Here is a 54,550-nt window from a genome sequence, read left to right as displayed (position 1 = left end):
TGGGCTTTGGGGAGCGGGATCAGCTTGGGAACATGCGCCGGGCAGGCGGGGTTCATGCAGGCCCCTTGCCCTTTGCCCACCAGCGGCCAGCCACAAGAAGGGCAGGTCTGGTCCAGAAGGGGGTAGAAGGAAAGGAAGTCGCAGGCGTTGCTTTCGCACTTGTAGTAGGGCTTCCCCCGCTTGCTCCGCTTTTCCAGGACCCGGCTTCCGCACTTGGGGCAGGTGTGGCCCGTGGGGGTGCCGTCGTCCCGGGTGTAGTCGCACTCGGGGTAGCCGGAGCAGGCGATGAAGGACCCGTAGCGGCCTTCCTTCCGCACCAAGGGCCTGCCGCACTTGGGGCAGGCTTCCCCGATGGGTTCGGCCTCCTTTTTCCTTTCCAGGGGCTCGGTGTAGGTGCACTCCGGGTAGCCGGTGCACCCCAAAAACTGCCCAAAGCGGCTCACCTTCAGCTCCAGGGGCCTGCCGCACTGGGGGCAGGTCTTCTTGGGCACCTGGCTCAGCTCCTTCAAAAATGGCTCGTAGAACTCCCACACCACCTGGGGCCAGGGGACCTTGCCCTCCTCCACCTGGTCCAGCCCCTCCTCCATCTGGGCGGTGAACTCGTAGGCCACCACCCGGGGGAAGCGCTCCTTGAGGTAGTGGACGATTTGCCGCCCCAGGGGGGTGGGGAGGAGGGTGCGCCCCTTTCGCTCCACGTAGCCCCGCTTCTCCAGGGTCTCGAGGGTAGGGGCGTAGGTGGAGGGACGGCCGATGCCGAGCTCCTCCATGGTCTTCACCAAGGTGGCGTCGGTGTAGCGGGGCAGGGGCTCGGTGAAGTGCTGCTCGGGCCTAGCCTGGAGAAGCCTGGCCTCCGCCCCCTGGGGCACGGCGGGCACCGGGGGGGCTTCCTCCTCGTCCTCCCCTTCCCGGCCCCAGGCCTTCAGGTAGCCCTCAAACCGGAGCACCGAGCCCGCGGCCCGGAAGGTGAAGCGGGGCTGTCCTTGACCCTCCAGCAGGATCACCGTCTGCTCGTAGAGGGCGTCTTTCATCTGGCTGGCCAGGAAGCGGCGCCAGACGAGGTCGTAGAGGCGGTACTCCTCCTCGGAGAGGTATGGGCGCACTCCTTCAGGGGTGCGCCTGGGGTCCGTGGGGCGGATGGCCTCGTGGGCGTCCTGGACTCCCTCCTTGCGGTTGCGGTAGACCCGGGGGGCCTCGGGCAGGTAGGCGGGGCCGTACATTTCCCCGATCGCCTCCCGCGCCAGGGCCACGGCCTCGGGGGAGACGCGCACGGAGTCGGTACGCATGTAGGTGATGAGGCCCACGGTGCCCTCGGGCAGGTCCACCCCCTCGTAGAGGCGTTGGGCGATGCGCATGGTGCGGCTGGCGGTGTAGCCCAGGCGGCTAGAGGCGGCCTGCTGCAGGGTGGAGGTGGTGAAGGGGGGCGGGGGGGATTTGCGCCTTTCCCTGACCTCCACCTGGGCCACGCGGTAGGGGAGGGTTTGCACCCGTTCCGCCAGGGCGAGGGCCTGCGCCTCGGTTTCCAGGTGCAGTTTTCCTTCCTTCTCCCCCTGCCCGGTCCAGAGGCGCTGGCCCTCCACCTCGTGGAGGAGGGCGGGGAAGGTTTTGCCCTGGACTTCAAAGAGGCCCTCGAGGGTCCAGTACTCTTCCCGCCGGAAGGCCTCGATGGCCTCCTCCCGCTCCACCACCAGCCGGAGGGCCACGCTCTGCACCCTGCCGGCGGAAAGGGCCCGCTTGCGGAACTCCAGGGAGAGAAGGGGGGAGAGGTTGTAGCCCACCAGGCGGTCCAGGACGCGCCGGGCCTGCTGGGCGTCCACCAGGTTCTGGTCGATGGGCCTAGGGCGCTCCACCGCCTGGCGCACCACCTTGGGGGTGATCTCGTGGAACTCCACCCTTAGGGGCTCCTTGGGGTCGCGTTCCAGGAGCCTTGCCACGTGCCAGCCGATGGCCTCTCCTTCCCGGTCGGGGTCGGTGGCGATGAGGAGGCGTTTGCCCTGGGCGGCCCGCCTTAGCTCCTCCACCACCGCCTTCTTGTCCCGCTTCACCTCGTAGGTGGGGGCGAAGTCCCGGGCCACGTCCACCCCCAGCTCCCTCTCGGGGAGGTCGGCTACGTGGCCCAGGCTGGCCTTGACCTCGTAGCCAGGGCCCAGCATCTTCTGGATGCTCTTGGCCTTGGCGGGGGACTCTACCACCACCAGGGTGGCCGCTTCTCCTGCCCGAGGCTTGGCGCTGGGGTGCTTCCCAGCCGTGGCCTTGCGGGTGCTTTTGGTCGGCATCGCCCCCTATTTAGGGGCCTCGAGGGGAGGCTTGTCAAGGGCAAGGGGTTCGGGACACAGAGCCAGGGGATACTTCTCTTCACAGCGTTTTCATACGGATGGACTTTGCTGGGAAGGGTGGATTCGTGAGCTTGCTGCGGGTGCGTTGGAAGGCGGTTTGGGGTGGGTGCTGTTCCTGCCGCTCCTTCCCTGCTTGGGTGGGGCAGGCTTCCTTGCAGCGCAGGCTTGGAGGAGCGGGTCCTTTGGGGATTTGGATGCCGGGAGACCCTCTAGGGTTCTATCTGCAAAGGCGAGTGCGTGCGGGAGAGTGCTTATCCCCCAAAATGGGGGAGCGCAAAAGCCATGCACCTGGTAGTCTGAATGAAGGTGAAACCCGTGCGTAACCTTGGGGCAACGTTGGTCGAGCTCTTGGTGGTCATGGGTATCCTGGCTGTTGTGGCGGCCGTGGGGGTGCTGAACCTGCGGCCCTTGGTGGATCCTTTGCAGGACGCTGTAACTCAGGCCGAGGGGTATCTGAAGCAGGTGCGGGCCAAGGCCATGGCCACCACCTCCGCTTACCGGGTGGAATTGGGCCCCGTCGGCTTGAGGGCCTGGTATGCTCCAAGCTGCCGAGCGGCCAACTTCACCGAGGACACGGCGCTCCGTCTGGACCTGCCCGAGGGGGTGCGCCTCGAGGCCCGCTGGGCCCAGTCAGGCCAGGACTTCGCGCCATCGGACTGGGTCTGCTTTACCAGCCGGGGCCTTTTGCTGGGCTCCCAGAGCGAGGAACCTGTGCTGGAGTTTCGGGACGGAAAGGGTCGGGTGAAGACCTTGCGCGTCATGCTGGGTGGGGGGGTGGTGCGGCCATGAGGCGGGGACTCACGCTGGTGGAGGTGCTGGTGGCCCTGGCCATCTTAGCCTTCATAGGCCCTATCCTGGCCGGCTTTTTGGGCTACTTGCGGGTCAACACCCGCACCGAGCTCCGTAGCCAGGCGGTTACCCTGGCCCAGGAGCGCCTGGAGGTACTCCGCTTGGTGGACGTCACCTCTTTGCCCACCAGTGGCTGCCAGGAGGGAACGCAGGTCCGGGGTGGCCGTAGCTACAAGGTCAAGACCTGCTACTGTTCCCAGGCCGCCTTGTGCGGTTCCGGGGCGCGGCACCTGCGTGTGGAGGTGTACTTAGCGGGGGAAACCACGCCCCTATATGCGGTGGAAACCGTCTACACCAAGCTGGAGTGAAGGAGGGAACGTGCGCAAGAGCGGCTTCACACTCATCGAACTCTTGGTGGCCCTAGGGATTGGTGCGCTTCTCCTGGGGCTACTGCTATCCACCACCTTGGCCAACCGCCGTCTCTACGTTTTGGACCAGTCCCGTACCGCCACCAACCAGAACCTCCGCGCTGCCCTAGACCTCCTGGTGGCGGACGTGCGCCAGGCAGGGGAGCGCCTTCCCGCTGACTTTCCGGCGGTGGAGGTGAAGCAAGGGACAGGGGGCGCACCGGATGCGTTGATCCTTCGGCGGAACCTTCTGGATGAGGTCCTGCTCCTCTGCGATCAAAATGGTATCAACGGCAACCAGGACAACATTCCCGTGGCGGCAAAGAACACAAACCAGCTTCCTGAAGCTTATAGGAGCGTGTGCCAGTTTAGGGATGGCGATGGCAATGGTATGGACGACCGCATAGACCGCTGGCGGGCCTTTCGCTGCGCCCAAGATGGGAACCCCGCTTGTGCCACCGGTACTCGCCACGGGGACAAGGTTCGGGCATACCTGTACGACCCGCTGACGGGGCGGGGAGAGTGGTTTGTGTACGATGCGGAGGACCAGTCCGGGGTCAAAATCCATAAGGGAAACGCGGAGCGTTGGCAGAACGCATACCCCTTGGGCTCCCGGGTTTACCTCGTAGAGGAGAGGCGTTACTTCGTGGCAGGCGCCCAGCTAAAGCTGGCCGAGAATGGGGAGGCCGACACTGCTGCCAAGGGTGTGGTGACAGGGGTGAGGGACTTTCAGGTGCGGGCGCAGGCGGGGGGTGCCTGGCTTTCCGGAGACTTTCCGCAAACGGGGCAGTCTTGGCGCGCCCTTCAGGGCTTGGAGCTTAGGCTCAGGGTCCGCGTGGGCCAGGTGGAGCGGGAGCTGGTCACCAAGGCTCTCCCGCGCAACGTGCTTTCCCAATGAGGAGGGACGGGATGCGTAAAGGTTTTGCCCTAGTGAGCACCCTGATCTTCCTGACAGTGCTGATGGCCCTGCTCACCGCCTACTTTGTCTTGACCCGCATAGAACTCGGCACCACGGTGGCCAGCGCCCGCCAGACCACGGGCTTTTACGCTGCCGAGGCAGGCCTCAACCTGCGGGCCGAGGAGGTGCGGCAACGGTTCCTTGGCTACAACCGCCCCTCAGGTACTAGTCCCTCCCCCACGAACCCATGCGAGGGAAGCAACCAAGGCACAGGGGATTTTGCTTGCAAGACCTACACGCTTTCCGGCCGGACTGTGCGCACCTACGTGGTGGAGGCGGCGGGTAACCCACAGAGCGTGACCATCCCTCCTGGGGAACTTTTTGGCGGCCTAGAGGCCCAGGAGTATCGCTATATTCTCTTTTCCGAGGCCATCGGCCCCGACGGACGTACGGAGGCAGTTCTGGAGCTCCAGTTCAAGTCCCGCTTGGTGCCGATGTTTCAGTTTGCTGCCTTTTACAACAAAGATCTCGAGATTCTTCCCGGACCTAATATGACCCTTAATGGCCGGGTGCACACCAACGGGGACCTTTACCTCAACGCTGGGACTGGGAACACCCTGACCATACAGGGCCAGGTGAGCACAGCAGGGCAGCTCTTGCGAGGGCGAAAGGATCAAGATTCTTGCACGGGAACGGTGAACATCCATAGGCCCAATGGCCAGCCACAAAGCCTAGGTTGTGGCTCGGGGGGAAAGAGAAGAAGCTATGCCCAGAGCGAAGTCAGCTCCTGGGGAGACCGCATCATGATTGGAGTTAACCCGGTGACCGTTCCTGCCCCGGAGGAGTTGGACCCCCTTCCGGGTAAGTCCTACTGGGAAAAAGCCGACCTGAGACTGGGACTTGACCTGGGGGTTAATCCGCCAGAGGTGAAAGTGTATAGGGTCTCGGGCGGGACCAACGTCGTGGATGTAGTGGCCACTCAGACCTTGAATAGCTGCAACGCAGTTGGTACAACGGCCTCTTTTTACAACTGGAGGGAGCTGAAAACCATAAGAATGCTCGAGGTGGATCTGCAGAAGCTCTTGGATTGCGTACACGAAAACCCTGTGTCGTTTGGGTTCAGGCTAGATGATACCACCGAGGGAGGTCTAGTCTTCCATTTCACCGTCTTTGGTCCCCAAAGCAATACCATCAACAACTACGGGGTGCGGGTGCGCAACGCCTCGACAATTTCTGCCTCCATTGCGGGAGCACCTCGTCCTCGAGGCCTGACCCTGGTCAGCGACCAAGCCTTCTACATCCAGGGTGACTTCAACAGGGATGACTGGATCCCCACAGCCGTCCTGGCGGACTCCATCAACATCCTGTCCAACAATTGGGACGATAGTAGGAGCAACTTGACGCTCTCCCAACGGGTGGCCAGCGACACTACAGTGAACGCAGCCTTCCTGGCTGGTACGGATACGACTGGGGGGACTGAAGGGGCAGAGGGTCGGGATCGGGGTAACTACAACGGCGGTTTGGAAAACTACCCCCGTTTCCACGAGACCTGGTCAGACAAAACCCTTACCTACCAAGGTTCTTTTGTGAGCCTGGGGACTCCCCGGAAAGTCAATGGAGCCTGGTGCGGCACAGGAGGTAGTGGTACGAATGGGGTGCGGACTTCCGGATGCAACATTTATAACCCACCCATTCGCAACTGGTCCTACGACACCCGTTTTTCCCTTGGGCAGCTTCCTCCTCTTTCCCCACGCTTCGTGTACCTGAAGCAGGAGCGCTTCCTCAGGTACTTTGAGCGTTGAGCCGCGGGCCCTACCCTTGGGAGCTCGGGCGGAACCCCGGATAACTTCGGGGCAGGAGCTTCCGCTCCCAAGCGGCCTTTAGGAGCTCCTCCCGGATATCAGGATGGGCCACCTCGATCAGGGCCAGGGCCCTTTCCCTTAGGGAGCGGCCGAAAAGCTCCGCCACCCCCCACTCCGTGACCACATAGTGCACGTCGGCCCGGGTGGTGACCACCCCTGCCCCCGGGCGGAGGTAGGGGACGATGCGGCTATGCCCCTTGGCGGTGGAGGGGAGGGCGATGATGGGCTTGCCTCCCTCGCTCCGGGCCGCCCCCCGGATGAAGTCCAGCTGGCCGCCGAAGCCCGAGTAGATGCGGGTGCCGATGGAGTCCGCCACCACCTGGCCGGTGAGGTCCACCTCGATGGCGGAGTTGATGGCCACCATCTTGCGGTTCTGGGCCACCACGAAGGGATCGTTCACGTAGTCAGCGGGGTGGAGCTCAAAGAGGGGGTTGTCGTGGACGAAGCGGTAGAGCCTTTCCGAGCCCAGGACGAAGGTGCCGATCACCTTGCCGGGGTGGAGGGTCTTCCGGGCCCCGGTGATAAGGCCCTTTTCGAAGGCTTCCAGCACCCCGTCGGAGATCATCTCCGTGTGCACCCCCAGGTCCCGGCGGCCCTCGAGGCTGGCCAAGACGGCGTCCGGGATGGCCCCGATGCCCATCTGCAGGGTGGCCCCGTCCTCGATGAGGCTCGCCACGTGTTCCCCGATGCGCCTTTCCACCTCCCCGAAGCCCTCCCGCCGGAGTTCCGGCAGGGGCCATTCCATCTCCACGATGGCGGTGAGGCGGGAAACGTGGACGAAGGTATCCCCCAGGGTGCGGGGCATCCTGGGGTTCACCATGGCGATCACGATGGGGGCGGCCTCGAGGGCCGCCTTGGTGGCGATGACCTCCACCCCCAAGGAGCAGAAGCCGTGCTCGTCCGGGGGGGAAACCTGGACGATGGCGGCATCCAGGGGGAGGATGCGCCTTTTGAAGAGCCAGGGCACCTGGTGGAGCATGATGGGCACGTAGTCGGCCCGGCCCTGGTTCACCGCCTCCCGGTCCGTGGGGCCCACGAAGAGGGAGCGGCGACGGAAGTGCCCCTCCATCTCCTCTCCAGCAAAGGGGTCTTCGCCCATTTGCAGGAGGTGAACGAGCTCCACGCCCTCCAGCTCGTCCTTGCGGGCGGCCAGGGCCTTGAGGAGGGGCGTGGGGGTGGCGGCGTTGCCGGAAACGAAGACCCGCATCCCCGATTGGATGAGGCGCACGGCGTCCTCGGGGGAGGTCAGCTTCTTGCGGTAGCTCATTCTAGGTGGCCTCCTTTCTGGCCCAGGAGGAGGTAGGCTCCCTGGCGGAGTTCGGGCACCTTTAAGGGGTCGTCTTCCACCTGCAGGAGGAAGGGGAGGAGGGTGGCGGTGAGGGCGTGGCTTGCGGTGCGGGGCACCAGGGCGGGGACGTTGGGGAGGCAGAAGTGGGTGATGCCCATCTCCTGGTAGAGCCCAGGGCGGCTCGTCTCCGCGATGCCCCCCTGGTCGATGGCGAAGTCCAGGAGGACCGCCCCTGGGCGCATGCGGGCCATGAGATCCCGGGAGAGGAGAAGGGGGGCCCTTTCCCCCGGCACCGCCACCGCCCCCACCAGGACATCGGCGAAGGCGGCGTAGCGCTCCAGACGGCTTTGGGTAATGAGGGCGGTCACCGCTCCCCTGGCTTCCCTGGCTGCCTCCTCCAGGGGCGCGAGCTCCTTGTCCAGCACGTACACCGAGGCCCCCGTTCCCAAGAAGGCCCGGGCGGCGGCCCGGCCCAGCACCCCGGCCCCCAGGATGACCACGTCCGCAGGGGGAATCCCCGGCAGCCCGGAAAGGAGCACCCCGGGGCCAAAGGGAGCCTCCAGAAGCCTTCCCGCAATCTGGGGGGCCAGGCGGCCCGCGATCTCGCTCATGGCCTTGAGGACGGGCCGCTTCCCCTCACCTCCCACCAGCTCGTAGCCGATGGCCGTCAGGCCCTTTTGGGCCATGGCCTCCACCAGGCTGGACTCGGCCACCGCCAGGTGCATAAAGGCCATGACCGTGGCCTCGGGGCGGAGGAGGGCGACCTCCTCGAGGGTGGGCCTTCCCACCTTCAGCACCACCTCGCCTCGCCCAAAGGCCTCCTCCCGGCTCACCAACCGGGCCCCAGCCTCCTCGTAGAGGGCATCGGGGAAGCCCGCCCGCTCCCCCGCCCCCCGCTCCACGTACACCCGGTGGCCCCTTTGGGCCAGTTCCCGCACCCCTTGGGGGGTGAGGGCCACCCTTCCCTCCCGGACCTCTTCCCCAAAGGGGGGAAGGGTTTTCAGGCTCGCGCGCTCCTTGGGCAGGCCAAAGTCCATACCGCCTCCTCGTTTCTGAGCTTACGCGCTTTCCCCAAGGCGGATGTCCCTTGCCCTTCTCATGGCATCCCCGCCTAGACTTTCCCCGTGGAGGCCTTTGCCGACTGGCTCTTTGTGGCCCTCTGGGGAGCGGGGATCTTGCTCACCTTCGTTCCCTTCGTGCCCGCCACCCTCCTCATCCTGGCCGCTGCCCTCCTGCACGAGGCCCTGGTGGGCTTCCAGGAGCTTTCCGTGGGGTTTTGGCTCCTCCTTGGGGCCTTGGCCCTCCTCGCCATGACCCTGGACAACGTGGCCGCCCTCCTGGGGGCCCGGCGTTACGGGGCGGGCCGGGCGGGGCTCTGGGGGGCTTTCCTGGGGGCAATCTTAGGCCTCTTCCTGGGGGCCGTGGGGGTCTTGGTCTTACCCTTCGCGTTGGCCTGGCTTTTTGAGTACCTCTCGGGGCGCAGGCCCGAGGAAGCCCTGAAGGCCGCTTGGGGCACCCTGGTGGGCCTCATGGGGGGCGTGGTGGCCAAGGTGATCGTCCACGTAGCCATGGGAATCCTGGTGATCCGGGCCATCTTTCAAGGCTAAGGTATGCTTTTCCCCATGGACCTGGTCCTCGTCACCCGGGAAGGATGTGGCCTTTGCGAAAAGGCGGAAAGGGCTCTTTGGACCCTGGGAATACCCTATGTGCGCCGGGATGTGGACCAAGACCCCGAGCTCTTCCGCCTTTACACCTTCCGGGTACCCGTGCTTCTTCTGGGGAATAGGGTGCTTTTAGAAGGCGTTTTTGACGAGAAGTCGCTGATGGAGTTGATGCAGAAGCTTCAAAGAGGGGGTGAGGCATGAACCCCACCATGATCCAGATCGGCCCCTTGCGCATCCAGTGGTACGGCTTCCTCCTCACCCTGGCCATCTTCATCGGCTTTGAGCTGGCCAAGCGGCGCCTTAGGGCCTGGAGCCTGGACGCGGAGAAGTTTGAGACCGTGGCCTTTTGGGCCGTTGTCTGGGGGGTGGTGGGGGCCAGGTTGGGGTACGTGCTCACCTCCCCCGGCTACTTCCTGCAAAACCCGGCGGAGATCCTTTACATCTGGCACGGGGGGCTCTCCTTCCACGGGGCCATTTTGGGCGGGGCTTTGGTCTTCCTCTACTACCACCGCCGCTGGGGCTACCCCTTGTGGCCCTACCTGGACGCCGCCACCCCCGGGGTGGCCCTGGGCATCATCGCCGGCAGGATTGGCAACCTCATGAACGGCTCCGACACCGTGGGGCGCCTCACCTCTTTGCCCATCGGCTTCACCTGGCCCGAGTGGGCCAAGGGCTTCCCCGGGGTCTGCCTGGGGATTGACGACATCTCTCAGGTCTACCGGTGCCAAGAGCTGATGCGGGGCCCCGTGCACCTCACCCAGATCTACGGGGCCCTGGTGGGGCTCATCCTCCTTCCCCTTGCCTATTACTGGCTAAAGAGGAGACCCTTCTACGGCTACGCCTTTTGGCATTTTATCCTCTGGTACAGCGTATTGCGCTCCGTGCTGGAAGAGCCCTTCCGTTTGAACCCCCTGTGGCTTCCCGTCTACCGCAACGACGAGCTGGGCATTGGCCTCTTCACGGCTACCCAGGTGGTGAGCCTGCCCCTTATCCTCCTCGCCCTCTACATGCTCCGCCGCCTGGGGCGGGCTTCGCGGTAGGATAGCCCCATGCACGCCCACGTGATCCTGGCCGCGGGGCAGGGGACCAGGATGAAGTCCCGCCTGCCCAAGGTGCTTCATCCCCTTCTCGGCAAGCCCATGCTGGCCTACGCGGTGGAAACCGCCTTAGCCCTGAGCCCGGAGAAACTGGTGGTGGTGGTGGGCCACGGGGGGGAGGAGGTGGCGGCGGCCCTTAGGGACTACCCCGTGGCGGTGGCCTGGCAGAAAGAGCAGCTCGGCACCGCCCACGCCCTCCTGCAGGCGGAGCCTTTCCTCCAGGGCTTCTCCGGTCCCGTGTTGGTCACGCAGGGGGACACCCCCCTCCTGCGCCCGGAGACCCTGAAGGGTCTGCTGGTGAAGGTCCAGGAGGGGGCGGGGATGGCCCTCCTCACCGTGGAGCTTTCTGACCCCACGGGCTACGGCCGCATCCTGCGCCAGGGGGAGGAGGTCTTGGGCAACGTGGAGGAAAAGGACGCTTCCCCTGAGATTAGGGCCATCCGGGAAGTGAACGCCGGGGCCTATGCCTTTGATGGCCTCCTCTTCACGGCCCTCAAGGAGGTGCGCAACGAAAACGCCGCCCGGGAGTACTACCTCCCCGACCTCATCGCCATCTACCGGGCCCACGGGCGGAAGGTGGTGGCGGTGAAGGGCGTGGCGGAGGAGGCGTTGGGGGTGAACACCCGGGAGGAGCTGGCCCGGGTGGAGGGGGTGCTCCTTTCTGCCCTCCGCCGGGAGTGGATGCGGAAGGGGGTGCGCATGATCCTGCCGGAGAGCATCTACCTCGAGCCCACGGTGGAGCTCGCCCCCGACGTCACCCTCTGGCCAGGGGTGGTCCTCAAGGGCCAGACCCGCATCGGGGAGGGGGCAGAGGTGGGGCCCTACGCCGTCTTGGAGGATACGGTGCTGGAACCCAGGGCCCGGGTCCTGGCCCACACCGTGGCCCAGGGGGCGGTGGTGGGAAGCGGGGCGGACGCGGGCCCCTTCGCCCGGCTCCGCCCGGGGGCGGTCCTCCGGGAGGGGGTCCACGTGGGCAACTTCGTGGAGGTGAAGAACAGCCTCCTCCACCCCGGGGTCAAGGCGGGCCACCTGGCCTACCTGGGGGATGCCGAGGTGGGGGAAGGGGCCAACATCGGGGCCGGGGTCATCACCGCCAACTTTGACGGCAAGCGCAAGCACAAGACCCTGATCGGCAAGGGGGCCTTCATCGGTTCCAACAGCGTGCTGGTGGCCCCGGTGCGGGTGGGGGATGGGGCCATGGTGGGGGCGGGGAGCGTGATCACCCACGAGGTCCCGGAGGACGCCCTGGCGGTGGCCCGGGGCCGGCAGCGGAACATAGAGGGCTACGCCCGGCGCAAGCGGGAAGAGGGCTGAGGCCCCTATCCCTACGAAGCCGGGCTGGAGGCCTTGGCGGGAGGATGGGTGGGGGGAGAGCCCAGGGGAATAGGGCGTCAGGGTTCATCCTCCCTTCAGCCCGGGTGCTAAACTGGGGGGTATGAACCTGGGCATGCCGGAAATCCTGGTGATCCTGGTGGTGGCCCTCCTCATCTTCGGGCCCAAGAAGCTCCCCGAGCTGGGCCGCTCCCTGGGCCAGAGCATCCGCGAGTTCAAGCGGGGGGCGCAGGAGATCCGCGAGGAGCTGGAAAAGAGCGTGGACGTTCGCGAGGAGCCGAAGCCTAAGCCCACCCCGGCGGAGGCGGCGCCCGAGAAAGCCGCCCAGGCGGAGGACAAGGCTTGAAGGAAGCCCCCCTGGTCGAACACCTCGAGGAGCTCCGGAGCCGCATCCTCTGGGCCCTCCTCTCCTGGGTGGTGGGCACGGGGGTGGCCTGGAGTTTCAGGGTCCAGCTCCTGGAGTGGCTGAAGCGCCCCTTGGACCTGGCGGCCCAGCAGAACGGCATCCAGGTCAACCTGATCGTTCTGGATATCACCGAACCCTTCTTGGTCTCCCTGAAGGTGGCGGCCTTTGGGGGATTGGTGCTGGCCTTGCCCTTCATCGTCTACCAGGCTTGGGCCTTCATCGCCCCGGGGCTTTACGAGCACGAGAAGCGCCTAGCGGTGCCCTTCCTCTTGGGGGCGGGCTTCAGCTTTGCCCTGGGAGCGCTTTTTGCCTACTACGGCTTCTTGCCCTTCGCCATTCCCTTCCTCCTGGGCTTTCTTGGGGATGTCATCACCCCCCAGATCTCCATCGGCCGCTACATGGGGCAGGTCCTCATGATGATGGGGGTCATGGGCCTGGTTTTTGAGATGCCGGTGGTGAGCTACTTGCTGGCCCGGCTAGGGATTCTTTCCTCCACCTTCCTGGCCCGCAACTGGCGGATTGCCGTGGTTCTTCTCCTCACCCTGGCGGCGGTCATCACCCCCACGGTGGACGTGGTCTCCCTCTCCATCGTCACCGGGCCGCTTCTGGTCCTTTACTGGATTTCGGTCTTGGTGGCCCGGCTGGCGGAGAGGGCCCGCCCCAAGGAAGAGGCCGCTTGACACCTTGAGGCCTTTCGCCCCATACAATAGCCCATGGACGAGCGCATCCTGGCCCTGAGAAGAGAGGTGGACCGGGTAAACCGGGAGCTTCTGCGCCTGCTTTCCGAGCGGGGGAGGCTGGTGCAGGAGATCGGCCGCATCCAGACCGAGCTCGGCTTGCCCCATTACGACCCCAAGCGGGAGGAGGAGATGCTGGCCTACCTCACCGCGGAAAACCCCGGGCCCTTCCCCCCGGAGACCATAAGGAAGCTCTTCAAGGAGATCTTCAAGGCCAGCCTGGACCTCGAGGAGCGCCAGGACCAGAAGAAGTTCCTCTACTCCCGAAAATACAAGCCCGAGCCCACCCGGGTGCGGGTGAGGGACGTGGTCTTCGGGGAGAAGCCCCTCCTCATCGCCGGGCCCTGCTCTATTGAGTCCGAGGAGCAGATGATGGAAACCGCTCGCTTCCTGGCCGCCAAGGGGGTCAGGGTCTTAAGGGGCGGGGCCTTCAAGCCTAGGACGAGCCCCTACGGCTTCCAGGGCCTGGGGGTGGAGGGCCTGAAGCTGGGCCGCAAGGCGGCGGACGCCTACGGCATGGTCTTCGTCACCGAGGTGATGGACACCCGGGACGTGGAGGTGGTGGCGGAGTACGCGGACATCCTGCAGATTGGGGCCCGCAACATGCAGAACTTCGCCCTCCTCAAGGAGGTGGGCCGCTCGGGCAAGCCCGTCCTCCTCAAGCGGGGGCTTGCCGCCACCATGGAGGAGTGGTTCTACGCCGCCGAGTACATCCTCTCCCAGGGCAACGAAAGGGTCATCCTGGCGGAAAGGGGCATCCGCACCTTTGAGCGCTGGACCCGGAACACCCTGGACCTCTCCGCTGTGGCCCTGGCCAAGCAGGAAACCCACCTGCCGGTGGTGGTGGACGTGACCCATGCCGCCGGGCGCACCGACCTCCTGGCCCCCCTGGCCCGGGCGGCCCTGGCGGTGGGGGCGGATGGGGTGCACGTGGAGGTCCACCCCAACCCCAAGGTGGCCCTTTCCGACAACCAGCAACAGATGGACTTCGCGCAGTTCACCCGCTTCCTGGAGGCCCTAAAGGACCTCCTGCCCGAGGGCTGATGGGCCTTTTGGATAACCTCCTGAACGCCTTCTTGAAGGCCACGGACCCCAGGCCCCGCTACACCGAGGCCCGCTGCCTCCTCTACAAGAACAGCGTGGGGGGGTGCGACCGCTGCTACGGGGCCTGCCCCAAGGGGGCGGTGCGCCTCGAGGGGTGGCGGGTGGAGCTGGACGAGGTCCTGTGCACGGGGTGCGGCCTCTGCACCGGGGTCTGCCCCGGCATCGCCCTGGAATACCCTTTGGGGGGCCTCCAGGAGGCCCTCATCCGGGGCAAGGGCCAGATCCGCTGCTCCAAGGCCGAGGGCAAGGGGGAGGAGGTGCTTTGCCTCGGCCGCCTGACCCCTGGGCTTCTGGCCGAGGCGGGAAGCCGCTTTGGCAAGGTGGTCCTGGCCCGGGGGGACTGCGCTTCCTGTAGGATTGGCGGCCCTTCCGTGCCCGAGCACCTCCAGCGCATGGCGGAGGAGGCCCGGCGCTACCACCCGGTGGAGGTGGAGGTGATCCAAGGGGAGCTTCCCGGGGAGAAGGTGGGCCGGCGCGAACTCTTCCAGGCCCTTATGGGCAGCGCCCGGCGCACCGCCGCCGATTTGGTGCCGGAGCTTCCCCTGCCGGAGGAGCCCGAACCCAAGGGCTTTCCCGCGGAGCTTCGCCTGCGCTTTCTGGCGGCAAGCCGCGCGGAAGCGGTGCGCTGGCCCAAAATCCAGGTGGAGGAGGGGTGTACCCTCTGCCCGGTCTGCACCAACGTCTGCCCCACGGAGGCGGTCTACCGGGTGCGGGAGGGGGAGGAGTACGTGCTGCGCCTGAAGGTGGAGGCCTGCACCGGGTGCGGGGCCTGCGTGGAGAGCTGCCCGCCCCAGGTGATCCGCCTCGAGGAGGCCCCCAAGGCGGAGGTGGGGGAGGAGCTGGAGCTTTACCGGGGTAAGCCCCCCTGGTACGACCTGTAAAATCCCCTCATGCGGCTACACCACGTGGGCATCGCGGTGGAGGACCTGGAGGAGGCCAAGGCCCGCTACCTTTCCCTGGGCTTTACCCCTGTGGCCGAAGGGGAGGTGGCGGCCCAGGGGGTGCGGGTGGCCATGCTGCGGGGCGAGGGGGAAACCCTCTTGGAGCTTCTGGCACCCCTGGGCCCTGATACCCCGGTGGGGCGCTTTCTGGAACGGCGGGGCCCCGGGCTCCACCACCTGGCCTTTGCCACGGGGCAGATTGAGGAGGACCTCGCTCGGCTAAAAGCGGAAGGGGCCAAGCTGATTGACGAGGTGCCCAGGCCCGGCTTCGGCGGGCACCGGGTGGCCTTCCTCCACCCCGCCTTCGGGCTCGGGGTGCTTTGGGAGCTGGTGGAGGCGTAGCCGGTGCGCCCCCTGCCTCTCCTCCTGGCCCTGGGGCACATGGGCCTCCTTTGGTGGCTTTCCAGCCAGCCCGCCACCGGGATGGGCCTGCCCCACCCCTGGGACAAGGGGGCCCACTTCCTGGCCTACCTGTTCCTCGGCCTCCTCCTGCGCCTGGGCCTTGGGCGCTTCTTACCCGCCTTCCTCCTCGCCGCGCTTTACGGGGCCTTGGACGAGTGGCACCAGAGCTTTGTGCCGGGGCGGGAGGCCTTCGGCCTGGACCTCCTGGCCGACGCCCTGGGGGCCTGGGCGGGGGCTAAGTACCCCGTCGTGGCTTGCACCACGACGGGGGCCCCAAAGAGGCGATAAGCAAGCCGCTTTGGCTTTAGCCGATGGGGCAGCCCTTGTGCGCGGGTGCTTAGGCTGGGGGGTAGATGGGAAGCTCCAGAAGCCTTCCGCCTTTAGCCCCTGCCGCCAGCACGATGGCCTCGGCCACCAGCTCGGGGGCGATCCAGCGGCTGAAGTCGGCCTCGGGCATGGCCTTCCGGTTGGCCTCGGTGTCCAGGGTGCCCATGGGGTAGAGGATGAGGAAGCGCACCCCCTCCACCTCTCCCTGGAGGGAGCGGAGGAGGCTGGCCAAGGCGGTCTTGGCCATGGTGTAGAGGGCCCTTCCCGGCCCCGCGCCCGTCCAGGCGGGGCCGGCGGCGATGGCGGCGAAGAAGCCTTCCCCCCGCCCTTCCATGTAGGGCAAAACCGCCTGGAGGAGGTTGAAGGCGGTGCGCAGGTTCAGGTCCAGCATCCAGTCGTAAAGCCCAGGGTCCGAATCCAGGAAGCGCCCGGCGGCGAAGCCGCCCACGGTGTGCACCACCCCGTGGAGGGGAGCTTCTCGCTCCACGAAGCGGGCCAGGGCCTGGGCCTCCTCCAGGCGGGTGAGGTCGGCCACAAAGGTCTTCGCCCCGTAAGTTCTGGCCCGCTCCGCCATCCTTTCCTCCCGGGGATCGGAGAGGAAGAGCCTAGCCCCTGCCCGGTGCAGGGCGGGGATCACCGCCCGGGCCAAGGCGCCCCCCGCCCCCGTGACCAAGAAGGCCTTGCCTTGCAGCATGCCTCATTCTACGGGGATGAAGGCCAGGGATTGTGGGGAGAAGCCCAGGGAGAGGCTCCGCACGAGGACGGGGGCCGAGGGCACCAGGTCGTAGACCTCGAGGCCCGTCCCCTGAACCAGGTAGAGGTAGCCGTCCTGCCCCACCAGGCCGGCGGTGTAGGTCTTGAAGGGTTGCTGGGGGCCCGGGTCCTTGGGGAAGAGGACCTGGAAGCCCTGGCCGTAAGCCACCCCTCCCCCCACGGGGTCCAGGGCCAGGCGGCTGGGCTGAGGAAAGTCCCCCAGCACCTTGCGGCTGGTGAGGGCGTTGCCTTCCAGGACGTAAAGGCGCACCTCCGTGGCGGTGGCGGCAAGCCCCAAGAGCCTGCCCTGGTTCCGGTCCGCCTGGAGGTCAAAGGGGCCTTGGGAAGTCAAGGGGTCCAGGGGCTTTTCCAGGCTGGGGGTGCCCGTGGGGTTCAGGGCAGGGCGGTAGCCCATGGCCTGCTGGGTCAGGTAGCCCAGGAGGTCCTGGGCCCCCTGGGGGAAGAGGGCCAGGCGCACCCCGTTCCCCGGGGGCAGGCCGGTGAGGTCGGCCTCCTGGAGGGCGCTCAGGTCGGAGAGGGCCAGGAGGAAGGCCCGGCCCGCGGCGGGGCAGTGGGCGAGGAGCCGGCCCTGCCCCAAGCGCAGGTACCCTCCGGTGCAGTCCGCAGGAAGGGAAGCCAAGGAGGGGGTCCCCTGCGGGGCGGCGTCCGCCGTGAAGCCCGTGGTGTCATAGGCTTCCACCCGGTCGGGGAAGAGGAGGTAGAGCTTTTGAAAGGCGTTGCTATAGGCCAGGTCCTGAAGACCCGGGGTGCTCCAGGTGGCCACCGGGTTGACCCCTCCCCCCTGGAGGTCTTGGGCCCGGTAGAAGCGCACCTGGTCTTGACCGCCCGCTGCCACCAGGGCCGGCAGGGGAGGTTCCTGGCTTCCGGTGCAGGCGGCAAGGAACAGGGTCAAAAGGGGTCCTAAGGCGTACGTGAGCCGTTTGCGGTGCCTCATGGCGCACCTCCCAACCTCACCCCCTCCTCGGAGAGGAGAAGCCCCGCCGCCTGGCCTCCGTAGAGGAAGGCTAAGCCCATGGCGCCCTTTTGGGCGTCTAGGGTAAAGCGCAGGGCCCAGCAGCAGCGGTCCAGGACCAGGAGGAAGCGGGGCTTCAGGGGGGTTCCGGGGAGGTCTTGGGTGAGGAGGGCCGCAAGGTGAAGCTTGGTGTTCTCCCGGCCCAAAAAGGTAAAGGTGGGGCCGAAGTTCCGCAAGGCGAGGCTGTACCCCTCAGGGGTGCCCGCCTTACGGGTGTAGGTGAGGCTTCCCGAGAGGGAAAGCCCGGGGATGGCCCCTTCCCCTGCTTCGTCCGCGGGCACGGGCTTCCAAAGCTCCATGCCGCCGCTGAAGGTGGCGTCCTTGAGGTAGATGTCCCCGTCTTCCGCCTCCGGCAGGTGCAGGTTGGCGTTTAGGCGGAAGCCCACCTCAGGCAGGGCTTGGGTGAGGCCGAGGCGGAGGTTGGTGGCCCGGAAACCCTCCTGGTAGCGTCCGGTAAGCTGCAGGTCCCAAAGGGGCCCCGGGGCCACCCCTGTCCGGTAGCCCAGGGCGTAGGCCAGGGTCTTGGGGTCCCAGGTGGCCTGCAGGGAGAGGCTTTGCGGGCCCAGGATGGCCTGGCCCTGGAGGGTGAGGGTGTCCCGCTGCCAGTCCCGCCTTCCCTGGAGGGTGTAGGCGGCGGCCCCTTCCCGGAAGGCGAAGGTGAGGTCCGTGGTCAGGGGCCCCTCCCCGTTCAGGCCCTGGCGGTGGGTCAGGTTCAGGCTCCCCCCCGGCAGGGCGTAGCCCGCCTGGAGGAGGAGGGGGTCAAAGAGGGCCTTGGCGTGGTCGTAGCGGAGGCTAGCCCTTAAGGAGAAGGGGTAGGGGGTGAGGCTGCCTTCCAGGCGGGTTTCCAGGGGGCCTTCCCCCTCCAAGCCCCTGCGGTGGGCTAGGGTGAGGGCGTAGCCCTGGTCCTGGAGGGCGGCCTGGGCCTCGAGGGGCAGGTAGCGCCCCACCTCCAGGTCCCTTCCTGCCTTCAGGCTGAGGAGGAAGGGCTTTTCCTGGAAGCCCAGGCTAAGGATGGCCTGGTGGCTTCGCCGCTGGGGCAAGGCGTCAAAGCGGAAGGGAGTTTCTCCCTCCTGGACGCTTCGGGCATAGCCCACCTCCATGCTGAACCCACCCAGGCTTTGCCGCAGGCTGGCCGTGGTGGTCCAGTCCACCTGCCGCTCGGGCTCCCCATCAGGGTTTTGCGTGGTGTAGTAGAAGCCCCGGAAGCGGTTTTCCGCCCGCAAGCTGGCCCCGGGCCAGGGGGTGAGGGCGAGGCTTTCGCTGTGGGCAAGAAGGGCCCTTCCCGCTTCCGCGTAGGACCCCAGGGCCCGGGCGGAGCGGTTTAGGGGGTTGGTCTCCGCCAGGTAGCGGCCCACGGCCAGGCTCGCTTGCACGCTGAAAGGCCCTTCCCGCAACACGGGGCTTTGCACCTCCAGCTCGGGCAGGCGCTGCAGGGTGCGGGGGGGTGGAGTGGTGGGGTCGTGGTCCAAAAAGCCCTCCACCCTCAGGGCGTAGCGCCACTCCCCTGGTGTGGGGGTGCCGGGGAAGAGGCTTTCTAGGCGGAAGCGGGAGAGCTTTTCCCGGGTATCGTCCCGCTCCAGCAGGGCGCTTAGGGAAAACTCCCGCCGCTTTAGGGCGTACTCCCCCCGGTACTGGAAGGTGTCCGGGGGGGTGTGGAGGAAGAAGTAGCGCTCCTTGGCCTCCCCGGTGCCCACGTGGTCAAACCCAAACCCGTAGCCCCGGCCCTGATAGTAGGAGAGGAGGGTGAAGCCCAGGCCGAAGTCGGCCACGTAGGGTAAAGCGGCCTTCAGGTAAAAGCCCCCTTCGTCCTGGCCCACCTCAAACCGGGGCCGGCGCTCCGAGAGGAAGAGGAGGAGGACGGGAAGTTCCAGAACGGGTTTCTCCTGCACCAAAACCACCACCCCTCGGGCCACCACCCGGTCCCCCGGGTAGAGAACGATTTCCCGGGCGCGGAAGGCGTAGTCGGGCACCTCCTGGCCGCAGGAGGCGCAAGGGGTGGCGTAGCCGTTTTCCAGGAGGATGGCCCCTGCCACCCGCTGGCAAAGGGGGCCGGTGAGCAGGAGGTCCTTGGCCTCGATGCGCACCTCGAGGGCATCAAAGCTTTCATCGGAGAGGTCGATCTGCAGCTCCTCCGCCTCCACCAGCCGGCCCTCCCCGTCCCGGTAGCGCACCCCCTGGGAGAGGAAGAGGAGCCTACGGGTTCGGAAATAAGTGACCCTTCCCGCCTCTAGGGTTTCCCCATCCCGCTCCAGGCGCACGGGGTTCCCCGTGAGTACATAGACCTCCTCCTCCCCTTCTAGCCGAAGCTCCAGCTTCTCCGCCTCCAACACCTTTAAGACCTTCTCCTGGGCCAAGGCCGGGAGGAGGAGGAAAAGGAAGGCCAAAAGCCACCTCACCTTCGCCCCCCCAGGAAAAGGAAAAGCCCTAAGGCCCCGTAGACCAGGTTGGGCCCCCAGGCGGCCAGGAGAGGGTCTAGGGCGTTCTGCTCCCCCATGATCCGCCCCACGCTCCAGGTGGCGTAGTAGAAGAAGGTGAGGACCGCCACCCCCACAAGGCCCAGGCTCCTTGAGCCCCCCAGGAGGTAGAAGGCCAGGCCCACGGCGAAGAGGGCGAAGACCAGGCTGGCCGCGGGCTCGGCAAAGCGGCGGTAGTAGGTGGTGGCCTCGAGGCCTGCCTTCACCCCCATGGCCTTAAGCCTTTCCACCTCCTGCTTAAGCTCCCTTAGGGTCATGCGGTTGGCGGGGTTCTGCCAGGGCTCAAAGGTGAGGTCCTTAAGGACCAGCTCCCCCTGCTGGAAGCGGGTGAGGGTGCGGGGGCGGTCCCCCTCGTAGGTGATGCGAAGACCTCCCTCTACCCGCAGAACCCCTCCCCCAAAGCTTCCCCGCTCTGCCAAGAGCACCTCTTCTTGGGACAGCACCCGGAGCTTTCCGATCCGGTCCCCCGCCACCTCCCCCACGTAGACCACCCTTCCCTTGGCGTCTTGGAAGGAGGTGCCGGGGCTGAGGAGGGCCCTAGGCCTTTCCAGCACCTGCCGCCGCAGGAGGTCCTGCCCCTGGGCCAGGGCCTTGGGCACCAGGCTTTCCCCCAAAAGGAAGCCCAAAAGGGCCAGAACCCCTCCCAGGGCCAAGAAGGGGAAGAGGACCCGCTCCCGCCGGATGCCCAAAGCGAGAAGGGCTTTCAGCTCCGAGTCCTCGGCCAGGCGGGAGAGGAGGAAGAGGAGGGCGAAGAGGTAGGCCACGGGGGCTCCCCGGACCAGGGCCTCGGGGGTGCGGTAGAAGAGGTAGAGGAGAAGGGTGTAGGGATCCGCGCCCTTGGCCACCAAAGGGGCCAGGACCTCGTAGACCGCCCCCGCCAGGAAGAGGAGGACGATTACGAGAAGCCCTCCGCCGAAGAGGGCCAGGGCCTCGCGCAGGAGGTAACGGTCCAGGGTCTTCACCTAAGCCTCCAGGTGAGGAAGAGGGCCAAAAGCCCGTAAAAGGCGTTGGGGAGGAAGGCCAAAAGGGGGTTCACGTCGTAGCGGGCAAGCTGGGCGCTTAAGGTCCACAGCACGTAGTAGCCGAAGATGAGGAGGACGATGCTGAGGAAGGCCCAGGCCGCCTCCCGGAAGGAAAGCCCCAAGGCCGCCGCCACCAGGCCCAAGAAGAAGCCCCCGAGGGCATCCGAAAGCCGGCGGTACAGGGCGAAGCGGGCGCTGGGCTCCACCCGGCTCCTTTCCCAAAGCTCCCTGAGGGTGGTGGAGTCGTAGGGATCGCGGGAGCCCAGGCTTTCCTTGGGGCGGAACTGGGCGGGAAAGGGAAGGGTGCCGGCAAAGGGCTTGGGTTTTCCCCCCTCCAGGACGTATCCCCGAAAGTGCCACCCCTCCTTGTCCCAGACCCCTTCCTGGGCGCTGTAGACCCGGCCCCTTTCGTCCACCACCCGGAGGCCGTAGAGGCGGTTTTGCCCCACCTCGGGCCGCACCTCCTCCGCGTAGTAGACCCCGAGGCCCTCCGCGGCGTAAAGTTGCTTGCGTAACACCCCGCTTAGGCCTCCTTCCCCGTAGAGGAGCCGGGCCAGGTGCTGGTCGTAGGCCTCGAGGGCCCGGGGGCGCAGCTCGGCCAGGTTGAGGAGGTTGAAGAGGCTCACCAGAAGGGCCAGAAGGGCCAGGGGTTTCAGAAGGGCCCAGGGGGGTACGCCGGCGGCGTAGGCGGCCTTCAGCTCCGATTGGCGGATGAGGCGGGCCAGGCCCACCAGGATGGCGAAGACCAGGCCCAAGGGAAGGGCCAGGCTTAGGGTCCAGGGCAGGCGGTAGAGGATGAGCTTGGCGATGGCCTCCACGCCGGCTCCCCGGCTTAGGAGCACCCCCGAGAGGCTGGAGAGGAGGTCAAAGGTGAGGAGGACCACGAAAAGCAGGACCCCCACCAGGTAGGGGACCAGGACCTCCTTGAGGACATACCGGCCCAGCACCAGGCCGAGTATACGGGTCTAGGATGAGAAACAAGGGCAGGAGGCGGGAGCTCAGTGGGCGATCACGTGGATCACGGGCAGGCCGAAGCGTTCCGCCTGGCTGTGCACGTCCAGGCGGAGCCAGCGGGAAAGCCCCGGGGGCAGGGTGGCCAGGACGATGGCCTGGTACTCCCCGGGATGGGCCATGAGCTCCTCCTCCAGGGCCAGGATGGGGGAGACATCCCCGGGTTTGGCTTCCTCTATGGAAATGCCCTGGGCCTCGAGGGCCGCCTTGGCGGCCTCGGCCTCCTCCTTGGCCCGCCTTTGGATCTCGCTTTCCTCGTAGACCCAGCCCGCCGGGGGGACGGCGGGTACCAGAAGGACAAAGCGAGCCTCGGGATCTTGGCTCCGAAGCTCGGCCAGCTTCCTGGCCAACTCGGGGCTTTTGGCCGTGCGATGGGCCACCACCAGATACCGGGCCATGGCCTTTACCTCCTTTGCCTTGCTTCGAGGCTAGCCCCAGCTTTCGGGGAGGGCCGGGAGCGAGGTTACATTGTCCTGGCCTGTGCTCTAATGCTGATTCTTTCCAGGGAAACTTCAAAGGCTCCCCAGACTCCCTGGCCTTGGGGTCATGAGGAAAGGTGACTGGGAGCCTTATGCCCTGCTGGGGACGGGTTTTCCTGCATACCCCTTTACATACCGGCAAACCGTGGTATAATGAGGGAGTCAAAGGAAAAAGGAAGAAGTTGCCCGCGGGTAGCGGTTTTGTTTTACGGCACCAGGGCCACCTTGCTGGCCTGGCGTTCGTGGAAGAGGCGGTAGCCCTCGGGGGCCTCCTCGAGGGGCAGGCGGTGGCTGAAGACGAAGCCTCCCCGGAGCCTTCCTGCCCTCTGCAGGGCCAGCACCTCCCCGATCCAGCGGGGGATGTTGGCCAGGGCGCTCCGGAAGGTGATCCCCCGGCTGAAGGCGGAAAGCCAGGGGTAGTCCAGCCTTTCCGCCGTGGGCACCCCCAGGCTGGACACCACCCCCCCGGGCCCCGCCAGGCGCAGGGCCAGGGCCAGGGCTTCCCCCTCCCCGCCCACCGCCTCCACCACCAGCTCCGCCCCCAGGCCCTCCGTCTCCCGGCGCACCCGGGCCACGGGGTCCTCTGCCTTGGGGTTGATGGGGAGGCTCCCCAGGGCCCTGGCCTTCTCCAGGCGGCTTTCCTCGGGGTCGATGGCGAAGACCTGCCCTGCCCCCAGGGCGTGGGCCACCATCTGGGCCATGAGGCCCACCGGCCCCGAGCCCACCACGGCCACGCTCATCCCCGGGGAGAGGAAGGGCCTTACCCCCCCGTAGGCGGTGGTGAGGATGTCCCCGGCCAGGATGGCCTCCTCCGCGGGTAGGTCCCCGATGGGGAAGAGGCTTTGGCGGGCGAAGGGCACCCGCACCCTTTGCGCCTGGGCCCCCTGCAGGTTCCCGAGGGCGAGGCCGAAGCCAAAGACGCCTCCCCTAAGACAGGCGAAGTACTGGCCCCTGCGGCAGGCGGGGCACTCCCCGCAGGCCACCTGGAAGCTTCCCACCACCCGTTCCCCCACGGCGAAGGGCACCAGGGGGCCTTTCTCCACGATGCGCCCCACGAACTCATGGCCCAAGACGGTGCCCGGCAGGACCCCGGCGATCTTGCCGTGGTAGATGTGCAGATCGGAGCCGCAGATGGCGGCGAGCTCCACCTCTACGATGGCGTCGGTTTCCGCCTCCAGCCGGGGCTCGGGCACCTCCGCCACCGCCACCTGGAAGGGGCCCTGGTACACCACGGCCTTCATGCCACCTCCCGGGCTACCCTAACGAGCTCTTGGGCCGCCTGGGCGTAGGGGGCCAGGGCGGCGATGGAGCCCCGTTTCAGCTCCAGAAACCCCCGCATGAGGGCGGTGAGGGGCTCGAGGCGCCCCTCCAGGACCTCCTGCCAGGTGGCGAGGTCCGCCTCGATCACGAAGTCCGCCTCCACTTCCCCTTCCACCACCTCTACCCCCCGGCAGGCCCCGTGCCAGAGGTCCAGGACCACTGCCACCCCCTGGGGGAGGCCCTGGGAGGGGTCAGGGCGCACCCTCAGGGCCAAGGAGCCCTCCCAGGTGGCGGCCGCCTTCTTGTAGGCCTCGCTGGCGTTGAGCTTCTGGCAGTAAGCCTGGGCCCAGGTTTCGCTAAAAAGCTGCATGGTTTCCTCCTTCACGCCCTTTATACCAAGGTATAAGGCTTCCGCGCGAAGGTCCCTTTGCCGACCAAAGCCAGCACCGCCTGTCCAAGGCTTTTTGGGGGGCGTGCTGTGGTGCAACCCTATTAGGCTAGGGGTGTGGTTTACCTCCTGGACCTCTCGGGGGTCTACTGCCACCCGGTGGAGCCCCTTTTGCTTCGCCTTCTCGCTGAGGCCAGCGGCGAGCCCCTGTTCTACCTTTCCCAGGCCTTCTACGACCTTCTGCCCCGGCTCAAGGCCGAGGGGCCGGGGGTGCTGGAGGCCCTCTTCCCCGGGGCGAGCCGGCTCTACCCCAAGGCCTTCCGCCCCCGGGCCTACCCCTTCCCCGAGCCCTTCCACCTGGTTGCCGACCTCCCGCCCCCCGAGGGCTACCAGGCCTTCTTCCACCCGGAAAAGATGGAGGCCTTGGCCCTGGCCCTGGGCGCTTTGGGGCTTGCCCCGGAGGAGGCCCTCTACCTGGACGACAACCCCCTCCTGGTGGCGAGGGCCCGGGCCCTGGGCTTGCGCGCGGAGGTCTTCCGGCCCTAAGTACCCCATCGTGGCTTGCGCCACGACGGGGGCCCCAAAGAGGCCATGGGCACGCCGCTTTGGCCTTGGCCGATGGGGCAACCTTTGCGTGCGGCTACTTAGGGGCGCTCCGGCCAAGGGTGCTTGGGGTAGCGGCGCATGAGCTCCTGGCGCACCTTGGGGTAGTGCCGCTCCCAGAAGCCCTCGAGGTCCTGGGTCACCTGCACCGGCCGCCCCGCGGGGGAGAGGAGGGCCACCGCCACCGGCACCTTCCCCCCAAGCACCTTGGGGGTTTCCCGCAGGCCGAAGGCCTCCTGGACCCGCAGGGCCAGGAGGGGCGGGGCGTCTGGGCGGTACTCCAGGCGCTTCCGCTTCCCCGAGGGCAGGGAAAGGGCCTCAGGGGCGAGCTCCTCTAAGACCTTCTGGGCTTCGCCCAGGAGGGAGAGGAGGATCTCCTTCCAGGGCAGGGCCGCTAGGTCCTCCTTCCGCCTCACCCCTTCCGTCCAGGGGAGGAGCCAGGAGAGGTCTTCCAGGAGGACTTCCTCGGAAAGCTCCGGCACCGCCACCCCGTGGGCTTTTAGGAAGGCTAGGCGCAGGAGGACCTGCCGGGCCTCCTCGGGGAGGGGAAGCCCCTCCTTCAGGGCCTCCCGCAGGTGGGCCTCCGTGGGAGGGCCTGGGTCCACTGCTACCCGCTCCAGCAGGATGGCCCCGTAGCGCCGCTCCAGGTAGCCCTTTAGCCTCCCCTCCTCCCACCCCGTCCAGGCGGCCACCTCGGCCCGTTCCAGGAGGTCTTCCCGGGCCAGGGGGGCAAAGAGGAGGACGCGGCCCTCCTTGGGGCCCGCCTCCGCCCCCACCGCCACCAGGTAGGGGGGGCCATCCCGGGGGAGGCGGAGGAGGGGCCCCGTGGCCAGGCGGTAGCGCCCGGGGGCCACCCGTTCCGCCGCCCGGTCGGGGTAGGCGGCCAGGAGGAGCCTGCCCACCGCCTCCGGGGCGGGAAGGCTTTTTAGGGGCGCTACCCCCAACCTTCCCCGCCAGAGGGCGGCGACCCGCTCCACCCCCAAAAAGGCTCCCCGCCCCGCCCAACGGGCCTCGAGGAGCCCGGAAAGCTTCTCCAGGAGGTCCGGCTCCCCCTCCAAGGGGTCCCGCTCCTCCAAAAGGGCCAGGAGGTCGGTGGCCAAAGCGAGGAAGCCCAGGCTTTCCGCCTCCAGGACCATGCGGGCCAGGCGGGGGTGGGTGGGCAGGAGGAGCATCCTCCGCCCCAAGGGGGTGAGGCGCTCCCCCGCCACCGCCCCCAGGAGGCTGAGGAGGTTCCAGGCGGCCTCGAGGGCCCCTTGGGGGGGCGGGGTGGGGAGGGGGAGGGCCTCCAGCCTCTCCCCGAAGGCCAGGGAGAGGAGGAGGGCCCGGGAGAGGTCCGCCTCCAGCACCTCGGGCCTTCCTGGGGGAAAGGGGCCCTCGGGGTAGAGGCGGTAGACCCGCCCCGGCCCCGTGCGCCCGGCCCGCCCCGCCCGTTGCCGGGCGGAGGCCTCGGGGATCCTCACCAGGGCCAGGCGGGTGAGGCCGGTTCTGGGGTCAAAGCGGGGCTTCTTGGCGAGCCCGGTGTCCACCACGGCCCGCACGTTAGGCAGGGTGAGGCTCGTTTCCGCCACATCCGTGGCCAGGACGATTTTTCTGGGTCCGGGCCGGAGCAGGGCGGCCTGTTCCTGGAGGGGTAACCCCCCGTGGAGGGGGAAGGCGGGAAGATCCGAGAGAAGCCTTTGGGTGCGCTCTATCTCCCCTTTGCCCGGGAGGAAGACCAGGACATCCCCTTCTCCCTCCAGAAAGGCCTTCTTGGCGTAGCGGGCGGCCAGGGGTTCCAGGGGGCCTTGGGGGGCTTTGGGCAGGTGGAAGATCTCCACCGGGTGGCTTTCTCCCTCCACCTGCAACACCGCCCCGGAAAAGGCCCGCCTCAGGTCCTCGTCCGGGGTGGCGGTGAGGAGGGCAAGCCTCAGGTCGGGCCGCAGGGTCTCCTGCACCCTGAGGAGGAGGGCCAGGGCCAGGTCGGTTTCCAGGTGGCGCTCGTGGGCCTCGTCCAGGAGGACGGCGGAAACCCCCTCGAGGGCAGGGTCTTCCAAGAGGAGCCTCGTGAGGAGGCCCTCGGTCATGACCAGGAGCCGGGTGGCCCCGCTTTCCTTCCCCTCCAGGCGCACCCGGTAGCCCACGGTTTGGCCCAGGGGCTCCCCCAGGTTCTCCGCCAGCCTGGCCGCCACCGCCCGGGCCGCCACCCGCCGGGGCTCAAAGAGGAGCACCTTTCCGGGAAGGGCCTGGAGCACCCTGAGGGGGAAAAGGGTGCTCTTCCCCGCCCCCGNGGGCGGAACACCGGGGGGGGGGGGGTACTTTAGATGTCCAGCTCCGCGTAGCGGGCGTGCTCCTCGATGAACTCCCGCCTGGGGGCCACATCCTGGCCCATGAGCCGTTCGAAGAGCTCGCTGGCCTCGAGGGCGTCCTGGAGCTCCACCCGCTTCAACACCCTTTTCTCCGGGTTCATGGTGGTCTCCCAAAGCTGCTCGGGGTTCATCTCCCCCAGGCCCTTGAAGCGCTGCACCTCGTAGCTTTTGCCTTCCAGCTCCTTCAGGCGGGCGGAAAGCTCCTCGTCGGAGTAGAGGTACTCCACCCGCTTCCCCACCTGCAGGCGGTAGAGGGGAGGCTGGGCGATGTAGACGTAGCCCCTTTCGATAAGGGGGCGCATGTAGCGGTAGAAGAAGGTGAGGAGAAGGGTGCGGATGTGGCTCCCGTCCACGTCGGCATCGGTCATGATGATGATCTTGTGGTAGCGGAGGCCCTCGAGGTCAAAGTGGGCCTCGTCCCCCGTGCCCCCGATCCCCGCCCCGATGGCCGCCACCATGGCCCGCACCTCGGCGTTTTTCAGGGCCTTGGAGAGGCCGGCCTTCTCCACGTTCAGGATCTTGCCCCTAAGGGGCAGGATGGCCTGGAAGCGGCGGTCCCGGCCCTGCTTGGCGCTTCCCCCGGCCGAGTCCCCCTCCACGATGAAAAGCTCCGCTTCCTCGGGGTTTTCCGTCTGGCAGTCGGCGAGCTTGCCGGGAAGGTCGTCGGACTCTAGGGGGTTTTGGCGGCGTACCAGCTCCCGCGCTTTCCTGGCCGCCTCTCGGGCCTGGGCCGCCCGCAGGGCCTTCTCGTAGATGGTCTTGGCGATGCGGGGGTTCTCCTCCAGGATTTCCAGGAACTTCTCGTAGACCACCTGGCTTACGGCGCTTCCCGCCTCGGGGTTTAGGAGCTTCCCCTTGGTCTGCCCCTCAAACTGCGGCTGGGGGAGCTTCACGCTCACCACCGCATAAAGCCCCTCCAGGAGGTCGTCCCCAGTGGGCTGGGGGCCTTTTTCCTTGTTGAGGCCCGCCTTTTTGGCGTACTGGTTCAGGGCGCGGCTGTAGGCGCTCTTGAAGGCGGTGAGGTGGGTGCCCCCGTCCCGGGTGGGGATCATGTTGGCGTAGGTGAGGATCTCGGCGTTGTACCCCTTGGTGTGGATGAGGCCCACCTCCACCTCCACGTCCCCGTCCTGGCCCCGGAGGAGGAAGGGCCGCTCGTAGAGGAGCTCCTCCCCTTCCGCCAGGGCCTTGGCGAAGGAGGCCACGCCCCCTTTGTCCAGGAAGACCTCCTCCCGCCCGTGCTGGAGGTCTTTAAAGAGGAGCTTGAGCCCCGCCACCAGGTAGCTCACCTCCCGCAGGCGGGCCCTGATCTTGCTGGGGTCAAAGGTTTGGTTGCCGAAGATCAGCGGGTCGGGTTTGAAGGTGACCCGGGTGCCGGTCTTGCCCTTGGGAGCGGGCCCCACCACGGAGAGGGGTTCGGTGACCTCGCCCCGGCTGAAGGCGATGCGGTGGTGCTTGCCCTCCCGGAAGACCTCCACCACCGTCCACTCGGAGAGGGCGTTCACCACGCTGGCCCCCACCCCGTGCAGGCCCCCGGAAACCTTGTAGGCCCCGCTCTCAAACTTGCCTCCTGAGTGCAAGGTGGTGTAGATGACCTCCACCGCGGGCTTCCCCTCCTCGGGCATGAGGTCCACGGGGATGCCCCGGCCGTTGTCCTCCACGCTGAGGGAGCCGTCCGCGTGCAGGGTGGTGACGATCTCCGTGGCGTAGCCCGCCAGGGCCTCGTCCACGGCGTTGTCCAGGATCTCCTTGAAGAGGTGGTGGTACCCCTCCACCCCCGTGCCGCCGATGTACATGGCCGGGCGGTGGCGCACCCCTTCCAGCCCCTTGAGCACCTTAATGGCGGATGCGTCGTAGCTCACCCCCTCAGTATAGCACAGGCTGCCGAGGCCCGTTTTTCCCTTGAGAAAGCGGCCTGAGGCTCAGCAAGCTCCCTAGGTTTACAGGAACCAGTATAAGAAATGCCTGCCCCGAAGGGCCCGCAATGCCCTCCAGGCATAGAGGGGCAAGAGGCTCCCATGGCGGCCTGGGCTCCAAGGGGGTGGGGCCTCCCCGGTATCATGCCCTCATGCCGGCGCTGGTCCTCCTGCACGCCCTCTTGGGCTTGGTCCTCCTCCTGGCGGTGCCCGCCTTGGCCCTTTGGGGCCTCCTGGGCCTCCTCCGCCCCCTCCCTCCCCGCTTCTACGCCCTGTTGCGGGGGGCGGCCTGGGTGGCCATCCTCCAGGTGGCCCTGGGCTTTCTCCTCTTTTTCCTGGGGCTCAGGCCCAAGGACGGCCTCCACCTCCTCTACGGCCTCCTCCTGGCGGCAGGGCTCCACTACCTGGGGGGCCTCGAGCCCGGGGGCTGGTTCCACCGGGGGCTGAAAGACCCCCCCAAGCGCCCCGAGGTCTTCGTGGCCCTGGGCCTCCTCTTCGCCGTGGGGCTGGTGCTCCGCGCCTACTTCACCGGGCGCTGACGAGGTCCTTGGGCAGGGGCAGGCGCTCCAGCATGGGCCGGGTGAGGTGGGGCACCACCTCCCGGTAGAGGCCCCGGTAGTAGGCTTGGATCTCGGGCCCGTTCAGGTAGGCCACCAGGGTCTCGAGGTCCAGGCGCACCCCTTCCTTGGGGAGGAGGTGGAACTCCTCCCGCCAAGGGTAAGCCCGCCCGTCCCAGGCGGCCACCACCCGGTAGTGGCGGGTGTGGCCCACCACCAGGTGGGGGGTGGCGTAGAAGGGCTTGAGGAGGCCTGCGGCCTCCTTGGGAAAGTAGAGGCCGGAATGAGGGGTTTCGTAGTCCACCTCCCCCGGCAGGAGGTTCCTCCCGGTGAGGACGGGCACCAGGCCGGGGCCTGGCCGGGTTTGGGTCAGGGGGTGGGCCTTGACCTCCGGGCTCCTGGCGGCGAAGCGGATGCGGAAGACCTCCCCCAAGGGGAGGCCTTCCCCCTCCAGGGCCAGGGCCTCCCGGTGGGGAAAGCGCACCATTTCCCCCTGCCAGGCGGGTTCTTCCAGGAGGAGAAGGGGGGGATGGCCCTGCCCCAGGGCTTCCGCGTCGTAGAGGCGAAGCCCCTTTCCTCCTTTGCGGAAGCGCAGGACCGCGGCCCGCACCTTGAGCCCGGGAAAGGCCCGGCCCAGGTAGAAGACCTCCAAAGCCCCTTCCCGGGCCAGAAAGGCCCGGAGCCTTTGGAACTCCTCCAGGACCATCCAGCCCCCGGGGACCACGTAGACCAGGAGCCCGCCGGGCTTGAGGAGGCGCACCCCCTTCTCCAGGAAGGCCCCGTAGAGGTTGTACCGCCCCCACCAGGTGGCGAAGCGCTCCCGGTAAGCCTGGCGGAGTTCAGGAAGTAGCCTCGCCCCCGCCCCCAGGGCCCCGTAGGGGGGGTTGCCCAAAATGAGGTCGAAGGCTTCCCCCGGCTCCCAAAGGAGGAAGTCCGCCCGCACCCCCTCGGCCCAGGGGGGGAGGTCCAGGGCCAGAGGGTCCACCTCCACCCCCAGGAAGCGGTAGCCGGTGCCGTGGGCCTCGCGGAAGGCCCGGAGGAAGGGCCCTTCCCCGCAGGCGGGCTCCAGCACCCGCCCCCCTTTGGGGGCCTCGGCCAGGCCCACCATAAAGTCCACCAGGGCCTTGGGGGTGGGCACCTGGCCCAGGCTCCGGTGGGAGGCGGCAAGGGGAGGGCCAGCCATCTAGCGGATGACGCCGAGCTTCCTGCCCACCTTCTGGTAGGCCTCGAGGGCCCGGTCCAGCATCTCCTCCGTGTGGGCGGCGGTGACGATGTTGCGGATCCTGGCTTTGCCCCGGGGCACCGTGGGGAAGCCGATGCCCACGGCGAAGACCCCCTCTTCCAGGAGGAGGCGGCTGGCCTCAAAGGCCAAGGGGGCTTCCCCGAAGAGTACCGGGGTGATGGGGGTCTGGCTCCCCAGGGTGTCGTAGCCCATCCGGGCAAGCTCCTGCTTGAAGTAGCGGGTGTTGGCCCAAAGGCGCTCCACCCGCTCGGGTTCCTTCTGGATGAGCTCCAGGGCCCCTAGGAGGGCCCCCACCACCGCCGGGGGATGGCTGGTGGAGAAGAGGAAGGGCCTCGCCTTGTTGACGAGGAGGTCCTTGAGCTCTAGGGCCCCGGCGGCGTACCCCCCCACCACCGCCCAGGCCTTGGAGAGGGTGGCCACCTGGATGACGTCGGGGTCGGCGTGGAAGCCAAAGTGGTGCACCGTGCCCTTGCCCATCTCCCCCAAGACCCCGCTCCCGTGGGCGTCGTCCACGTAGACCACCGCCCCGTAGCGCTTGGCCAGGGGCACGATCCGGTCCAGGGGGGCGATGTCCCCGTCCATGGAGAAGACCCCGTCGGTGACGATGAGCTTGAGGCCCTCGGTGTCGTGGGCCTTCAGGAGCTCTTCCAGGTGGTCCACATCCGCGTGGCGGTAGACCAGGCGGGTGGCCTTGGTGAGGCGGAGGCCGTCGATGATGCTGGCGTGGTTGAGCTCGTCGGAGAAGACCAGGTCCCCCTCCTGGAGGAGGGCCCCCAGCACCCCCTGGTTGGCGGTGAAACCCGACTGCAGGACCAGGGCGCTTTCCGTGCCCTTGAAGCGGGCTAAGGCCTCCTCCAGCTCCAGGTGGTAGGTGAAGGTGCCGGCGATGGTGCGCACCGCCCCGCTTCCTGCCCCCCAGCGCTCCAGGTACTGGCGGGCCTTCTCCTTCAGGTAGGGGTGGTTGGCGAAGCCCAGGTAGTTGTTGGAGGCGAGGTTCACCACTTCCCGTCCCTCCACCCGGGTCACGGGTTCCTGGGGAGCTTCGAGGACCTTGGGGCGGATGTAAAGCCCCTCCCGCTTCAGCCGTTCCAGCTCGCTCTGCACGCGGGCGCGCAAGGACACGCTCATGGACCTATCTAAACCCCGGCAGGCCCTCCCTGTCCAGGTGGGGGGCCTCACACTCCCCTGACCGGAGGGTGCTACCTTGGGGCTGGGGAGGTGGTAGTGCTTCCATGAGAGGGGCGTGGCAGGTGGAAACCGAGGCCGAGCGGCTGGAGCTCCAGGTGAGGATCCGCCAGCTCCTCCACCGCCTCAAGGGGGAGCCGGACGGGCTCTTGCCCTTCCACCAAGCCTTGGCCCTCAGGCCTAAAGGGGAGCACCACCTGGGCCTCCAGACCATCGAGGTGGAGAAGGTGGTGGGCTCGGTGGACCGCTACGAGGACTTCGACCGCCACTTCCTGCCCAAGACCCCCCACACCCTGGAGCGCTGGAAGCGCCTGCGGGCGCTGGAGCTTACGGGGATGGAGTTCCCCCCCATCGAGGTCTACCAGGTGGGCGAAGCCTATTTCGTCAAGGACGGAAACCACCGGGTGGCCCTGGCCAAGGCCACGGGGCAGAGGTTTATCGACGCCTACGTCATCGCCCTGGAGGTGCCCGTGCCCGTGGCCCCCGGGGACACCCCCAAGGACCTCATCCTGAAGGCGGAGTACGCCCACTTCTTGGAGCAAACCCGGCTCAAAGAGCTGGTGCCGGAGGCGGAGGCGATCCGCTTCACCGCCTTGGGCCGCTACGACCTCCTCCTGGGCCACATCGCCACCCGGCGCTACTTCAAGGGTTTGGAGGAGGGGCGGGAGATCCCCTGGGAGGAGGCGGTGGTGGACTGGTACGGCAACCTTTACCGGCCCACGGTGGAGGCCATCCGCCGCCTGGGGCTTCTCAGGGACTTCCCCGGCCGCACCGAGGCCGACCTTTACCTCTGGGTGATGGACCACCGCTACTTCCTGGCCCAGGAGCTGGGGATGGACCTGGGCCCTGAGGAAGCCGTTCGCTCTTACGAGGTGCGGTTTGGGCTGTGGCGAAAGCGGTTTGGGGGATGGCTTAAAAAAGCCCTTCGTTTGCTACCTCAAAGTTCCACCCCGCCATCTTGAGCAGAACCCGACTCCGGACGAGGTTGTGGGCTAAGAGAATGAGGTTCACCCTCGCCACCAGCCCCCAGTAGGACCGCGCCTCCATCCGGTGAAGCCCAAAAGATCGCACCATCACGCCCAAACGCGTCTCTATCCAGTTCCTCACCCTCCCCATCCATCCCCGCCAACCCGTCTCCACCACCTGCCCTCCCCGCAGGCGATAGGGCGGGGTAAGGACTCCTTCAACCCAGCGAGCCAGGCCCGAAGGGCCTAGCTTGCCTCCCCGGTCCCCTAGAACATGCTCCAAGCCCTCCAGGAGTTCCCTGGCCCAGGTCTCCCGGGCATTCCCGGGCAAAAGGGCCCAGCGGTGAAACAGCCCCCGGTCGTTGATGACCCCCACCGGGGCGTAGACCGCAAGGCTCCCCAGAGCCCCCACGCCCATCCCCGAGCCAGTTAGGGCATAGCTCCGGATGCAGTGGCCGTGGGCCAGGGGGAGGGCCAGGCGGGCCGGGGGGGATTGGGAGAGGAGGTACCCTTTGCTGGGGTCCAGGCCCAGGAATGTCAGGAAGAGGGCGATAGTCAAAAGCTCGGGGAGGATGGCCTTTTGGTGCTTCTGGGGTTTGAGGAGTCGCACCTTTTGCGATTGTAGGGTTTTGAGTTGGTCATCTACCCAGATAATGACGGCGACAAGGGAGGTTTCTCCGTCAAAATGGCGGATCAGCTGTCAGGCTATGTTCTGAGCGGGCTTGCGGTTGCGGCGCGTGGTAGCTCCTTTTGGTGTTCGCAGGGGAAAAAAATAGTATCACAAGCTTCTAGCAAAAAGGCAAGTGCATTTGCACGCAAATTTGCAGAAACTGCCTCTAGAGTGTTCTCGGGGTTCAAACCCCAAGGGAGGAAACACATGAGGCTGACAAAGATACTGTTCTTTGTGCTGACCCTTGCCTTTGGTTTTGGCTTTGCGGAAGAAGGGGCTCGGGCTCCCAAGTTTCAGGTGGGTCTTGACTCGGTTACATTTGGTTGGCCCTCTGTGGATGCCAAAGGTGGCATAGTGAATTCTTTTGGTATTAACCTTGGATTGGGGGTGGCTTATAGGAGCTACTTTGAGCCCCTGTACGCGGAAAAGGGCTCTTTGTATTGGGAGGCGGGCACGGTGTTGCTCTTGAACCCCTATCTTGGCATTGGTTATGACTATCGTTTTAACGAACAATTTTTCGTCGGAGGAGGTGTAAACATATTCCCCCTTAACCTGCTGCTCGGTGGGATTTTAGGAGGTAGCGTGGGGGCAACGGCATCTGTTCTTTGGTCTGTTTTCCCCACCATACATCTCGGCGTGTACCTTTACTAGACTACTAGTACTAACCCAGTTTAGGCAGGCTCTTGCCTGCCTAAACTGTTTTGACTATCCTGTATACAGGATGCAAGCCTTGGGCTTCCGCCGACCCAACCAGGTGCGCGAGGCCGTCTACCGGCACCTGAAAGACCTCCTCCTCTCCGGCCGTTTTGCCCCCGGGGAGCGGCTCTCCGAGCCCCTTCTGGCCCAGGAGCTGGGGGTGTCCCGCACCCCGGTGCGGGAGGCCCTCATGCGCCTGGCCGAGGAGGGCTTGGTGGAGCTCGTGCCCGGGAAAGGGGCCCGGGTGCGGGCTTTTAGCCCAGAGGAGGTGGAGGAGGTCTACGGGGTGCGGGCCCTTCTAGAGGGGGAGGCGGCGCGGGAAGCCGCCCTGAGGGCCACCCCTTGGGAGCTGGCGGAGCTGGAGGCGCGCCTCAAGGCCATCGACGAGGCCCCTAGGGAGGACTACCCGGAGCAGATGCGCCGGGACCTGGAGTTCCACCGGGCCCTGGTGCGGCTTTCCGGGAACAAGACCCTTTACCGCCTTTACGAGGATCTGCTTTCCAGCCTGGCCCTGGTGCGGAGCGCCCTGCCCAACCTCTCCCAGGAGGAGACCACCCGCAAGGAACACTGGGCCATCCTCGAGGCCCTGAAAAGGCGCGACCCGGAAGGGGCCAAGCGGGCGGTGGAGGCCCACGTGGGGCGCTTCCGCGACCTGGTGGTGGGCAGGCTGAAAGGAGGGGTATGAACCTGGACATGGTATATCGGCAGGCGGTGCTTTCCGTGGCGGGAAACCCCAAGGTGGAGGCCCTCATCAAGGGCAGGGCCAGGAGCCTGGTGCGCCGCTACGTGGCGGGGGAGAGCCTGAAGGAGGCCCTCCAGGCGGCGGAGCGGCTGGAGGCCGAGGGGGTGCACGCCATCTTGGACCTCCTGGGGGAGATGGTCCATAGCGAGGAGGAGGCCCGGGGCTTCCAGGCGGGCATCCTGGAGCTGGTCCGCAAAATATCCGAGCGCCCCTGGCCCAAGTACGTTTCCTTGAAGCTCACCCAGCTGGGTTTGGATCTCTCCGAGACCTTGGCCCTGGAGCTCATGCGGGGCATCCTCCGCGAGGCCGAGCCCAGGGGGGTCTTCGTGCGCCTGGACATGGAGGATTCCCCCAGGGTGGACGCCACCTTGCGCCTCTACAAGGCCTTGCGGGAAGAAGGGTTTACCGGGGTGGGGGTGGTCTTGCAAAGCTACCTCTACCGCACGGAAAAAGACCTCCTGGACCTTCTCCCCTACCGGCCCAACCTCCGCCTGGTGAAAGGCGCTTACCGGGAGCCCAAGGAGGTGGCCTTCCAGGACAAGCGCCTCATCGACGCCGAGTTTTTGCACTTGGGGAAGCTGGCGCTCAAGGAGGGGCTTTACGTGGCCTTCGCCACCCACGACCCCCGCCTCATCGCCGAGGTGAAGCGCTACACCCAGGCCATGGGCGTGCCCAAGGACCGCTTTGAGTTCCAGCTCCTCTTTGGGGTGCGCCCGGAGGAGCAAAGGCGCCTGGCCCAGGAGGGCTATACCGTGCGGGCCTACGTGCCCTACGGCAAGGACTGGTACCCCTATCTGAGTCGGCGCATCGCCGAGCGGCCCGAGAACCTCTTTTTGGTGCTGAGAAGCCTCTTGGGAGGCTAGAAGGAGGAAGCCATGACCGTGGAGCCTTTCCGCAACCAGCCCATCGAGACCTTCGGGACGGAGGAAGCCCGGCGGGAGATGAGGGAGGCCCTGAAGCGGGTCAGGGCCGAGTTTGGCCGCCACTGGGGTCTTTACCTGGACGGGGCCTGGGTGGACACGGGGGAGAGGATCCTCTCCCTCAACCCCTCGGCCCCCAGCGAGGTGGTGGGGAGCACCGCCAAGGCCACTCGGGCCGAGGCGGAGGCCGCCCTCGAGGCCGCCTGGCGGGCCTTTAGGACCTGGAAGGACTGGCCCCAGGAGGACCGAAGCCGCCTCCTCTTGAAGGCTGCCGCCCTCATGAAGAGGAGAAGGCGGGAGCTGGAGGCCACCCTGGTCTACGAGATCGGGAAGAACTGGACCGAGGCCAGCGCCGAGGTGGCCGAGGCCATCGACTTCCTGGAGTACTACGCCCGCCAGGCCCTCAAGTACAAGTACCCCTCGGTGGAGGTGGTGCCCTTCCCGGGGGAGGACAACGAGAGCTTCTACATCCCCTTGGGGGCCGGGGTGGTCATCGCCCCCTGGAACTTCCCCATCGCCATCTTCACCGGGATGATCGCCGGGCCGGTGGCCGTGGGGAACACCGTGGTGGCCAAGCCTGCGGAGGACACGGTGGTCATCGCCGCCAAGGTCTTTGAGATCTTCCACGAGGCGGGCTTCCCCCCGGGGGTGGTGAACTTCCTGCCCGGGGAGGGGCGGGAGGTGGGGGCCTATTTGGTGGAGCACCCCCAGACCCGCTTCATCAACTTCACGGGGAGCCTCGAGGTGGGGCTTTGGATCCACCAGGCGGCCGCCCGGCTGGCCCCCGGCCAGAAGTGGATCAAGCGGGTCTTCCTGGAGCTTGGGGGCAAGGACGCCATCATTGTGGATGAGACCGCCGATTTGGACGCCGCCACCGAGGGCATCCTCATCTCCGCCTATGGCTTCCAGGGGCAGAAGTGCTCGGCGGCGAGTCGCCTCATCGTCACGGAAAAGGCCTTTGAGCCCCTGATGGAGCGCCTTCTGGAGCGGGCTCGCAAGCTGGTGGTGGGCCCTGCGGAGGAGAACCCCGACCTGGGCCCTGTGGCCAGCAAGGCCCAGGAGGAGAAGATCCTCTCCTACATCGAGATCGGCAAAGGGGAAGGCCAGCTGGTTCTTGGGGGAAAGCGCCTGGAAGGGGAGGGCTACTTCATCGCCCCCACCGTGTTCACCGAGGTGCCTCCCACCGCCAAGATCGCCCAGGAGGAGATCTTTGGCCCGGTGCTCTCCGTGATCCGGGTGAGGGATTTTGGCGAGGCCCTCGAGGTGGCCAACAACACCGTCTACGGCCTCACCGGGGGGGTCTACTCCCGCAAGCGGGAGCACCTGGAACGGGCCCGGCGGGAGTTCCACGTGGGGAACCTCTACTTCAACCGCAAGATCACCGGGGCCCTGGTGGGGGTCCAGCCCTTCGGCGGCTTCAACCTCTCCGGCACCGACACCAAGGCCGGGGGGCCCGACTACCTCCTCCACTTCCTGCAGATGAAGACCGTGGCGGAGCGCTTCTAGGGGCCCCAACGAGGCTGGCCCAAGCCCCCTAGACCCCTGGGGGGCTTTGGGCTATCCTGAATTCATGACCCTGTTCTCTGCCCGCTGGTGGCCCGGCTAGGCCCCGGGGCGGAGGCGGTCGTTCCCCCGGGGTGCACCCCGGGGGCTTCTTTTAGGAGGTGGGATGGAGACCATCAGGCCCTTTCGCAAGACCCTGCTTGCCGACCTGGAAACCCCGGTGACCGCCTACCTGAAGCTTGCGGAGAAGGCCCCCGTGAGCTTCCTCCTGGAGTCGGTGGAGCGGGGAAGGCAGAGCCGCTTCTCCATCGTGGGGGTGGGGGCCAGGCGCACCTTCCGGCTCAAGGACGGGATTTTCACCATAAACGGGGCAAGGGTGGAAACCCAGGACCCCCTGCGCACCCTTTATGAGGCGGTCCACGCTCCCCTGGAGCGCCCCTCCGACCTCCCCCCCTTCTTCGGGGGGGTGGTGGGCTACGCCGCCTACGACCTCATCCGCCACTACGAGCGCTTGCCCGCCCTCAAGCCTGACGACCTGGGCCTCCCCGACCTCCTCTTCGTGGAGCCTGAGGTGGTGCTGGTCTTTGACCACCTGAAAAGCCTCCTGCACCTGGTGGCCCCAGGAACCGACCCCGAGGAGGCCGAGGCCCGGCTCCTTTGGGCGGAGAGGAAGCTGAAAGGCCCGCTTCCTGGCGTTCCCGGGGAGCGCTCCGGGGGGAGGGCCCATTTTGCGCCCGACATGAGCCGGGAGGCCTACCTCAAGGCGGTGGAAAGGGCCCTGGCCTACATCCGCGCCGGGGACATCTTCCAGGTGGTGCTCTCCTTGAGGCTTTCCTCCCCCCTCACCGTCCACCCCTTTGCCCTCTACCGCGCCTTAAGGAGCGTGAACCCTAGCCCCTACATGGGCTATTTGGACCTGGGGGAGGTGGTCTTGGTTTCCGCCAGCCCGGAAAGCCTCCTGCGTTCGGACGGGAAGAAGGTGGTCACCCGGCCCATCGCCGGCACAAGGCCCCGGGGGAAGGACGAGGAGGAGGACAAGAGGCTTGCCGAGGAGCTTCTAAAGGACGAAAAGGAGCGGGCCGAGCACGTGATGCTTCTGGACCTCTCCCGCAACGACATCGGCCGGGTTTCGGCCTTCGGGACGGTGCGGGTCCTCGAGCCCTTGCACGTGGAGTACTACTCCCACGTGATGCACCTGGTGTCCACGGTGGAAGGGGTTTTGGCGGAGGGGAAGACCCCCCTGGACGCCCTGGCCAGCGTGCTTCCCATGGGCACGGTCTCGGGGGCCCCCAAGATCCGGGCCATGGAGATCATCGAGGAACTGGAGCCCCACCGCCGGGGGCCCTACGGGGGAAGCTTTGGGTATCTGGCCTATGACGGGGCTATGGACGTGGCCCTCACCCTGCGCACCTTTGTGATCGCCAACGGCTGGATGCACGTGCAGGCGGGGGCGGGCATCGTGGCGGACTCGGTGCCGGAAAGGGAGTACGAGGAGTGCTGGAACAAGGCGAAGGCCCTTCTGAAGGCGGTGGAGATGGCGGAGGAAGGACTATGACCACCCCACCCTGGCTGGCGCCAGGGCGGGGGCCCCGGAAAGGGAGGTGGGCGAAGTGAGGGTTCTCGTGATCGACAACTACGACAGCTTCACCTACAACCTGGTGCAGTATTTGGGGGAGCTGGGGGCAAGCCCTGTGGTGTGGCGCAACGACCAGTTCCGGCTGGAGGAGGTGGAGGCTTTGGACCCGGACCGCATCCTGATAAGCCCTGGGCCCTGCACCCCCCTCGAGGCGGGCCTTTCCCTGCCCCTCATCGCCCAGTATGCCCCCCGCTACCCCATCCTGGGGGTCTGCCTGGGGCACCAGGCCATCGGCATGGCCTTTGGGGGTAAGGTGGTGCCCGCCCCCATCGTCATGCACGGCAAGGTGAGCGAGATCCACCACGATGGCACCGGCCTTTTCCGGGGCTTGCCTAACCCCTTCCCCGCCACCCGCTACCACTCCCTGGTGGTGGAGGAGGTGCCGGAAGACCTCCGGGTGAACGCCTGGGTGGAGGAGGCGGGGGGGCGTACGGTGATGGGCTTCCGCCACCGCCAATACCCCACCCACGGGGTGCAGTTCCACCCGGAAAGCTACCTCACGGAAGCCGGTAAACTCATCCTCAAGAACTTCTTGGAGGACCCATGGACGCGGTGAAAAAGGCGCTTTTGGGGGAGGTGCTCACGGAGGAGGAAGCCTTTGGCCTCATGGGGGCCATGATGCGGGGGGAACTGAGCCCGGTGCGGGTGGCGGGGGTGCTCACCGCCCTGGCCCTCAGGGGGGAAACCCCTGCCGAGATCGCCGCCATGGCCAGGGCCATGCGGGAGGCCGCCAGGACCCTGCCGGTAAGGCGGCGACCCCTCTTGGACATCGTGGGCACGGGCGGGGACCACCAGGGGCTTTTGAACCTCTCCACCTTGGGAGCCCTGGTGGCGGCGGCGGGGGGGGTGGCGGTGGCCAAGCACGGGAACCGGGCGGCCAGCTCCCGTGCGGGCTCGGCGGATCTCCTCGAGGCCCTGGGGGTGGACCTGGAGGCCCCTCCAGAGCGGGTAGGGGAGGCCATTGAGGAGCTGGGCTTTGGCTTTCTCTTCGCCCGCCTCTTCCACCCGGCCATGCGCCACGTGGCCCCCGTGCGGGCGGAGCTTGGCATCCGCACCGTCTTCAACCTCCTGGGCCCCCTCACCAACCCCGCGGGGGCCGACCGGTATGTCCTTGGGGTCTTTAGCCCAAGGTGGCTTGCCCCCATGGCCGAGGCCCTGGAGCGCTTGGGGGCTAAGGGCTTGGTGGTCCACGGGGAGGGGGCGGACGAGCTCGTCTTGGGGGAGAACCAGGTGGTGGAGGTGGGGCGGGGGGCCTATGCCCTCACCCCGGAGGCGGTGGGCCTGACCCGCTTCCCCGTGGTGGCCCTCCGGGGAGGCTCCCCCCAGGAGAACGCTGAGCTGGCCAAGCGGGTCCTGAAGGGGGAGGAAAAGGGCCCCCACGCTCAGGGGGTGGCCCTGGCGGCGGGGGCCGGTTTCTATGCGGCGGGGAAAGTCCCTTCCCTGGCCGAGGGGGTGCGCCTGGCCCAGGAGGTCCTGGCCTCGGGGGAGGCCTACTTGCTCCTGGAGCGCTACGTGGCCTTCTTAAGGGGATAAAGGGGGGTTTGAAGAAGGGCTTGACCGGGGCCCCCACCTTGGCGGAGCCAAGGTGGGGTGGTATTAGACCCAGCTCACCGCCCCGAAGGTGTCCTCCCTTCTCGGGCTCGTGGAGAAGAGGACCACGGGCACACCGGTGTATTCCTCTATGAGCTCCAGGTAGCGCCTCAAGGAGGCGGGGAGATCTTCCCGGCTCCGCACCCCGGAGAGGTCGCCCCAGCCCGGAAGCTCCACGTAGCGCACCGCCTCGGGGGCCGCCTCCCCCGGCCGAGCCCCGTCCAGGTACTCCACCGCCACCTTCACCTTCTCCAGCCCCGAGAGCACGTCCAGCTTGGTGAGGGCCAGGCCGTCGAACCCGTTCACCTCGCAGGCGTACTTCAAGGCCACCAGGTCCAGCCAGCCCACCCGCCTGGGGCGCCCCGTGGTGGTGCCGTACTCCCCGCCCTTCTCCCGGAGGTGGTGGGCCAGGTCCCCCTGGAGCTCCGTGGGGAAGGGGCCTTCCCCCACCCGGGTGGCGTAGGCTTTGGCCACGCCGTAGACCTTGGTGATGGCCTTGTGGTTTAGCCCCGTGCCCACCAGGATGCCCCCCACCGTGGGGTGGGAGCTGGTCACGTAGGGGTAGGTGCCGTAGTTGAGGTCCAGGAGGGTGGCCTGGGCCCCCTCAAAGAGAAGCCGCTTGCCCCGCTTCAGGGCCTCCCGCAGGAGGCTTCCCGTGTCGGCCACAAAGGGGGCCAGGATCTCCCGCATCCTTAGGAGATCGGCCAGGGCCTTTTTCTCCGTGTCCCAGCCCGCCTCCCGGGTGGAGTTGGGCTTTTCCAGGAGGAGGCGGCGCACCCGCTCCCGCAAGACCCCCTCGTCCAGAAGGTCCCCGGCGCGGATGCCCACCCTGCGCGCCCGGTCGGAGTAGGCGGGGCCGATGCCCCGGCCGGTGGTGCCCACGAAGTTGTGGCGGCTTTCCACGTGTTTGTGGTGGGGGAGAACCAGGTGGGCCCTTTCCGAGACCAGCACCTTGGGGCGGAAGCCTTCCTTCTCCAAGGCAGAGAGCTCCTCCTGGAAGCGGAAGGGATCGATCACCATCCCGTCCCCCAGGACGTTCACCGCATGGGGGTGGATGACCCCTGAGGGCAGGAGGTTCAGCTTGAAGACCCGGCCCTCGGCCACCACGGTGTGCCCGGCATTGGCCCCCCCTTGGTAGCGGATCACGTAGTCCGCCTCCTGGGCCAAAGCGTCCACCACCTTGCCTTTGCCCTCGTCCCCCCACTGCGCCCCGATGATGGCGACTCCCGGCATCCCCTTAAGCTTACGCCAGGCGGAAGGGGTTGAAGTCGGTATCCCGGTCGTAGGCGTCCATACCCTCGGCCCGCTTCAGGAAGCCTACCACCCCGTAGGTGACGGGGAGCATGAGGGCCTCCACCCCCACCTTGAAGACGTAGTTGGAGAGGAAAACGGCGAGGAGCACCTCATGGGGCCAAACCCCGTAGAAGGCCACCAGGAGGAAGACCCCGGTGTCCAGTCCCTGGCCTGCCAGGGTGGAGAGGAGGGCGCGGAGCCAAAAGTGGTGTCCCTCGGTCCGCACCTTCAGTTTGGCCAGCACGTAGGCGTTGGCGAACTCCCCGGCGAAATAGGCCAGGAGGCTTCCCAGGACGATCCGGGGGGTGAGGCCCAGGAGGAGGCCGAAGGCCTCCCCAAAGCGCTGGCTTTCCCCATCCTGGGGGGCAGGGAGGGCGGCCACCGCTTGGAAGGTGAGGGTGGCCAGGAGGAGGGCGAAAAAGCCTGTCCAGATGACCCGGCGGCTTTTCCGGTAGCCGTAGACCTCGGTGAGGACGTCGCCGAAAATGTAGGCCAAGGGAAAGAGGAGGGTGCCTCCGTCAAAAGTGAATGGCCCCAGGACCACCAGCTTGGTGGAGGCCACGTTGGAGGTGAGGAGCACCGTGGCGAAGAGGGCGGTGATCAGGTCCAGGTACTTCATTCTTCCTCCGGGCGGATGGAGGTGATGAAGGGCAGGTTGCGGTCAAACTGGGCCCGGTCCAGGCCGTAGCCGTAGACGTAGGCGTCCTCGATTTCAAAGCCCAGGTAGTGGATGGGGACCTCCACCTGGCGCCTCGAGGGCTTGGAGAGGAGGGCGGCCACCCGGATGGAGGCGGGCTTGCGGGCCTCGAGGTAGTCCAGGAGGTAGGAAAGGGTGAGCCCGGTGTCCACGATGTCCTCCACCACGATCACGTCCCGGCCGTGGATGGGGAGGCGGAGGTCCTTGATGAGCTCCACCTCGCCGCTAGAGCGGTAGGCGTTGCCGTAGGAGCTGATGGAGATGAAATCCAGGGTGAGGGGGAGGGGGATGGCCCGCACCAAGTCGGCGGTGAAGATGAAAGCCCCGTTCAGGACGGAGATGAGGTGGGGGGTTTTGCCTTGGTAGTCCTGGGCGATCTGGGCTCCCAGCTCCCGCACCCTCTGGGCGATGGCCTCGGCGCTGATCTGCACGGGTCCGTTTCCCGCGGTGAACATGCCCTTCATTCTAGCCCGCTTTCCCGGAGGAGGGCCGCCACCTCCTCCTCGGAGAGCCTGCGCCACCGCCCGGGGGGGAGGTGGCCCAGCTGGATGGGACCCACCTGCACCCTGAGGAGGCGGCGCACGGGGTAGCCCACCGCCTTCAGCATCCTGCGCACCTCCCGCTTCCTCCCCTCGGCCAGGGTGAGGTAGGCCCCCCCGGGGGCAGGGCGGCAAAAAAGGGCCCGGGCAGGGCCGTCCTCCAGCGCCACACCCTGGACGAGCTTCTGGCAGACCCCTTCCGGCAGGGTGCCCCTTTCCGTCCAGACCCGGTAGACCTTCTTGACCCCGTGCCGGGGGTGGGTGAGGCGGAAGGTGAGGGCGCCGTCGTTGGTGAAAAGGAGGAGGCCCTCTGAGTCCCGGTCCAGGCGGCCTACGGGGTGGAGGCCGGGGATGGGGGGGAGGAGGTCAAACACCGTCTTCTGGGCATGGGGGTCAAAGCGGGTGGTGGTGTAGCCTTTAGGCTTATGCAGGGCCAGGACGATCCTTTCCTGGGGGAGCTCCACCCGCCTCCCGTCCACCTCCACCACGTCCCCCGGCCCCACCCTCTGCCCCAGGTGGGCCGCCTCCCCGTTCACCCGCACCCGGCCCTCCTGGATAAGCCTTTCCGCCTGGCGGCGGCTTGCCACCCCCGCCCGGGCCAAAAAGGCTTGCAGGCGCATCACGGGAAGGTGGGGGGGCGCTTTTCCTTGAGGGCCTTGAGGCCCTCTTCCAGCTCCTTCCCCGAGAAGCCTAGGAACTCCAGGGCCAAGGACACCTCAAAGTGGGGTAGGAAGGTGCGGAGCCAGCCGTTCAGGGCATGCTTGGTAAGGCTTAAGGCTTCCTTTGGCCCCTGGGCAAGCCTTTCGGCCACCTCCAGGGCCTTGGCGTAGACCTCCCCGTCCTCCACCGCCAAGGCGATGAGGCCGAGCCTCTCCGCCTCCTCCCCGGTGAGGGGCTCGCTCAAGAGGAGGTGGTACTTGGCCTTGGCTAGGCCCGTTAGGAGGGGCCAGAGGAGGACGGCGTGGTCCCCTGCCGCTACCCCCAGGCGCAGGTGCCCGTCCAGGAGCCTAGCCCGCTTGCCCGCCACCACCACGTCGCTGGCCAGGGCCAAGGCCAGCCCCGCCCCCACCGCCACCCCTTCCACCGCGGCCACCACGGGACTGGGAAAGCTTAAGGGTCCCAGGACCAGCTCCCGGGCCTCCCAAAAGACCCGCATGAGGGCCTCGTGGGAAGAGCGCATCTCCTCGATGAGGGCGAAGGAGCCCCCGGCGGAGAAGACCCCGCCCTCCCCCCGGAGGAGGACGGCCCGGACCTCCTCCTGGCCCTCGAGGTCCCGCCACACCCGGGAGAGCTCCCGGTGGAGTTCTGGGCCCATGGCGTTCAGCTTCTCCCCCCCGAAGGCGATCTCCAGCACCCCCGGCTTGGGCCAGGCGAAGCGCAAGGAGGGGTAGCGGCTTTCCAGGTCCATACGTCCATTCTTCCTTCCGCCTTCCGGTGATACAATCCCCTAGGCATGGCCCTCTACGCGGTGGACAAGCCCCTCCACCTCACCTCCCACGACGCGGTGGAGGAGGCGAGGCGGCGCCTTGGCACCCGCCGGGTGGGGCACACCGGCACCCTGGACCCTCTGGCCACGGGCCTCCTTCTCCTGGTCTCCGAGGAAAGCACCAAGCTGGTGCCCTTTCTCTCGGGGGAGGACAAAGAATACATCGCCTGGGTTTCCTTCGGGGCCACTACCCCCACCCTGGACGCGGAAGGGCCGGTGAGTGAGGAGGCCCCGGTGCGCTTTGACCGCAAGGACCTGGAGAACCTCCTTCCCTCCTTCCTGGCCCTCAAGGAGCAGGTGCCCCCCCTCTACTCCGCCATCAAGGTGGGGGGAAAAAGGGCCTACGAGGCCGCCCGGGAGGGGAAGCCCCTGGAGCTTGGGCCCCGGCCGGTGAAGTACCTCGAGGTGGAACTCCTTGCCCTGGACCCCGAACCCATCCCCCACCCCATTGCCCCCTCGGCCAAGGGCTGGCGCCTGGCGGAGAAGGGGGGGAGGCGGGTGGAGCTCCCCCCGCCCCTGGGCCGTTACCCCACCGCGGTCATCCGCCTGGTGGTGGGCCCCGGCACCTACGTGCGGGCCTTCGCCCGCGACCTGGGGGAGAGGCTCAAGACCAAGGCCTTCCTCTCGGGGCTGGTCCGCACCCGCATCGGCAAGATCGGCTTGGAGCGGGCGGTCGGGCTTTCCGAGCTCTCTCCGGACAAGGCCATTCCTGAGCCCGACGCCCTGCCCTACCCGGTGGTGGAGCTCTCCCACACCGAGGCCCGGCGCGTCCTGGAGGGGGTTCCCCTGCCCATTCCCGCCCTGGGGTACGTCACCCTGGTAGACTCCCGCAGGCGGCTTCTGGCCATCGCTGAGGGTGATGGCTTCAAGCTCAAGATCCGAAGGGTGTTCGTGAAGGAGGTCTAGTATGGTGATCGGCGTTCCCAAGGAGATCAAGACCCTGGAGAACCGCGTGGCCCTGACCCCGGGCGGCGTAGAGAGCCTGGTGCGGCGTGGCCACACCGTGCTGGTGGAGCGGGGGGCAGGGGTGGGCTCGGGCCTATCTGATGCCGAGTACGAGCGGGCCGGGGCCCACCTGGTGAGCCGGGAGGAGGCCTGGGGGGCGGAGATGGTGGTGAAGGTGAAGGAACCCCTACCCGAGGAGTACCCCTTCCTGCGGGAGGGGCTCCTCCTCTTCACCTACCTGCACCTGGCCGCAGACCGCGCCCTCACCGAGGCCATGCTGAAGAGTGGGGTCACGGGGATCGCCTACGAGACGGTGCAGCTTGCCGATGGCTCCCTGCCCCTCCTGGTGCCCATGAGCGAGGTGGCGGGCCGCATGGCCCCCCAGGTGGGGGCCCAGTTCCTGGAGAAGCCCCACGGGGGGCGGGGGGTCCTCCTGGGCGGGGTGCCCGGGGTGGCCCCGGCCAGCGTGGTCATCCTGGGAGGCGGCACCGTGGGCACCAACGCCGCCAAGATCGCCCTGGGCATGGGGGCCCAGGTGACCATCCTGGACGTGAACCACAAGCGGCTTCAGTACCTGGACGACGTCTTCGGGGGGAGGCTCATCACCCTCACCGCCACGGAGGCCAACATCAAGAAGAGCATCCAGCACGCCGATCTCCTCATTGGCGCCGTGCTGGTGCCCGGGGCCAAGGCCCCCAAGCTGGTCACCCGGGACATGCTTCCCCTCATGAAGGAGGGCTCGGTGATCGTGGACGTGGCCGTGGACCAGGGGGGGTGCGTGGAGACCATCCGCCCCACCACCCACGCCGAGCCCACCTACGTGGTGGAAGGGGTGGTGCACTACGGGGTGGCCAACATGCCGGGGGCGGTGCCCAGGACCAGCACCTTCGCCCTCACCAACCAGACTCTTCCCTACGTGCTCAAGCTGGCGGAGAAGGGCCTCGAGGCCCTTCGGGAAGACGGGGCCCTCCTCAGGGGCCTGAACACCCACCAAGGGCGCCTCACCCACCCGGGGGTGGCCGAGGCCTTCGGCTTGGCCTACACGCCCCCGGAAGAGGCGTTAAGGGGGTAGGATGCAAGGCCGCGTGACCCTTACGGAAAACGCTTTGGCCGCCCTCCTGGCCTTGGCGGCCCACGAGGTGCCGGGGGTGGTGGGCATGGCCCCGGCGGGCCTCAAGGACCAGGTGGTGCGCATCCTGGGGCGGCAGGAGGCCAGCGAAGGGGTGGTGGTGCGCCAGGACCCGGCGAGCCCTGGCAGGTACGCCGCGGACTTCTACGTGGTGGTGGCGGTGGGCGCCCGCATCCCCACGGTGGTGGAGTCCTTGGCGGAGCGGGTAGCCTTCGCCGCCGAGAAGCTGGCAGGGGTTAAGCTCTCCCAGGTGCGGGTCCACGTGGTGGGGGTGGGGCGTGGCTAGCTGGGCCCCTGAGGAGCTGGCGGACGCTTTCCGCTACGCCACGGACTGGTTCCGGGTCTACGTGGAGGAGCTCAACGCCCTGAACGTCTACCCCGTGCCCGATGGGGACACGGGCACCAACATGCACCTTACCCTCCAGTCCGCCCGGCGGGAGCTGGACCTCTCGGACACCTCCAAGATGGCCGAGGTGGCCCGGGCCATCGCCTACGGCAGCCTCCTGGGGGCCCGGGGGAACAGCGGGGTGATCCTTTCCCAGATCCTCAAGGGCTTCAGCGAAGCGCTGCGCAAGCGGGAAGTGTTGGACGCCCCAGGGCTCGTGGAGGCCCTGCGCTTGGGGGCAGAGACGGGTTACCGGGCGGTGATGCGGCCCGTGGAGGGCACCATCCTCACCGTGGCCCGGGCGGCGGCGGAGGGGGCCAAGGGGGAAAGCCTCGAGGCCACCCTGGATACCGCCCTCCAAGCTGCCCAGGAGGCCTTGGCCAGAACCCCCGAACTCCTTCCCGTGCTGAAGCAGGCCGGGGTGGTGGACGCGGGGGGCGCGGGGTACGTGCGCTTCCTGGAGGGCCTCAGGGGCTATGCCCAAAAGCTCCCCCTTCCCGAGCCCCCCAAGGTGGAGCGCTACGCCCAGACCGCCTTCGCCACCGAGGAGTTCGGCTACTGCACGGAGTTCCTCATGGAGGGGGTGGAGGTGCCCATAGAGAAGATCCGCGAGGCCGTGGCCCCCTTCGGGGACTCCCTTCTGGTGGTAGGAGCCGAGGGCTACGTGAAAGGGCACATCCACACCGACGACCCCGACGGCCTCCTGGCCACCGTGGCCCGCTTCGGCCGCATGGTGCGCACCAAGGTGGAGGACATGGCCGAGCAGCACACGGAGATCCTGGCCATGGCCGGGGCGGCGGCGGAGGCCCCACCCCCCACGGGCCTGGTGGCCGTGGCCTTGGGCCACGGGGTGGCCCGGGTCTTCCGTAGCCTGGGGGCGCGGGTGGTGGCCGGGGGGCAGACGCAAAACCCCAGCGTGGAGGACATCCTCTCCGCCATCCGGAGCCTGCCTAACCCCAAGGTCATTCTCTTGCCCAACAACCCCAACGTCTTCATGGCTGCAGAAGAAGCCAAGAGGCTCGCCGAGGGAATAGGGAAGGAAGTCCACGTCCTCAAGACCCGCACCCTTGGCCAGGGCCTGGCGGCGGCGGTGCGCTACCTTCCGGAGGCGGAGCCTGCGGAACTCCTGCCGGAGATGGAGGAAGCAGCAGCCGGGGCGAGGACCCTGGAGGTCACCTGGGCCAGCCGCGACGCCGAGGTGGAGGGGCTTAAGGTTTTGAAGGATAAACCCATCGGCCTCCTGGACGGCAAGCTGGTCCTGGTGGGGGAGACTCCTGAGGAGGTCCTGGAAGGCCTGATCCGCCTGGCGGGTGAGGGGAAAGAGGTCCTCACCCTCTTCCTGGGCCCCAATACCCCCAAGGAAAAGGCCGAAGAGGTGGCGGCGAAGTTCCCCGAACTGGCGGTGGAGATCCTCCCCGGGGGCCCCGACCTCTACGCCTACCTGGGGGTCATGGAGTAGCTAAAGGAAGTCCCAAGCCCCCTTTCCCGTCCCAGGGCTAAACTGGAGGGGAAGGGGGTGGTTTATGCGTAGGGTCTTCTGGGGCCTTGCCCTGCTTCTGGCCTTGGCGGCGTGCACGGAGGGCATCCCTCCCGCAAGCGGGACCCTGCCTGTAGGCGGCTATGTCCTTGCCGACCTCCCGGCGGCTCAGGAAAGCGGGGGGGAGCTCCGGCCGGGGGTCAGGGTCTACCGCATCCCCTTGAGCGTGAGCCAGGCGGTGCGGGTGAGCGCGGTTTCCTCGGACCTAAAGCTCCGGGCCCGGTTGCGGCTCACCCTCCTGGACGAGCGCGGGGTGGTGCAGGCGGTGAGCGTGGCCCGCAACTGGTTCGCCGCCTACCCGGAGGTGGCCCCGCTTGCCTTGCGTCCCCAGCTCACCGTGGACCCCGGGATCCGCCTGAACTTCCGGGGCACGGCCGGACAGACCTATTACCTCAAGGTGGAAAACTACGCCCTAAGCCCGGACCGGGTCACCCTTTATGCTGATCCCTTTACCCCTAACCCTGCGGGCGGGGGGGAAGCCTTCACCGGGGGGACCAAGTACGGGGCCATAGAGTTTGCGGGGGAGTTTGACCAGTACAACGTGGCCTCGGCCACGGGCAACCTGCGCTTTACCTACACGGGCCCCTTGGACCTGGTGGCCCTTCTTTACCTCTCGCCCACGGATGCCAGCCCCCTCGTCTTGGACCCCGTGATGAACTGCGCCCCCATTTCCCCCGCCACCCTCCTGGTGGTGCGCGACCGGGGCCTGGCCCGGGCGGGGTTTGACGAGGCGGGGAGCGGCCGGTACGTCCTGGAGATTTCTTCGGCCCCTTGCCCTTAGGCCAGCTTTGAGAGAAGTGAGCTTTAGCTAAAGGAGCTTAATCGTTCTCTAACGAAGAGCCGCCGGACGAAGTCCCTGTCCGGCGGTACTCTCTGTTATTTGGAATAAAAACGATAGAGATGCCATGGTGGGGCATGAGGAGAGGCGCTCATTCATCTCATAAGGCTCAAGGGTTCGCCGGGATACTCAGAGCGCTATGCGGGGATTCCCAGTTGTGCTCTTTCTGCTCCTGGCTTTGGCCGGGGCTTTGGCCCAGACAGGGCCTGTGCGTCCAAAGGTTTTGATCTTGCAGGGCACCGCCTACACCTCCAGCGTGCGGGAGACCGACTCTACCCCCTTCGTCACCGCCACCGGCATGCGCACCCGGCTGGGGGTGCTGGCGGTGAGCCCCGATCTCCTTAAGGTCCTGCCCTACGGCACAAAGGTGCGCCTCAAGGACCTGGGCTCGGTCTACGGCCGGGGCCGGGGGCAGTTCGATGCCCTCTTCCAGGGGCGGGTGTTCGTGGTGGCGGACGTGATGCACCCCAGGATGCGGGAGAAGGTGGACGTCTGGCTCCCGGACCGGGCCACGGCCTTGCGCTTTGGCCGGAGGCTCCTGCAGGTGGAGGTGGTGGAGTACCCCAGGCGCTGAGGGGCCTAGCCTTCGCCGTATCCTGAAGGCGTGCGCTTTGCCCTCTTCCTGGCCCTGGCCCACTTGAGGCGTAGGCCCTTCCAGACCGCCTTAGCCCTTTTGGGCGTGGGGGTGGGGGTGGCCGTGCTCCTGGCGGCCCTTTCCCTCACCAACGGTTTCGTGAGCGGTCTGGTTCGGGCCACCCTCAAGGCCTACCCCCACCTGGTCCTCTTCAGGCTGACGGAAGAGCTTCCCCCCCTACCGCCCCATCCTGAGGTGGAGGCCTTCGCCCCTTTCGCCGCCACCAAGGCGCTTCTGACCCGTCCGGCAGAAGGGGCCCGGGGACCGGGGGTGGACTTCGCCACCCTGGTGGGCCTGGGGGAGGGGGGTGAGCGCCTTTACCCCGAGCTGGGGCTCCGGCTGGAGCCGGGGGGCGTCTATCTGGGCTCGGCCCTGCAGCAGTCCCTGGGGGCTTTCCTGGGGGAGAAGCTCTACGCCATGTCCGCCACCCAGGAGCGGGTGGAGCTCAAGGTGCTGGGCTCCTTCCGCACGGGCAACTACCTCCTGGACTCCGCCTACGCCTTCGTGGACCTGGAGGCGGTAGAGCGGCTTTCTGGGCTCAAGGCCCAGGGCTACCAGGTGCGGCTTAAGGACCCCTGGCGGGCCAAGGAGGTGGGGGCGGAGCTGGCGGGCACCCGCTTCTTCCCCCAAGCCTGGCAGGACACCCAGCGCACCCTCCTGGAGCAGCTGGCGTTGCAGAAGCGGGTTTTGGGCATCCTCATCTTCCTGATCGTGGCGGTGGCCGCTTTGGGGGTGGCGAACCTCTTGGTGCTGAAGGTGGTGGAGAAGACCCCGGAGATCGCCCTTCTTCGGGCCATGGGGGCCTCGAGGCTCACCGTAGGCCTGGTCTTCGCCCTGGAAGGGGCCTTCTTGGGCTTTGGTGGCGTTCTCCTCGGCAACCTCTTGGGCTACCTCCTCTGCCTCTACCTGGCCTTGCGCCCGGTGGACCTTCCGGGGGAGCTCTACTTCCTCACCCACCTTCCGGTGGAGATGCGCCTGGCCGACTTCCTCCTGGTGAGCGGGGCCAGCTTCTTGGCCACCTTCCTCTCCGCCCTCCTGCCCCTCTGGCGCGCCTTCCGGGTCCAGCCGGGGGTGGTGCTCAGGTAGTTGCCAAATGCTCTGGCCTCCCCTAAACTTTTTGGGGCGGGCCGGTGTAGCTCAGCGGTAGAGCAACCGCCTCGTAAGCGGTAGGCCGCCGGTTCGAATCCGGCCACCGGCTCCAGAACACCCCGCCTTCGGGCGGGGGTTTTCCATGGCTCGCCGCTTGTCAAAACGCCCTTGGGCCTGTAGACTAGGCAAGTTGAGGGCCCTCAGGGCCAGCCCCCTGGCCCTGAGGGTGGTGCCCTGTGCGGGCAAAAGCGGGGAAGAAGCTTCCCCGGGCGGATCTTGAGAACACGGGGGCAAGTCCAAGAAGAAGGGAGTGGTGGCACTGCCGACGATCAACCAGCTAGTCCGAAGGGGCCGCGAGAAGGTCCAGAAGAAGAGCAAGGTACCCGCCTTGAAGGGCTCGCCCTTCCGCCGAGGGGTGTGCACCGTGGTGCGCACCGTGACCCCCAAGAAGCCCAACTCGGCTTTGCGGAAGGTGGCCAAGGTGCGCCTCACCTCCGGCTACGAGGTGACGGCCTACATCCCTGGCGAGGGGCACAACCTGCAGGAGCACTCCGTGGTCCTCATCCGGGGTGGCCGTGTGAAGGACCTCCCGGGCGTGCGTTACCACATCGTCCGCGGGGTTTACGACACCCAGGGCGTGAAGGACCGCAAGAAGAGCCGCTCCAAGTACGGGACCAAGCGGCCTAAGGAAACCAAGGGCGCGGCCCCGGCCAAGAAGAAGTAGGTGAGCTATGGCGCGGAGAAGAAGAGCAGAGGTACGCCAGCTCCAGCCCGACCTGGTCTACGGGGACGTGGTGGTGTCGGCCTTCATCAACAAGATCATGCGGGAGGGCAAGAAGAACCTGGCCGCCCGCATCTTCTACGACGCTTGCCGCATCATCCAGGAGAAGACTGGGCAGGAGCCGTTGAAGGTCTTTAGGCAGGCGGTGGACAACGTGAAGCCTCGCCTCGAGGTCCGCTCCCGGCGGGTGGGGGGTGCCAACTACCAGGTGCCCATGGAGGTCTCCCCCCGGCGCCAGCAGTCCTTGGCCCTGCGCTGGCTGGTGCAGGCGGCCAACGCCCGCTCGGAGCGCGGCGCGGCGGTGCGCATCGCCCACGAGCTCATGGACGCGGCGGAAGGCAAGGGTGGCGCGATCAAGAAGAAGGAAGACGTGGAGCGCATGGCCGAGGCCAACCGCGCCTACGCCCACTACCGGTGGTAAGCCATGGCGGTTAAGGTAGAATACGACCTAAAGCGGCTCCGCAACATCGGCATTGCCGCCCACATCGATGCCGGTAAGACCACCACCACCGAGCGCATCCTCTACTACACCGGCAAGATCCACAAAATCGGGGAGGTCCACGAGGGTGCGGCCACCATGGACTTCATGGAGCAGGAAAGGGAGCGGGGCATCACCATCACCGCCGCCGTGACCACCTGCTTCTGGAAGGACCACCGCATCAACATCATCGACACCCCCGGCCACGTGGACTTCACCATCGAGGTGGAGCGCTCCATGCGGGTGCTGGACGGGGCCATCGTGGTCTTCGACTCCAGCCAGGGGGTGGAGCCCCAGTCCGAGACCGTCTGGCGCCAGGCGGAGAAGTACAAGGTGCCCCGCATCGCCTTCGCCAACAAGATGGACAAGACGGGGGCCGACCTTTGGCTCGTCATCCGCACCATGCAGGAGCGCCTGGGGGCGAGGCCCGTGGTCATGCAGCTCCCCATCGGCCGCGAGGACACCTTCTCCGGGATCATCGACGTCCTCCGGATGAAGGCCTACACCTACGGCAACGACCTGGGCACCGACATCCGTGAGGTCCCCATCCCCGAGGAGTACCTCCCCCAGGCCCAGGAGTACCACGAGAAGCTCATTGAGGCCGCCGCCGACTTTGACGAGAACGTGATGCTCAAGTACCTGGAGGGGGAGGAGCCCTCCGAGGAAGAGCTGGTGGCGGCCATCCGCAAGGGCACCATCTCCATTCAGATCACCCCCCTGTTCTTGGGCTCCGCCTTGAAGAACAAGGGCGTCCAGCTTCTCCTGGACGCGGTGGTGGACTACCTGCCCTCCCCTCTGGACATCCCTCCCATCAAGGGGACCACGCCCGAGGGGGAGGTGGTGGAGATTCACCCCGATCCCAACGGGCCCCTTGCTGCTTTGGCCTTCAAGATCATGGCTGACCCCTACGTGGGCCGCCTTACCTTCATCCGCGTCTACTCCGGTACCCTCACCTCGGGCTCCTATGTCTACAACACCACCAAGGGCCGGAAGGAGCGGGTGGCCCGCCTTCTGCGCATGCACGCCAACCACCGGGAGGAGGTGGAGGAGCTCAAGGCCGGGGACCTGGGCGCCATCGTGGGCCTCAAGGAGACCATTACCGGCGACACCCTGGTGGGGGAGGACGCGCCCCGGGTGATCCTCGAGTCCATCGAGGTACCCGAGCCGGTGATCGACGTGGCCATCGAGCCCAAGACCAAGGCGGACCAGGACAAGCTCTCCCAGGCCCTGGCCCGCCTGGCGGAGGAAGATCCCACCTTCCGCGTGTCCACCCACCCCGAGACCGGCCAGACCATCATCTCCGGGATGGGCGAGCTCCACCTGGAGATCATCGTGGACCGGCTCAAGCGGGAGTTCAAGGTGGACGCCAACGTGGGCAAGCCCCAGGTGGCCTACCGGGAAACCCTCACCCGCCCCGTGGACGTGGAGGGCAAGTTCATCCGCCAGACCGGTGGCCGCGGCCAGTACGGCCACGTGAAGATCAAGGCGGAGCCCCTTCCTCGGGGTTCTGGCTTTGAGTTCGTGAACGCCATCGTGGGCGGCGTGATCCCCAAGGAGTACATCCCCGCGGTGCAGAAGGGTATCGAGGAGGCCATGCAGTCCGGCCCCCTCATCGGCTTCCCCGTGGTGGACGTGAGGGTCACCCTCTACGACGGCTCCTACCACGAGGTGGATTCCTCGGAGATGGCCTTCAAGATCGCCGGCTCCATGGCCATCAAGGAGGCGGTGCAGAAGGGGGATCCGGTGATCCTGGAGCCCATCATGCGGGTGGAGGTCACCACCCCCGAGGAGTACATGGGCGACGTTATCGGCGACCTGAACTCCCGCCGGGGCCACATCCTGGGCATGGAACCCAGGGGCAACGCCCAGGTGATCCGGGCCTACGTGCCCCTGGCGGAGATGTTCGGCTACGCCACCGACCTGCGCTCTAAGACCCAGGGGCGGGGCTCCTTCGTCATGTTCTTCGACCACTACCAGGAGGTCCCCAAGCAGATCCAGGAGAAGCTGATCAAGGGTCAGTAAAGCGTTTTGAGGGTGGGCCTTTGGGCCCACCCGTGCTTGCGAAGGGAGAACGAAGATGGCCAAGGGCGAGTTTATCCGTACGAAGCCTCACGTGAACGTGGGGACGATTGGGCACGTGGACC

The 54,550-nt window shown here is 67.1% G+C and carries 54 protein-coding genes, 1 tRNA gene and 1 pseudogene (1 of these 56 cut by a window edge); 35 read left to right on the top strand and 21 right to left on the bottom strand.

Features of this window, described 5'->3' with window-relative positions; genetic code table 11:
- Positions 1-2,273, bottom strand: the 5' portion of a protein-coding gene (topA, locus tag L1088_RS02140; protein WP_234553533.1) for a type I DNA topoisomerase. Its footprint begins 298 nt before the window's first position; only the first 2,273 of its 2,571 coding nucleotides appear in the window; the start codon lies at positions 2,271-2,273; the stop codon falls past the left edge of the window.
- Between the two features lie 396 nt (positions 2,274-2,669).
- On the opposite strand from topA, the gene L1088_RS02135 reads away from it, so the two are divergent.
- From L1088_RS02135 to L1088_RS02120, 4 genes are read left to right on the top strand one after another with little or no spacing between them, the layout of a single operon-like run.
- Positions 2,670-3,122, top strand: a complete 453-nt coding sequence (locus tag L1088_RS02135) for a pilus assembly FimT family protein (protein WP_234553532.1) — start codon at positions 2,670-2,672, stop codon at positions 3,120-3,122.
- Positions 3,119-3,490, top strand: coding sequence for a type IV pilus modification PilV family protein (locus L1088_RS02130; protein ID WP_234553531.1), 372 nt, complete (start codon positions 3,119-3,121; stop codon positions 3,488-3,490). The genes L1088_RS02135 and L1088_RS02130 overlap by 4 nt, the downstream gene beginning before the upstream one ends.
- Before the next feature lie 10 nt (positions 3,491-3,500).
- Entirely contained in the window at positions 3,501-4,427 is a 927-nt protein-coding gene (locus L1088_RS02125) for a PilW family protein (protein WP_234553530.1), read from the top strand.
- 11 nt (positions 4,428-4,438) lie between these two features.
- Positions 4,439-6,229: a pilus assembly PilX family protein gene (locus L1088_RS02120; RefSeq protein WP_234553529.1), complete on the top strand. Its 1,791-nt coding sequence runs from the start codon at positions 4,439-4,441 to the stop codon at positions 6,227-6,229.
- 10 nt (positions 6,230-6,239) lie between these two features.
- On the opposite strand, the gene L1088_RS02115 is transcribed toward L1088_RS02120, so the two are convergent.
- Together L1088_RS02115 and L1088_RS02110 are read right to left on the bottom strand one after the other, a co-directional pair.
- Positions 6,240-7,556 carry an acetyl-CoA hydrolase/transferase family protein gene (locus tag L1088_RS02115; RefSeq protein WP_234553528.1) on the bottom strand — a complete coding sequence of 439 codons (1,317 nt, stop codon included), beginning with the start codon at positions 7,554-7,556 and terminating at the stop codon, positions 6,240-6,242.
- A complete protein-coding gene (locus L1088_RS02110; RefSeq protein WP_234553527.1) occupies positions 7,553-8,614 on the bottom strand; it encodes an alanine dehydrogenase in 1,062 nt (353 codons plus the stop codon). The genes L1088_RS02115 and L1088_RS02110 overlap by 4 nt, the downstream gene beginning before the upstream one ends.
- Before the next feature lie 87 nt (positions 8,615-8,701).
- Here L1088_RS02110 and L1088_RS02105 point away from each other — a divergent pair, with 87 nt between their 5' ends.
- The 10 genes from L1088_RS02105 to L1088_RS02060 all read left to right on the top strand — a co-directional run bounded on the left by L1088_RS02105 (position 8,702) and on the right by L1088_RS02060 (position 15,548).
- The gene (locus L1088_RS02105) at positions 8,702-9,184 is read left to right on the top strand and encodes a DUF456 domain-containing protein (RefSeq protein ID WP_234553526.1); all 483 of its coding nucleotides are present in this window, start codon (positions 8,702-8,704) and stop codon (positions 9,182-9,184) included.
- 3 nt (positions 9,185-9,187) lie between these two features.
- Positions 9,188-9,442, top strand: a complete 255-nt coding sequence (locus L1088_RS02100; RefSeq protein WP_206201852.1) for a glutaredoxin family protein — start codon at positions 9,188-9,190, stop codon at positions 9,440-9,442.
- An 8-nt stretch (positions 9,443-9,450) separates the two neighbouring features.
- Entirely contained in the window at positions 9,451-10,281 is an 831-nt protein-coding gene (gene lgt / locus L1088_RS02095; RefSeq protein ID WP_234553632.1) for a prolipoprotein diacylglyceryl transferase, read from the top strand.
- Between the two features lie 9 nt (positions 10,282-10,290).
- Positions 10,291-11,652, top strand: coding sequence for a bifunctional UDP-N-acetylglucosamine diphosphorylase/glucosamine-1-phosphate N-acetyltransferase GlmU (gene glmU, locus L1088_RS02090; RefSeq protein ID WP_234553525.1), 1,362 nt, complete (start codon positions 10,291-10,293; stop codon positions 11,650-11,652).
- 121 nt (positions 11,653-11,773) lie between these two features.
- Positions 11,774-12,016 (top strand): TatA/E family twin arginine-targeting protein translocase, encoded by a 243-nt coding sequence (locus tag L1088_RS02085; protein ID WP_038048152.1) that lies wholly within the window; start codon positions 11,774-11,776, stop codon positions 12,014-12,016.
- Positions 12,013-12,756: a twin-arginine translocase subunit TatC gene (tatC, locus tag L1088_RS02080; protein WP_234553524.1), complete on the top strand. Its 744-nt coding sequence runs from the start codon at positions 12,013-12,015 to the stop codon at positions 12,754-12,756. The genes L1088_RS02085 and tatC overlap by 4 nt, the downstream gene beginning before the upstream one ends.
- A 33-nt stretch (positions 12,757-12,789) precedes the next feature.
- Positions 12,790-13,857 carry a bifunctional 3-deoxy-7-phosphoheptulonate synthase/chorismate mutase gene (locus L1088_RS02075; RefSeq protein WP_234553523.1) on the top strand — a complete coding sequence of 356 codons (1,068 nt, stop codon included), beginning with the start codon at positions 12,790-12,792 and terminating at the stop codon, positions 13,855-13,857.
- Positions 13,857-14,798, top strand: coding sequence for a 4Fe-4S dicluster domain-containing protein (locus L1088_RS02070; RefSeq protein ID WP_234553522.1), 942 nt, complete (start codon positions 13,857-13,859; stop codon positions 14,796-14,798). Before L1088_RS02075 ends, L1088_RS02070 begins: the two co-directional genes overlap by 1 nt.
- Before the next feature lie 9 nt (positions 14,799-14,807).
- Positions 14,808-15,200, top strand: a complete 393-nt coding sequence (gene mce, locus L1088_RS02065) for a methylmalonyl-CoA epimerase (protein WP_038048144.1) — start codon at positions 14,808-14,810, stop codon at positions 15,198-15,200.
- Positions 15,201-15,203: 3 nt separating this feature from the next.
- A complete protein-coding gene (locus L1088_RS02060) occupies positions 15,204-15,548 on the top strand; it encodes a VanZ family protein (RefSeq protein ID WP_234553521.1) in 345 nt (114 codons plus the stop codon).
- 49 nt (positions 15,549-15,597) lie between these two features.
- Here L1088_RS02060 and L1088_RS02055 read toward each other — a convergent pair whose 3' ends face one another.
- The 8 genes from L1088_RS02055 to L1088_RS02020 form a co-directional block, all read right to left on the bottom strand.
- On the bottom strand, positions 15,598-16,281 hold the full coding sequence (locus tag L1088_RS02055; protein ID WP_234553520.1) for an SDR family NAD(P)-dependent oxidoreductase: 684 nt from the start codon (positions 16,279-16,281) through the stop codon (positions 15,598-15,600).
- A gap of 3 nt (positions 16,282-16,284) precedes the next feature.
- Positions 16,285-17,295 carry a hypothetical protein gene (locus L1088_RS02050; RefSeq protein WP_234553519.1) on the bottom strand — a complete coding sequence of 337 codons (1,011 nt, stop codon included), beginning with the start codon at positions 17,293-17,295 and terminating at the stop codon, positions 16,285-16,287.
- A complete protein-coding gene (locus L1088_RS02045) occupies positions 17,292-19,769 on the bottom strand; it encodes an LPS-assembly protein LptD (protein ID WP_234553518.1) in 2,478 nt (825 codons plus the stop codon). Before L1088_RS02045 ends, L1088_RS02050 begins: the two co-directional genes overlap by 4 nt.
- Positions 19,766-20,809: an LptF/LptG family permease gene (locus tag L1088_RS02040; RefSeq protein WP_234553517.1), complete on the bottom strand. Its 1,044-nt coding sequence runs from the start codon at positions 20,807-20,809 to the stop codon at positions 19,766-19,768. The genes L1088_RS02045 and L1088_RS02040 overlap by 4 nt, the downstream gene beginning before the upstream one ends.
- Positions 20,806-21,816, bottom strand: coding sequence for an LptF/LptG family permease (locus L1088_RS02035; RefSeq protein ID WP_234553516.1), 1,011 nt, complete (start codon positions 21,814-21,816; stop codon positions 20,806-20,808). Before L1088_RS02035 ends, L1088_RS02040 begins: the two co-directional genes overlap by 4 nt.
- 51 nt (positions 21,817-21,867) lie before the next feature.
- Positions 21,868-22,278: a hypothetical protein gene (locus tag L1088_RS02030; RefSeq protein WP_135259349.1), complete on the bottom strand. Its 411-nt coding sequence runs from the start codon at positions 22,276-22,278 to the stop codon at positions 21,868-21,870.
- A gap of 287 nt (positions 22,279-22,565) precedes the next feature.
- Positions 22,566-23,600, bottom strand: a complete 1,035-nt coding sequence (locus L1088_RS02025) for an alcohol dehydrogenase family protein (protein WP_234553515.1) — start codon at positions 23,598-23,600, stop codon at positions 22,566-22,568.
- Positions 23,597-23,989, bottom strand: coding sequence for an SCP2 sterol-binding domain-containing protein (locus L1088_RS02020; protein ID WP_234553514.1), 393 nt, complete (start codon positions 23,987-23,989; stop codon positions 23,597-23,599). The genes L1088_RS02025 and L1088_RS02020 overlap by 4 nt, the downstream gene beginning before the upstream one ends.
- 135 nt (positions 23,990-24,124) lie before the next feature.
- On the opposite strand from L1088_RS02020, the gene L1088_RS02015 reads away from it, so the two are divergent.
- Positions 24,125-24,553 (top strand): hypothetical protein, encoded by a 429-nt coding sequence (locus L1088_RS02015; protein WP_234553513.1) that lies wholly within the window; start codon positions 24,125-24,127, stop codon positions 24,551-24,553.
- Positions 24,554-24,651: 98 nt separating this feature from the next.
- On the opposite strand, the pseudogene hrpB reads toward L1088_RS02015, so the two are convergent.
- Together hrpB and L1088_RS02005 are read right to left on the bottom strand one after the other, a co-directional pair.
- Positions 24,652-26,874, bottom strand: a pseudogene (gene hrpB / locus L1088_RS02010) (ATP-dependent helicase HrpB); the annotation flags it as partial.
- A gap of 32 nt (positions 26,875-26,906) precedes the next feature.
- Entirely contained in the window at positions 26,907-28,814 is a 1,908-nt protein-coding gene (locus L1088_RS02005) for a DNA topoisomerase subunit B (protein WP_234553511.1), read from the bottom strand.
- 206 nt (positions 28,815-29,020) lie between these two features.
- Here L1088_RS02005 and L1088_RS02000 point away from each other — a divergent pair, with 206 nt between their 5' ends.
- Positions 29,021-29,407 (top strand): hypothetical protein, encoded by a 387-nt coding sequence (locus L1088_RS02000; RefSeq protein ID WP_038043364.1) that lies wholly within the window; start codon positions 29,021-29,023, stop codon positions 29,405-29,407.
- Here L1088_RS02000 and L1088_RS01995 read toward each other — a convergent pair.
- Together L1088_RS01995 and L1088_RS01990 are read right to left on the bottom strand one after the other, a co-directional pair.
- Positions 29,394-30,608 carry an N-6 DNA methylase family protein gene (locus L1088_RS01995; protein WP_234553510.1) on the bottom strand — a complete coding sequence of 405 codons (1,215 nt, stop codon included), beginning with the start codon at positions 30,606-30,608 and terminating at the stop codon, positions 29,394-29,396. The genes L1088_RS02000 and L1088_RS01995 overlap by 14 nt on opposite strands.
- Positions 30,609-31,796 carry a glycine C-acetyltransferase gene (locus tag L1088_RS01990; protein ID WP_234553509.1) on the bottom strand — a complete coding sequence of 396 codons (1,188 nt, stop codon included), beginning with the start codon at positions 31,794-31,796 and terminating at the stop codon, positions 30,609-30,611.
- 104 nt (positions 31,797-31,900) lie between these two features.
- Here L1088_RS01990 and L1088_RS01985 point away from each other — a divergent pair, with 104 nt between their 5' ends.
- The gene (locus L1088_RS01985) at positions 31,901-32,815 is read left to right on the top strand and encodes a DUF4032 domain-containing protein (protein ID WP_234553508.1); all 915 of its coding nucleotides are present in this window, start codon (positions 31,901-31,903) and stop codon (positions 32,813-32,815) included.
- On the opposite strand, the gene L1088_RS01980 is transcribed toward L1088_RS01985, so the two are convergent.
- The gene (locus tag L1088_RS01980) at positions 32,766-33,515 is read right to left on the bottom strand and encodes a transposase (protein ID WP_438948057.1); all 750 of its coding nucleotides are present in this window, start codon (positions 33,513-33,515) and stop codon (positions 32,766-32,768) included. The genes L1088_RS01985 and L1088_RS01980 overlap by 50 nt on opposite strands.
- On the opposite strand from L1088_RS01980, the gene L1088_RS01975 reads away from it, so the two are divergent.
- The 7 genes from L1088_RS01975 (at position 33,453) to trpD (ending at position 40,518) form a co-directional block, all read left to right on the top strand.
- Positions 33,453-34,139 carry a hypothetical protein gene (locus L1088_RS01975; protein WP_234553506.1) on the top strand — a complete coding sequence of 229 codons (687 nt, stop codon included), beginning with the start codon at positions 33,453-33,455 and terminating at the stop codon, positions 34,137-34,139. The genes L1088_RS01980 and L1088_RS01975 overlap by 63 nt on opposite strands.
- Before the next feature lie 70 nt (positions 34,140-34,209).
- A complete protein-coding gene (locus L1088_RS01970) occupies positions 34,210-34,869 on the top strand; it encodes a GntR family transcriptional regulator (protein WP_234553505.1) in 660 nt (219 codons plus the stop codon).
- Complete coding sequence (locus L1088_RS01965; protein WP_135259359.1) at positions 34,866-35,789, top strand: proline dehydrogenase; 924 nt, start codon at positions 34,866-34,868, stop codon at positions 35,787-35,789. Before L1088_RS01970 ends, L1088_RS01965 begins: the two co-directional genes overlap by 4 nt.
- Positions 35,790-35,801: 12 nt before the next feature.
- Positions 35,802-37,352 carry an L-glutamate gamma-semialdehyde dehydrogenase gene (gene pruA, locus L1088_RS01960; RefSeq protein ID WP_135259360.1) on the top strand — a complete coding sequence of 517 codons (1,551 nt, stop codon included), beginning with the start codon at positions 35,802-35,804 and terminating at the stop codon, positions 37,350-37,352.
- A 163-nt stretch (positions 37,353-37,515) separates the two neighbouring features.
- A complete protein-coding gene (gene trpE / locus L1088_RS01955) occupies positions 37,516-38,904 on the top strand; it encodes an anthranilate synthase component I (protein ID WP_234553504.1) in 1,389 nt (462 codons plus the stop codon).
- 55 nt (positions 38,905-38,959) lie between these two features.
- Positions 38,960-39,541: an anthranilate synthase component II gene (locus tag L1088_RS01950; protein ID WP_135259362.1), complete on the top strand. Its 582-nt coding sequence runs from the start codon at positions 38,960-38,962 to the stop codon at positions 39,539-39,541.
- Positions 39,529-40,518: an anthranilate phosphoribosyltransferase gene (trpD, locus tag L1088_RS01945; RefSeq protein ID WP_234553503.1), complete on the top strand. Its 990-nt coding sequence runs from the start codon at positions 39,529-39,531 to the stop codon at positions 40,516-40,518. The genes L1088_RS01950 and trpD overlap by 13 nt, the downstream gene beginning before the upstream one ends.
- A gap of 63 nt (positions 40,519-40,581) precedes the next feature.
- Here the strand turns inward: trpD and L1088_RS01940 are convergent, their stop codons facing one another.
- From L1088_RS01940 to L1088_RS01920, 5 genes are read right to left on the bottom strand one after another with little or no spacing between them, the layout of a single operon-like run.
- Positions 40,582-41,808, bottom strand: a complete 1,227-nt coding sequence (locus L1088_RS01940) for an adenylosuccinate synthase (protein ID WP_038041242.1) — start codon at positions 41,806-41,808, stop codon at positions 40,582-40,584.
- A gap of 10 nt (positions 41,809-41,818) precedes the next feature.
- Complete coding sequence (locus tag L1088_RS01935; protein ID WP_234553502.1) at positions 41,819-42,487, bottom strand: queuosine precursor transporter; 669 nt, start codon at positions 42,485-42,487, stop codon at positions 41,819-41,821.
- Positions 42,484-43,029 carry a hypoxanthine phosphoribosyltransferase gene (gene hpt, locus L1088_RS01930; protein ID WP_152560789.1) on the bottom strand — a complete coding sequence of 182 codons (546 nt, stop codon included), beginning with the start codon at positions 43,027-43,029 and terminating at the stop codon, positions 42,484-42,486. The genes L1088_RS01935 and hpt overlap by 4 nt, the downstream gene beginning before the upstream one ends.
- On the bottom strand, positions 43,026-43,724 hold the full coding sequence (locus L1088_RS01925) for a pseudouridine synthase (protein WP_234553501.1): 699 nt from the start codon (positions 43,722-43,724) through the stop codon (positions 43,026-43,028). Before L1088_RS01925 ends, hpt begins: the two co-directional genes overlap by 4 nt.
- Entirely contained in the window at positions 43,724-44,512 is a 789-nt protein-coding gene (locus L1088_RS01920; RefSeq protein WP_234553500.1) for an enoyl-CoA hydratase/isomerase family protein, read from the bottom strand. Before L1088_RS01920 ends, L1088_RS01925 begins: the two co-directional genes overlap by 1 nt.
- Before the next feature lie 45 nt (positions 44,513-44,557).
- Here L1088_RS01920 and truB point away from each other — a divergent pair, with 45 nt between their 5' ends.
- From truB to fusA, 11 genes are all read left to right on the top strand, one after another.
- On the top strand, positions 44,558-45,496 hold the full coding sequence (gene truB / locus L1088_RS01915) for a tRNA pseudouridine(55) synthase TruB (RefSeq protein ID WP_234553499.1): 939 nt from the start codon (positions 44,558-44,560) through the stop codon (positions 45,494-45,496).
- 1 nt (position 45,497) lies between these two features.
- Positions 45,498-46,607, top strand: a complete 1,110-nt coding sequence (gene ald, locus L1088_RS01910; protein ID WP_234553498.1) for an alanine dehydrogenase — start codon at positions 45,498-45,500, stop codon at positions 46,605-46,607.
- Position 46,608: 1 nt separating this feature from the next.
- Positions 46,609-46,950, top strand: coding sequence for an Asp23/Gls24 family envelope stress response protein (locus L1088_RS01905; RefSeq protein ID WP_038048082.1), 342 nt, complete (start codon positions 46,609-46,611; stop codon positions 46,948-46,950).
- Entirely contained in the window at positions 46,943-48,508 is a 1,566-nt protein-coding gene (locus L1088_RS01900; RefSeq protein ID WP_234553497.1) for a DAK2 domain-containing protein, read from the top strand. Before L1088_RS01905 ends, L1088_RS01900 begins: the two co-directional genes overlap by 8 nt.
- 64 nt (positions 48,509-48,572) lie before the next feature.
- The gene (locus L1088_RS01895) at positions 48,573-49,367 is read left to right on the top strand and encodes a hypothetical protein (RefSeq protein WP_234553496.1); all 795 of its coding nucleotides are present in this window, start codon (positions 48,573-48,575) and stop codon (positions 49,365-49,367) included.
- Between the two features lie 196 nt (positions 49,368-49,563).
- Positions 49,564-49,998 (top strand): 3D domain-containing protein, encoded by a 435-nt coding sequence (locus tag L1088_RS01890; RefSeq protein ID WP_234553495.1) that lies wholly within the window; start codon positions 49,564-49,566, stop codon positions 49,996-49,998.
- Positions 49,999-50,028: 30 nt separating this feature from the next.
- Complete coding sequence (locus tag L1088_RS01885) at positions 50,029-51,144, top strand: ABC transporter permease (RefSeq protein ID WP_234553494.1); 1,116 nt, start codon at positions 50,029-50,031, stop codon at positions 51,142-51,144.
- Positions 51,145-51,184: 40 nt separating this feature from the next.
- Positions 51,185-51,259: transfer RNA gene (locus tag L1088_RS01880), tRNA-Thr, on the top strand.
- A 198-nt stretch (positions 51,260-51,457) separates the two neighbouring features.
- Complete coding sequence (gene rpsL / locus L1088_RS01875; protein WP_018110828.1) at positions 51,458-51,871, top strand: 30S ribosomal protein S12; 414 nt, start codon at positions 51,458-51,460, stop codon at positions 51,869-51,871.
- Positions 51,872-51,878: 7 nt separating this feature from the next.
- The gene (gene rpsG, locus L1088_RS01870; protein WP_038048072.1) at positions 51,879-52,349 is read left to right on the top strand and encodes a 30S ribosomal protein S7; all 471 of its coding nucleotides are present in this window, start codon (positions 51,879-51,881) and stop codon (positions 52,347-52,349) included.
- 3 nt (positions 52,350-52,352) lie between these two features.
- Positions 52,353-54,428 carry an elongation factor G gene (fusA, locus tag L1088_RS01865; RefSeq protein WP_234553493.1) on the top strand — a complete coding sequence of 692 codons (2,076 nt, stop codon included), beginning with the start codon at positions 52,353-52,355 and terminating at the stop codon, positions 54,426-54,428.
- Positions 54,429-54,550 lie beyond the last annotated feature (122 nt).

The organism is Thermus caliditerrae (assembly GCF_021462525.1).
Taxonomy (GTDB): Bacteria; Deinococcota; Deinococci; order Deinococcales; family Thermaceae; genus Thermus; species Thermus caliditerrae.
Note: the sequence above shows the minus strand (reverse complement) of the source record. Positions and strands in the feature narration are given on the sequence as shown.

What these genes read in the sequence shown, in the direction of transcription:
- L1088_RS02130 (WP_234553531.1), top strand. Translation starts at nt 3,119, where the DNA reads ATGAGGCGGGGACTCACGCTGGTGGAGGTGCTGGTGGCCCTGGCCATC.
- L1088_RS02120 (WP_234553529.1), top strand. Translation starts at nt 4,439, where the DNA reads ATGCGTAAAGGTTTTGCCCTAGTGAGCACCCTGATCTTCCTGACAGTG.
- L1088_RS02115 (WP_234553528.1), bottom strand. Translation starts at nt 7,556, where the DNA reads ATGAGCTACCGCAAGAAGCTGACCTCCCCCGAGGACGCCGTGCGCCTC.
- L1088_RS02110 (WP_234553527.1), bottom strand. Translation starts at nt 8,614, where the DNA reads ATGGACTTTGGCCTGCCCAAGGAGCGCGCGAGCCTGAAAACCCTTCCC.
- L1088_RS02100 (WP_206201852.1), top strand. Translation starts at nt 9,188, where the DNA reads ATGCTTTTCCCCATGGACCTGGTCCTCGTCACCCGGGAAGGATGTGGC.
- lgt (WP_234553632.1), top strand. Translation starts at nt 9,451, where the DNA reads ATGATCCAGATCGGCCCCTTGCGCATCCAGTGGTACGGCTTCCTCCTC.
- glmU (WP_234553525.1), top strand. Translation starts at nt 10,291, where the DNA reads ATGCACGCCCACGTGATCCTGGCCGCGGGGCAGGGGACCAGGATGAAG.
- L1088_RS02085 (WP_038048152.1), top strand. Translation starts at nt 11,774, where the DNA reads ATGAACCTGGGCATGCCGGAAATCCTGGTGATCCTGGTGGTGGCCCTC.
- L1088_RS02075 (WP_234553523.1), top strand. Translation starts at nt 12,790, where the DNA reads ATGGACGAGCGCATCCTGGCCCTGAGAAGAGAGGTGGACCGGGTAAAC.
- L1088_RS02070 (WP_234553522.1), top strand. Translation starts at nt 13,857, where the DNA reads ATGGGCCTTTTGGATAACCTCCTGAACGCCTTCTTGAAGGCCACGGAC.
- mce (WP_038048144.1), top strand. Translation starts at nt 14,808, where the DNA reads ATGCGGCTACACCACGTGGGCATCGCGGTGGAGGACCTGGAGGAGGCC.
- L1088_RS02055 (WP_234553520.1), bottom strand. Translation starts at nt 16,281, where the DNA reads ATGCTGCAAGGCAAGGCCTTCTTGGTCACGGGGGCGGGGGGCGCCTTG.
- L1088_RS02050 (WP_234553519.1), bottom strand. Translation starts at nt 17,295, where the DNA reads ATGAGGCACCGCAAACGGCTCACGTACGCCTTAGGACCCCTTTTGACC.
- L1088_RS02030 (WP_135259349.1), bottom strand. Translation starts at nt 22,278, where the DNA reads ATGGCCCGGTATCTGGTGGTGGCCCATCGCACGGCCAAAAGCCCCGAG.
- L1088_RS02025 (WP_234553515.1), bottom strand. Translation starts at nt 23,600, where the DNA reads ATGAAGGCCGTGGTGTACCAGGGCCCCTTCCAGGTGGCGGTGGCGGAG.
- L1088_RS02020 (WP_234553514.1), bottom strand. Translation starts at nt 23,989, where the DNA reads ATGCAGCTTTTTAGCGAAACCTGGGCCCAGGCTTACTGCCAGAAGCTC.
- L1088_RS02000 (WP_038043364.1), top strand. Translation starts at nt 29,021, where the DNA reads ATGCCGGCGCTGGTCCTCCTGCACGCCCTCTTGGGCTTGGTCCTCCTC.
- L1088_RS01995 (WP_234553510.1), bottom strand. Translation starts at nt 30,608, where the DNA reads ATGGCTGGCCCTCCCCTTGCCGCCTCCCACCGGAGCCTGGGCCAGGTG.
- L1088_RS01990 (WP_234553509.1), bottom strand. Translation starts at nt 31,796, where the DNA reads ATGAGCGTGTCCTTGCGCGCCCGCGTGCAGAGCGAGCTGGAACGGCTG.
- L1088_RS01985 (WP_234553508.1), top strand. Translation starts at nt 31,901, where the DNA reads ATGAGAGGGGCGTGGCAGGTGGAAACCGAGGCCGAGCGGCTGGAGCTC.
- L1088_RS01970 (WP_234553505.1), top strand. Translation starts at nt 34,210, where the DNA reads ATGCAAGCCTTGGGCTTCCGCCGACCCAACCAGGTGCGCGAGGCCGTC.
- L1088_RS01965 (WP_135259359.1), top strand. Translation starts at nt 34,866, where the DNA reads ATGAACCTGGACATGGTATATCGGCAGGCGGTGCTTTCCGTGGCGGGA.
- pruA (WP_135259360.1), top strand. Translation starts at nt 35,802, where the DNA reads ATGACCGTGGAGCCTTTCCGCAACCAGCCCATCGAGACCTTCGGGACG.
- trpE (WP_234553504.1), top strand. Translation starts at nt 37,516, where the DNA reads ATGGAGACCATCAGGCCCTTTCGCAAGACCCTGCTTGCCGACCTGGAA.
- trpD (WP_234553503.1), top strand. Translation starts at nt 39,529, where the DNA reads ATGGACGCGGTGAAAAAGGCGCTTTTGGGGGAGGTGCTCACGGAGGAG.
- L1088_RS01940 (WP_038041242.1), bottom strand. Translation starts at nt 41,808, where the DNA reads ATGCCGGGAGTCGCCATCATCGGGGCGCAGTGGGGGGACGAGGGCAAA.
- L1088_RS01935 (WP_234553502.1), bottom strand. Translation starts at nt 42,487, where the DNA reads ATGAAGTACCTGGACCTGATCACCGCCCTCTTCGCCACGGTGCTCCTC.
- hpt (WP_152560789.1), bottom strand. Translation starts at nt 43,029, where the DNA reads ATGAAGGGCATGTTCACCGCGGGAAACGGACCCGTGCAGATCAGCGCC.
- L1088_RS01925 (WP_234553501.1), bottom strand. Translation starts at nt 43,724, where the DNA reads ATGCGCCTGCAAGCCTTTTTGGCCCGGGCGGGGGTGGCAAGCCGCCGC.
- L1088_RS01920 (WP_234553500.1), bottom strand. Translation starts at nt 44,512, where the DNA reads ATGGACCTGGAAAGCCGCTACCCCTCCTTGCGCTTCGCCTGGCCCAAG.
- truB (WP_234553499.1), top strand. Translation starts at nt 44,558, where the DNA reads ATGGCCCTCTACGCGGTGGACAAGCCCCTCCACCTCACCTCCCACGAC.
- ald (WP_234553498.1), top strand. Translation starts at nt 45,498, where the DNA reads ATGGTGATCGGCGTTCCCAAGGAGATCAAGACCCTGGAGAACCGCGTG.
- L1088_RS01905 (WP_038048082.1), top strand. Translation starts at nt 46,609, where the DNA reads ATGCAAGGCCGCGTGACCCTTACGGAAAACGCTTTGGCCGCCCTCCTG.
- L1088_RS01895 (WP_234553496.1), top strand. Translation starts at nt 48,573, where the DNA reads ATGCGTAGGGTCTTCTGGGGCCTTGCCCTGCTTCTGGCCTTGGCGGCG.
- L1088_RS01890 (WP_234553495.1), top strand. Translation starts at nt 49,564, where the DNA reads ATGCGGGGATTCCCAGTTGTGCTCTTTCTGCTCCTGGCTTTGGCCGGG.
- rpsG (WP_038048072.1), top strand. Translation starts at nt 51,879, where the DNA reads ATGGCGCGGAGAAGAAGAGCAGAGGTACGCCAGCTCCAGCCCGACCTG.
- fusA (WP_234553493.1), top strand. Translation starts at nt 52,353, where the DNA reads ATGGCGGTTAAGGTAGAATACGACCTAAAGCGGCTCCGCAACATCGGC.